The 57,671-nt window shown below is 38.5% G+C and carries 53 protein-coding genes and 1 other RNA gene (2 of these 54 only partly in view); 26 read left to right on the top strand and 28 right to left on the bottom strand.

Translation table 11 applies throughout. The features are described from left to right. The 8 genes in view from ftsZ to murD are tightly spaced (at most 19 nt apart) and all read right to left on the bottom strand, a layout consistent with a single transcriptional unit that may run on beyond the window. Positions 1–219 carry the 5' portion of a cell division protein FtsZ gene (gene ftsZ / locus PERMA_RS03075; protein ID WP_012675587.1) on the bottom strand. 921 nt of this gene lie to the left of the window's left edge, so only the first 219 of its 1,140 coding nucleotides appear in the window; its start codon is at positions 217–219; its stop codon lies beyond the left edge, outside the window. Between the two features lie 19 nt (positions 220–238). Next, positions 239–1,477, bottom strand: coding sequence for a cell division protein FtsA (ftsA, locus tag PERMA_RS03080; protein WP_012676580.1), 1,239 nt, complete (start codon positions 1,475–1,477; stop codon positions 239–241). A gap of 3 nt (positions 1,478–1,480) precedes the next feature. Then, entirely contained in the window at positions 1,481–2,164 is a 684-nt protein-coding gene (locus tag PERMA_RS03085) for a cell division protein FtsQ/DivIB (protein ID WP_012676392.1), read from the bottom strand. Then, positions 2,151–3,062 carry a D-alanine--D-alanine ligase gene (locus PERMA_RS03090; protein WP_012675276.1) on the bottom strand — a complete coding sequence of 304 codons (912 nt, stop codon included), beginning with the start codon at positions 3,060–3,062 and terminating at the stop codon, positions 2,151–2,153. Before PERMA_RS03090 ends, PERMA_RS03085 begins: the two co-directional genes overlap by 14 nt. Beyond that, positions 3,055–3,921: a UDP-N-acetylmuramate dehydrogenase gene (gene murB / locus PERMA_RS03095; protein WP_012676617.1), complete on the bottom strand. Its 867-nt coding sequence runs from the start codon at positions 3,919–3,921 to the stop codon at positions 3,055–3,057. Before murB ends, PERMA_RS03090 begins: the two co-directional genes overlap by 8 nt. Further along, positions 3,908–4,960: an undecaprenyldiphospho-muramoylpentapeptide beta-N-acetylglucosaminyltransferase gene (murG, locus tag PERMA_RS03100; protein ID WP_012675517.1), complete on the bottom strand. Its 1,053-nt coding sequence runs from the start codon at positions 4,958–4,960 to the stop codon at positions 3,908–3,910. Before murG ends, murB begins: the two co-directional genes overlap by 14 nt. Further along, complete coding sequence (locus PERMA_RS03105) at positions 4,957–6,075, bottom strand: FtsW/RodA/SpoVE family cell cycle protein (RefSeq protein ID WP_012675872.1); 1,119 nt, start codon at positions 6,073–6,075, stop codon at positions 4,957–4,959. Before PERMA_RS03105 ends, murG begins: the two co-directional genes overlap by 4 nt. Further along, positions 6,068–7,327, bottom strand: coding sequence for a UDP-N-acetylmuramoyl-L-alanine--D-glutamate ligase (gene murD, locus PERMA_RS03110; protein ID WP_012676696.1), 1,260 nt, complete (start codon positions 7,325–7,327; stop codon positions 6,068–6,070). The genes PERMA_RS03105 and murD overlap by 8 nt, the downstream gene beginning before the upstream one ends. 86 nt (positions 7,328–7,413) lie before the next feature. Between murD and oadA the strand changes: the two genes are divergently transcribed. After that, positions 7,414–9,255, top strand: a complete 1,842-nt coding sequence (gene oadA / locus PERMA_RS03115; RefSeq protein WP_012676096.1) for a sodium-extruding oxaloacetate decarboxylase subunit alpha — start codon at positions 7,414–7,416, stop codon at positions 9,253–9,255. 16 nt (positions 9,256–9,271) lie between these two features. Here the strand turns inward: oadA and PERMA_RS03120 are convergent, their stop codons facing one another. The 10 genes from PERMA_RS03120 to rpe all read right to left on the bottom strand — a co-directional run bounded on the left by PERMA_RS03120 (position 9,272) and on the right by rpe (position 19,494). Next, complete coding sequence (locus PERMA_RS03120) at positions 9,272–9,889, bottom strand: DUF2173 family protein (RefSeq protein ID WP_012676970.1); 618 nt, start codon at positions 9,887–9,889, stop codon at positions 9,272–9,274. 94 nt (positions 9,890–9,983) lie between these two features. Further along, positions 9,984–11,438, bottom strand: a complete 1,455-nt coding sequence (gene gltA, locus PERMA_RS03125) for an NADPH-dependent glutamate synthase (RefSeq protein WP_012675377.1) — start codon at positions 11,436–11,438, stop codon at positions 9,984–9,986. A gap of 13 nt (positions 11,439–11,451) precedes the next feature. Next, on the bottom strand, positions 11,452–12,360 hold the full coding sequence (gene argF / locus PERMA_RS03130) for an ornithine carbamoyltransferase (RefSeq protein WP_012676271.1): 909 nt from the start codon (positions 12,358–12,360) through the stop codon (positions 11,452–11,454). Between the two features lie 90 nt (positions 12,361–12,450). Further along, entirely contained in the window at positions 12,451–13,359 is a 909-nt protein-coding gene (locus tag PERMA_RS03135) for an aspartate carbamoyltransferase catalytic subunit (RefSeq protein WP_012676077.1), read from the bottom strand. Between the two features lie 48 nt (positions 13,360–13,407). Continuing rightward, complete coding sequence (locus tag PERMA_RS03140; protein WP_012675572.1) at positions 13,408–15,372, bottom strand: EAL domain-containing protein; 1,965 nt, start codon at positions 15,370–15,372, stop codon at positions 13,408–13,410. A gap of 11 nt (positions 15,373–15,383) precedes the next feature. Further along, entirely contained in the window at positions 15,384–16,265 is an 882-nt protein-coding gene (truB, locus tag PERMA_RS03145) for a tRNA pseudouridine(55) synthase TruB (protein WP_012675844.1), read from the bottom strand. 12 nt (positions 16,266–16,277) lie between these two features. Next, complete coding sequence (locus PERMA_RS03150) at positions 16,278–17,498, bottom strand: bifunctional folylpolyglutamate synthase/dihydrofolate synthase (protein ID WP_012676711.1); 1,221 nt, start codon at positions 17,496–17,498, stop codon at positions 16,278–16,280. Further along, positions 17,495–18,271: a prolipoprotein diacylglyceryl transferase gene (gene lgt / locus PERMA_RS03155; protein ID WP_012676089.1), complete on the bottom strand. Its 777-nt coding sequence runs from the start codon at positions 18,269–18,271 to the stop codon at positions 17,495–17,497. The genes PERMA_RS03150 and lgt overlap by 4 nt, the downstream gene beginning before the upstream one ends. A 12-nt stretch (positions 18,272–18,283) precedes the next feature. Beyond that, positions 18,284–18,814 carry a peptide deformylase gene (def, locus tag PERMA_RS03160; protein ID WP_015898865.1) on the bottom strand — a complete coding sequence of 177 codons (531 nt, stop codon included), beginning with the start codon at positions 18,812–18,814 and terminating at the stop codon, positions 18,284–18,286. Positions 18,815–18,816: 2 nt separating this feature from the next. Continuing rightward, positions 18,817–19,494 (bottom strand): ribulose-phosphate 3-epimerase, encoded by a 678-nt coding sequence (gene rpe, locus PERMA_RS03165; RefSeq protein ID WP_012675297.1) that lies wholly within the window; start codon positions 19,492–19,494, stop codon positions 18,817–18,819. Between the two features lie 85 nt (positions 19,495–19,579). Here rpe and PERMA_RS03170 point away from each other — a divergent pair, with 85 nt between their 5' ends. Next, entirely contained in the window at positions 19,580–20,206 is a 627-nt protein-coding gene (locus tag PERMA_RS03170; protein WP_012675865.1) for a diacylglycerol/polyprenol kinase family protein, read from the top strand. Here the strand turns inward: PERMA_RS03170 and PERMA_RS03175 are convergent. Genes PERMA_RS03175 through gltB form a run of 6 tightly spaced genes read right to left on the bottom strand, consistent with a single transcriptional unit; the run spans position 20,159 to position 28,019 of the window. Then, positions 20,159–20,482: a metal-sulfur cluster assembly factor gene (locus PERMA_RS03175; RefSeq protein ID WP_012676502.1), complete on the bottom strand. Its 324-nt coding sequence runs from the start codon at positions 20,480–20,482 to the stop codon at positions 20,159–20,161. The genes PERMA_RS03170 and PERMA_RS03175 overlap by 48 nt on opposite strands. Positions 20,483–20,485: 3 nt before the next feature. Beyond that, positions 20,486–21,763 carry a dihydroorotase gene (locus tag PERMA_RS03180; RefSeq protein ID WP_012676792.1) on the bottom strand — a complete coding sequence of 426 codons (1,278 nt, stop codon included), beginning with the start codon at positions 21,761–21,763 and terminating at the stop codon, positions 20,486–20,488. 54 nt (positions 21,764–21,817) lie between these two features. Next, positions 21,818–22,519 carry a signal peptidase I gene (gene lepB, locus PERMA_RS03185; RefSeq protein WP_012676567.1) on the bottom strand — a complete coding sequence of 234 codons (702 nt, stop codon included), beginning with the start codon at positions 22,517–22,519 and terminating at the stop codon, positions 21,818–21,820. 16 nt (positions 22,520–22,535) lie between these two features. Continuing rightward, positions 22,536–23,138 (bottom strand): thermonuclease family protein, encoded by a 603-nt coding sequence (locus PERMA_RS03190; protein ID WP_238527228.1) that lies wholly within the window; start codon positions 23,136–23,138, stop codon positions 22,536–22,538. Continuing rightward, positions 23,104–23,604: a 5-(carboxyamino)imidazole ribonucleotide mutase gene (gene purE, locus PERMA_RS03195; protein WP_012675493.1), complete on the bottom strand. Its 501-nt coding sequence runs from the start codon at positions 23,602–23,604 to the stop codon at positions 23,104–23,106. Before purE ends, PERMA_RS03190 begins: the two co-directional genes overlap by 35 nt. Before the next feature lie 11 nt (positions 23,605–23,615). Continuing rightward, entirely contained in the window at positions 23,616–28,019 is a 4,404-nt protein-coding gene (gene gltB / locus PERMA_RS03200) for a glutamate synthase large subunit (RefSeq protein ID WP_012676918.1), read from the bottom strand. Positions 28,020–28,176: 157 nt separating this feature from the next. On the opposite strand from gltB, the gene truA reads away from it, so the two are divergent. From truA to mgtE, 3 genes are read left to right on the top strand one after another with little or no spacing between them, the layout of a single operon-like run. Beyond that, a complete protein-coding gene (gene truA / locus PERMA_RS03205) occupies positions 28,177–28,911 on the top strand; it encodes a tRNA pseudouridine(38-40) synthase TruA (protein WP_012675769.1) in 735 nt (244 codons plus the stop codon). 11 nt (positions 28,912–28,922) lie between these two features. Next, positions 28,923–29,840 (top strand): GTPase Era, encoded by a 918-nt coding sequence (gene era / locus PERMA_RS03210; RefSeq protein WP_015899023.1) that lies wholly within the window; start codon positions 28,923–28,925, stop codon positions 29,838–29,840. An 8-nt stretch (positions 29,841–29,848) separates the two neighbouring features. Further along, entirely contained in the window at positions 29,849–31,219 is a 1,371-nt protein-coding gene (mgtE, locus tag PERMA_RS03215; RefSeq protein ID WP_012676042.1) for a magnesium transporter, read from the top strand. Here the strand turns inward: mgtE and PERMA_RS10895 are convergent, their stop codons facing one another. Continuing rightward, positions 31,220–32,491, bottom strand: a complete 1,272-nt coding sequence (locus PERMA_RS10895; protein WP_012675499.1) for a methyl-accepting chemotaxis protein — start codon at positions 32,489–32,491, stop codon at positions 31,220–31,222. 58 nt (positions 32,492–32,549) lie between these two features. Beyond that, positions 32,550–33,845, bottom strand: coding sequence for a TrpB-like pyridoxal phosphate-dependent enzyme (locus tag PERMA_RS03225; RefSeq protein ID WP_012676361.1), 1,296 nt, complete (start codon positions 33,843–33,845; stop codon positions 32,550–32,552). 120 nt (positions 33,846–33,965) lie between these two features. Here PERMA_RS03225 and fabD point away from each other — a divergent pair, with 120 nt between their 5' ends. Genes fabD through PERMA_RS03240 form a run of 3 tightly spaced genes read left to right on the top strand, consistent with a single transcriptional unit; the run spans position 33,966 to position 36,276 of the window. Continuing rightward, positions 33,966–34,880, top strand: coding sequence for an ACP S-malonyltransferase (gene fabD / locus PERMA_RS03230; protein ID WP_041531014.1), 915 nt, complete (start codon positions 33,966–33,968; stop codon positions 34,878–34,880). Continuing rightward, a complete protein-coding gene (gene bioD / locus PERMA_RS03235; protein WP_012675717.1) occupies positions 34,877–35,554 on the top strand; it encodes a dethiobiotin synthase in 678 nt (225 codons plus the stop codon). Before fabD ends, bioD begins: the two co-directional genes overlap by 4 nt. Further along, on the top strand, positions 35,551–36,276 hold the full coding sequence (locus PERMA_RS03240) for a DUF72 domain-containing protein (protein WP_041530872.1): 726 nt from the start codon (positions 35,551–35,553) through the stop codon (positions 36,274–36,276). Before bioD ends, PERMA_RS03240 begins: the two co-directional genes overlap by 4 nt. Here the strand turns inward: PERMA_RS03240 and PERMA_RS03245 are convergent. Both PERMA_RS03245 and PERMA_RS10475 read right to left on the bottom strand, forming a co-directional pair. Then, positions 36,256–37,515: an MgtC/SapB family protein gene (locus tag PERMA_RS03245; RefSeq protein ID WP_012676684.1), complete on the bottom strand. Its 1,260-nt coding sequence runs from the start codon at positions 37,513–37,515 to the stop codon at positions 36,256–36,258. The two genes, PERMA_RS03240 and PERMA_RS03245, sit on opposite strands and share 21 nt — an antisense overlap. After that, positions 37,499–37,945, bottom strand: a complete 447-nt coding sequence (locus tag PERMA_RS10475) for a RusA family crossover junction endodeoxyribonuclease (RefSeq protein WP_012675429.1) — start codon at positions 37,943–37,945, stop codon at positions 37,499–37,501. The genes PERMA_RS03245 and PERMA_RS10475 overlap by 17 nt, the downstream gene beginning before the upstream one ends. 316 nt (positions 37,946–38,261) lie before the next feature. Here PERMA_RS10475 and PERMA_RS03255 point away from each other — a divergent pair, with 316 nt between their 5' ends. From PERMA_RS03255 to PERMA_RS03330, 18 genes are all read left to right on the top strand, one after another. Continuing rightward, positions 38,262–39,227, top strand: coding sequence for a sulfurtransferase (locus PERMA_RS03255; RefSeq protein WP_012676305.1), 966 nt, complete (start codon positions 38,262–38,264; stop codon positions 39,225–39,227). Positions 39,228–39,273: 46 nt separating this feature from the next. After that, positions 39,274–40,413 (top strand): YeeE/YedE thiosulfate transporter family protein, encoded by a 1,140-nt coding sequence (locus PERMA_RS03260; protein WP_012675884.1) that lies wholly within the window; start codon positions 39,274–39,276, stop codon positions 40,411–40,413. Positions 40,414–40,431: 18 nt separating this feature from the next. Further along, positions 40,432–40,590 carry a hypothetical protein gene (locus PERMA_RS10745; protein WP_187146670.1) on the top strand — a complete coding sequence of 53 codons (159 nt, stop codon included), beginning with the start codon at positions 40,432–40,434 and terminating at the stop codon, positions 40,588–40,590. Continuing rightward, positions 40,587–41,087 carry a rhodanese-like domain-containing protein gene (locus PERMA_RS03265; RefSeq protein WP_012676074.1) on the top strand — a complete coding sequence of 167 codons (501 nt, stop codon included), beginning with the start codon at positions 40,587–40,589 and terminating at the stop codon, positions 41,085–41,087. The genes PERMA_RS10745 and PERMA_RS03265 overlap by 4 nt, the downstream gene beginning before the upstream one ends. 28 nt (positions 41,088–41,115) lie before the next feature. Beyond that, entirely contained in the window at positions 41,116–44,025 is a 2,910-nt protein-coding gene (locus PERMA_RS03270) for a molybdopterin-dependent oxidoreductase (RefSeq protein ID WP_041531016.1), read from the top strand. Between the two features lie 17 nt (positions 44,026–44,042). After that, positions 44,043–45,185: a 4Fe-4S dicluster domain-containing protein gene (locus PERMA_RS03275; RefSeq protein ID WP_012675284.1), complete on the top strand. Its 1,143-nt coding sequence runs from the start codon at positions 44,043–44,045 to the stop codon at positions 45,183–45,185. Between the two features lie 26 nt (positions 45,186–45,211). Beyond that, positions 45,212–46,417 carry a c-type cytochrome gene (locus tag PERMA_RS03280; RefSeq protein WP_012675492.1) on the top strand — a complete coding sequence of 402 codons (1,206 nt, stop codon included), beginning with the start codon at positions 45,212–45,214 and terminating at the stop codon, positions 46,415–46,417. A 14-nt stretch (positions 46,418–46,431) separates the two neighbouring features. After that, a complete protein-coding gene (locus PERMA_RS03285; protein WP_012675928.1) occupies positions 46,432–46,905 on the top strand; it encodes a hypothetical protein in 474 nt (157 codons plus the stop codon). A gap of 23 nt (positions 46,906–46,928) precedes the next feature. Beyond that, complete coding sequence (locus PERMA_RS03290) at positions 46,929–47,564, top strand: 4Fe-4S dicluster domain-containing protein (protein ID WP_012676598.1); 636 nt, start codon at positions 46,929–46,931, stop codon at positions 47,562–47,564. A gap of 2 nt (positions 47,565–47,566) precedes the next feature. Beyond that, on the top strand, positions 47,567–48,451 hold the full coding sequence (gene nrfD / locus PERMA_RS03295; RefSeq protein WP_012676773.1) for an NrfD/PsrC family molybdoenzyme membrane anchor subunit: 885 nt from the start codon (positions 47,567–47,569) through the stop codon (positions 48,449–48,451). 18 nt (positions 48,452–48,469) lie between these two features. Then, positions 48,470–51,745 (top strand): molybdopterin-dependent oxidoreductase, encoded by a 3,276-nt coding sequence (locus tag PERMA_RS03300; RefSeq protein ID WP_012675918.1) that lies wholly within the window; start codon positions 48,470–48,472, stop codon positions 51,743–51,745. Between the two features lie 36 nt (positions 51,746–51,781). Continuing rightward, positions 51,782–52,411, top strand: a complete 630-nt coding sequence (locus tag PERMA_RS03305) for a TorD/DmsD family molecular chaperone (RefSeq protein ID WP_012675424.1) — start codon at positions 51,782–51,784, stop codon at positions 52,409–52,411. A 35-nt stretch (positions 52,412–52,446) separates the two neighbouring features. Next, on the top strand, positions 52,447–53,529 hold the full coding sequence (locus PERMA_RS03310) for a 4Fe-4S binding protein (protein ID WP_012676518.1): 1,083 nt from the start codon (positions 52,447–52,449) through the stop codon (positions 53,527–53,529). Between the two features lie 136 nt (positions 53,530–53,665). Further along, complete coding sequence (locus tag PERMA_RS03315) at positions 53,666–55,000, top strand: OmpP1/FadL family transporter (protein ID WP_012676697.1); 1,335 nt, start codon at positions 53,666–53,668, stop codon at positions 54,998–55,000. Positions 55,001–55,029: 29 nt separating this feature from the next. Further along, positions 55,030–55,521, top strand: a complete 492-nt coding sequence (locus PERMA_RS03320; RefSeq protein WP_012675927.1) for an SCP2 sterol-binding domain-containing protein — start codon at positions 55,030–55,032, stop codon at positions 55,519–55,521. 147 nt (positions 55,522–55,668) lie between these two features. Further along, a complete protein-coding gene (locus PERMA_RS03325) occupies positions 55,669–56,688 on the top strand; it encodes a YeiH family protein (RefSeq protein WP_012675925.1) in 1,020 nt (339 codons plus the stop codon). 56 nt (positions 56,689–56,744) lie between these two features. Beyond that, positions 56,745–57,096: a transfer-messenger RNA gene (gene ssrA, locus PERMA_RS10625) on the top strand. A gap of 203 nt (positions 57,097–57,299) precedes the next feature. Continuing rightward, positions 57,300–57,671: the start of an HNH endonuclease domain-containing protein gene (locus PERMA_RS03330; RefSeq protein ID WP_015898878.1), read on the top strand. Its footprint extends 732 nt past the window's final position; the window shows 372 of its 1,104 coding nt (coding positions 1–372); its start codon is at positions 57,300–57,302; its stop codon lies off the right edge, out of view.

A 57,671-nucleotide genomic window follows, 5' to 3' on the forward strand; every position in this document is an offset into this window, starting at 1 on the left:
TGAACCTGCACCGAGTCCCCTTGTTACGCTCTCACCTATATGTATCTTATTGGGAACAGGCAGGGAGTTCAGATGCTGCATATCTGTGTTTATTATATATAGCTCAACATCCTGAAGACCTTCCTGGAACATTCTGGCTACAGCGTTACTTCCACCACCACCTACACCAAACACTTTAATCTTAGATGGGTTTTTTGAATCAAAATCAAAGTTATCCATAACTACTCCTCCTGAAAACCTAAAAAAGGTTCTTTAACTTTTCAACAAATGATTTAAACATACCAAAAATGTCTATCTCGGAACTTGTTTCAGATGGAGTCAGACTGTGTCCCTGTGAGTTACTTTTTGTGAAAAGAAGCATACCTATCGCTGTAGCGTACTGGGGAAAAGCTATCTTATCGCTGAAGCCTTTGTAATCCTTAGGTTTTCCTATTCTCACATCCATGCCTATAATGTTCTCAGCAAGTTCCTTTATGTCAGGTGTGTTTGAAACTCCACCTGTTAATACTATACCACCATTTATTTTATTTATAAAACCTGTTTCTTCAAGTTCATTTTTGACTATCTCAAATATCTCACTCAGCCTTGCTTCTATTGTGTCTACAAGTTCAAACTGCTCAATCTGGATCGGTTCTTCACTTCCTCTAGGGAAGACCTCTATAACGTGATTTTCAGAAAGATCAGCGATAGCACCACCATACTCAATTTTTAGGTTCTCAGCTTCCTCCTTTGATACCTTAAATCTGTGGGCTATATCCATGGTTACCTGATTACCACCTACAGGAAATGATCTTATATGATCAATACTTCCTTCCCTGTAAACAGCCATATCTGTTGTTCCTGCACCTATGTCAAGAACTACAATACCCATATCCTTCTCTTCAGGATATAAAACAGCTGAAGCAGATGCAACGGGATTTGCAACAAAGTTTGCAACCCTGACACCTGAAGACTCTATCACTTTTTTAAGGTTTGTGTATGCATTTATCTTATCCAGGATTATATGAAATTTTCCTTCTATTTTAGATCCCACAAGACCTACAGGATCTATAATCTCATCCTCTTCATCAAGTATGTATTTTTTGGGTATTATATGTATGATCTCATAATTTTCCCTTGGGAGTTTTGATGCTACTTTTTCTATAAGATCATCTATATCATGCTGTGTTATCGTTTTCTGGGACATACCAAAGTCTGTTTTTTCAGAATCGTTTCTGCACTCAAGATGGTATCCACCAACATTTGCTATTACACTTGTTATCTTTGATCCTGCAGTTGATTCTGCCATATCAATCGCTTCTTTTATTGATCTTATAGCATCTGAAGGTTTATTTATTATCCCCTTCTCTATCCCTTTTGATTTTGATTCCCCAAAGGCAACTATATGAAGATCGCCAACGTCATCTATCTCACCAACAAGTATAGTAATCTTTGAAGTTCCTATATCCAGTGCTACAACCATTCTATCTTTACTCATTACCTATCTCCTTACAACAATCATTGATTCAAAACTCAGATTTATATAGGAAAACTCATTGATATCTCTATTTTTAAAAAAGATCTTACCCCTTCTTATACTTTTATCTAAATCTTCAGTACTGAAAACAACCGTTTTGTCATTCTCAAGCACGCAGCTTATCTGACTTTTATTAACTATATACTTCTTAACCTTAAATATTTTACTGAAATTCTCATTTATCTTTTTTATCTTCCTCAATTTTTCAGAACGGATACTATTATCATTATATATTACTTTAGGCAGATGGGATATATTTACATCCCTGTAGTACCTCATATCTATAGGAATTCCATCTTCGTCAATGACCTGTTTTTTTCCTCTGTGGTAGATGACAGCAAAAGGTTTTCTCTCAAGTATTACGAGATCAACGCTCCCTACAAAAAGCCTGTTTATCTGTACCTCTTTTACAAAGTTGTACTTTAAAAGCTCCTCCCTTACCTTTTCTTTGTTAAGGAAAAACCAGTTTTCCTTCTCAAAAATTCTTTTTATATCCTCTTTTTTAAATTTATCCGTTCCAAGAACTGTTACTTTTTTAACAGAAAATATCTCTTTTACTACAGGGATTGTTGGTGAGAAATATCCGAAAAGTGCACAGATCAAAATCCATACTGAAAGAATAAAGATCTTTATCCTACCCGTCTTCATTTAAAGCACCTTCAATAATTTTTAAAATCAAACTTTCAAAATTTATGCCCTTTACAGCAGCTGCTTTTGGTATGAGGCTGTGGTCTGTAAGACCGGGAATCGTATTCACTTCTAAAAAATAAGGTTTATCTTTATCAAGTATAAAGTCAACCCTTGCTACACCTTTACATCCCAGAATGTTGTATATTTTCAGTGCTGTGTTCTGTATCTTTCTGTAAAGTGAAGATTCTATCTCTGCCGGACATATATATTCAGTCTCCTGAGAAATGTACTTGTTATAGTAATCGTAAAAACCTTCTTTTACTTTAATCTCTATAATATCAAGAGGCTCTCCATTTAAAATTCCTACCGTTATCTCTCTACCTTTGATAAATCTCTCAATAATAACCTTACTGTCTATCTTTAATATCTCTCCAACAGCTTTCCCAAGCTGATCCTCATTTTCTACGATTTTAACTCCTATTGATGATCCTTCGCTGTTTGGTTTTACAACGACAGGATATCCTAATCTCAGATCATTTATCTGATCTAAATTCTGGATTGTGTAGCCTTCAGGGACTGTTATCCCTTCAGCTTTCAGTATATCTTTTGTGAGTGATTTGTCCATACAGATTGCACTTGTTTTGAGATCGGATCCTGTGTATTTTATACCTAGGAACTCCAGTACACCCTGAATTGTACCGTCCTCTCCTATCTTCCCATGAAGGGCGATAAATGCAAGATCTGGATTGTAATCGGTTATCTTTTTTATAAAATCCTTTCCTTCCGCAGGATCAAAAACACTGTACTGAAAACCAAGTTTTTTTAAGGCATTTTCTACAGCTTTTCCAGATTTTATGGAAATCTCTCTTTCAGAAGAAGACCCTCCATATAAGAGTGCTATTTTGAGCTTATTCAACAATCCTGATTTCCTTCTCAAGTTTTATTCCAAAATATTCTCCCACTAACTTTTCGGCAGTTTCCAGCAGTTTCTTTAACTGATCGTAACTTCCATGACCGTAATTTACTGTAAAGTTTGCATGCTTTTCTGAAAAACCAACATCCCCCACTCTGAATCCTTTAAGTCCAGCTTTATCAAGTAGATAACCTGCAGATATACCGTCAGGATTTTTAAAGGTGGATCCTGATGTTGGAAGATCAAGGGGCTGTTTTATATTTCTCTCCTTAAGATGTTCCTTTATGATCTGTGGTATATTCCTTTTTGATTTTCTTAGCTTTATCTTTACTCTGTATATAAAGCCCTCTTTCTGAAACTGGGTGTATCTGTACCCGTAATCTATCTCATCTTTAGATGAGACAGTAAGTTTTCCCTCACTGTCTATCCATTCAACCTGTTCAACAATATCAAATATCTCAGATCCAAATGCTCCAGCATTCATAGCGACAGCACCACCTACCGAAGCTGGTATTCCCGATAGATTCTCAAACCCTTCAAGATTGTATCTTTTAACCAAACTCACCAGTGTTTTAAAACTGACACCCGCTTCAGCTGTTATTACGGCGTGATCTTCAGATCTTTCTATCTCATACCTTTTGAGTTTTGATGTTGATACAAACAGATGATCAAGAATGCCGTCCCTGAAAACTGTGTTACTCCCCACACCAAGGGGAATTATCTTTTTTCCGCTGTCCTGTGATATCTTCAAAAGCTGTATAATATCTTCAACACTTTTTGGAAAGTAAACCCTTTTAGCTGTTCCACCGATTCTTATAGTACACAGCTTCGACAGGTCAACATTCTCTTCATAATCTATCATTCTCTATCTCTTTTAAAATTTTTTCTGCTGTATCAATAATACTATACTTTTTTATATTTCCCTGACTGTTTTTGTCCAGATATTCTCTAATTTTTTTGTATAATAGCTCATCATCTAACTGATCATCCCTTATAATCTCAGCCTCACCTTTCTCTTCAAGCCATCTTACATTATAAAACTGATGATCTGATGCTGCGTAAGGATATGGAACAAAGATAGCAGGTTTCCCGTAGTATACTATCTCCCAGACACTTCCAGCTCCTGCCCTTGATACCACTAGATCAGCAGCAGAGTATAAAACTCCCATCCTGTCGTAATACCTGTATATCTTTACATTCTCATTATTACTTGTATCTGTATACCCTTTTCCTGCAATAATTATAAACTGAACATCCTTCATTCTCCCAGCCACTTTAAGGGCTGTTTCTGTAAGTTTTTTTGCTCCCTGACTTCCCCCAAAAACAAGGACTGTTTTTCTTTCACTGTCTACACCTAAAATATCCCTTGCTCTCTCTTTCCCAAGCTCTTTATCTTCAATAATATCCTTTCTCAGCGGAAAACCTGTAAGAACAGTTTTTTCTGCCGGGAAATACCTTCTTGAGTGGTCAAATGTTATGAATACCTTTTTTGCAAACTTTGATAGTAAAAGGTTCGTGTAGGAAGGAACGGAGTTCTGTTCGTGTATGTAAAGATCCTTACCTGTCAGTAATGCTGATAACCCAAGTGGCAGGGATGCATACCCGCCAAATGTTATAACAAATTCAGGATCTTCCCTTTTTATAATACTTCTTATGCTTAGAGCTGTTTTTAAAAGCTTGAGTGATGAGACTATCTTACCTTTGAAAGATCTTCCCCTTACCCCTTTTATGTCATAAAGAAACACTTTTTCCGCTGGAAACTTTTTCTTCCCCTCTATACCGTTTTCTGTCCCAAAGTAGTACACACTGTATCCATTTTCTTTTAACTTTTCTGCAACCGAGACTGCAGGATAGAAATGTCCTCCTGTTCCGCCTCCTGCTATAAAAACCTTACCTTTCAATGCAGTCTCCTGTGGAAAGCTGTTTTAACAGGTTCTTTTGATAATCTTAACAGTATCCCTGCAGAAAGGGACATAACAAACAGTGAGGTCCCCCCATAACTTACAAATGGAAGGGTAAAGCCTGTTGGTGGAAGAAGGCTTGTATTAACTGCAAAATGGAAAAATGCCTGAATGACTATCAGAAATGTCAAGCCAACTCCAAGAACCTGAGAAAATCTGTCCTCAAGCTTTATACTTATATTTATACCCTTCAGGAGTATAACAAGGAATATTATCACAAGAAATGAAGCTCCTAAGAATCCAGTCTCCTCTCCTATAAGGGCGTATATATAGTCTGTATGTATCTCAGGAAGATATCTGAGCTTCTGAGTTCCAGCTCCAATCCCTTCACCTGTTAAACCACCTTTAGAGAACGCAAGTATAGACTGGAAAACCTGATAGCTGAACTGTTCCTTATATCCCATAGGATCGATCAGAGCCAGTATTCTTTTGTATGCGTATTCGGATGAGAAAAATATATACAGGAAAACAGGTACTGCAACTACCGGGAATATTACAAGTTTTTTCCAGTCAAAGTTGGCAGAAAACATTATCAGAAATGTGAGTATAAGTATAAAAAATGCAGCACCTTTATGAGGTTCAACAAGTATAAGAGCCGAGATTAAAGCAGGAACAGTAATTGCAGATATTATAGCCTCCCAGCTTTTAAGATACTTTTCCTTCCTGTGGATAAAGTTTGCAAGGAATAGAACTGTTGATATCTTTGCCAGCTCTGAAGGCTGAAACTTAAAAAAACCTAAATCTAACCATCGTTTAACGGATGTTCCCTTTATCTCTGCAGGAAATATGAGAACCATTACAAGAAGTACTATGCTGATAATAACAGCTGGATATGAGATCTTCTTCCAGAAGTTTACAGGTGTAAGGTATGAAGCTACCATAACTGAGAAGCCTATAAATACCCACAGTATCTCTTTTTTTAGATAGAGATAAGGATCTTTATTGTTTATAAGTGAAGGGACTGATGTTGCACTGAAAACAAAAACTATACCGTATATAAAAAGAATTATGAAACACAGGAGAAGTATCCTGTCAAAATAAAAATCCCTAACCATCCTTTAATTTCCTTACTATACTTTTAAATATTTCCCCCCTTTCCTGGTAGTTTTTGAACATATCAAAACTTGCACAGCCGGGAGATAGAAGTATCACATCTCCTTTTTCGGCTTTTTTAAATGCGGTGTTAACAGCATCTTCTAAACTTTCCTTGATCTCAGCCTTAACATAATCCTTTATCATACTGTAGATACTTTTCCTGTCCCTCCCTATGATAAAAACTTCCTTTACTGAGTTTAAAAGCTCATCCCTGAGATCTGAGAAATCGCCACCTTTGTTTATACCACCTGTTATAAGTATCACTCTTTTCCCATCAAAACTCTGGACAGCCTTCTTGACAGCCTGGACTGTTGTTGCTTTAGAGTCGTTGTAAAAATCAACACCATTTATACTCCCCACATACTCCATTCTGTGAGGTAGAGGTTTGAAGCTCTTTAATCTCTCCTCTATCGTTTCAGGATCAATGCCGTAAATGTATGCTGTTACAACTGATGCCATAATATTCTGAATGTTATGGATACCTTTTAGATGGATATCAGATAGTCCGAACTTGAATTTAAAGCCGTTTATTTTTAAAACTATTTCCGAACCATCATAGTACGCCCCTTCAAGATTGTCAGGGAGAGGTGACAGTGAGAAATAGTACCTTTTTCCTTTTTTTGGGGTGTTTCTTACAACCTGATCATCAAAATTCAGAACGGCAGGATCTTCCTCTTTCATATTCCTGAAAAGTCTGTACTTTGAAAGTCTGTAATGTAAAAGCTTCTTATGCCAGTCAAGATGATCAGGATAAAAATTTAGGAATACAGCGATATCAGGCCTGAACATCTCTGTTGAGTAAATCTGGAAGGAAGAAAGCTCTAAAACAACTGTATCTTTCCCTTCTGAAACTATATCACTGAAAGGAGTACCGTAATTACCACCTATATCAGCTTTTTCTTCCCCTATTATATGGTGTATAAGTTTTGATGTTGTTGATTTTCCATCTGTACCAGTAACAGCTATTACACTTCCATCAAAAAATCTGTAAGAAAACTCTATCTCCCCTACAACAGGTATCTTTCTTATTCTTGCTTCTTTATAAATCCTGTGAAAAAAAGGGATTCCAGGAGATACAACTATAAGATCAGTATTCTCAAGTAGGTCTGTGTTGAAATCTGTATCATCCGTTATTTTATAGGGTATACTCTTTTTCTTTAAAAGCCTTTCAACCCCTTTACCTGTTTTTCCCTTACCGTAAATGAGAATCAATTAAAAACCCTTAATTTTCATATTTCCAAAATATTGTATAATATATGAAATCTTTTGAGGGTAACAATTATTTAGGGAGAAACAGAATGGGAAGAGTTATAGAGTTTACAGATGTTACACTTAGAGATGGACAGCAGAGCTTGCTTGCAACAAGGGTAAGAACTGAGGATTTACTGCCTGCTGCTGAAAAACTTGATAAGGCAGGTTTCTGGTCACTTGAGGTATGGGGTGGAGCAACATTTGATGTATGTCTCAGATACCTTAAGGAAGATCCCTGGGAAAGACTGAGAAAGTTCAAAGAAGCTGCCCCAAACACAAAACTTGAGATGCTTTTAAGGGGGCAGAATATAGTAGGTTACAGACATTACCCTGATGATGTTGTAGAGGCTTTTGTTAGAAAAGCTGCAGAGAACGGTATAGATGTTTTCAGGATATTTGATGCTTTAAATGATGTGAGAAATATGGAGGTTGCCATATCTGTAGCCAAGGAAGAGGGAAAGATAGTAAAGGGTGTTCTTTCATACACAATAAGCCCTGTCCATACTGTTGATTACTTTGTAGGTATAGCAAAGCAGCTAAGAGATCTTGGTGTTGACATAATATCAATTAAGGATCAGGCCGGCATACTTTCACCAAAGATAGCATATGAGCTTGTTGGAAGACTTAAAGAGGAAGTAAAGCTTCCTGTTCACCTTCATGCTCAGACAACGTCAGGGATGGCAGAGATGACCTGCCTAAAGGCTGTTGAGGCTGGCTGTGATATTATTGATACCGACGTCTCAACGTGGTCATGGCTTACAGCCCATCCTGCAAATGAAACGATGGTTTATGTTCTTAAAGAGTTTGGTTATGAGACAAAGATAGATCTCTCTATAATAGAGGAGGTTGCAGAATACCTGAAAGAGGTAAGAAAGAAGTACAAGAAGTACGACACAGCGGAGAAATGGCCAGATTCACAGGTCTTAATACATCAGATACCTGGTGGTATGATGTCAAACTTTATAAATCAGCTTAAAGAGAATGACGCCCTTGATAAACTTGAGGATGTTAAGAAAGAGGTTGCAAAGGTAAGGGAAGATCTTGGATATCCTCCACTTGTGACACCTACAAGTCAGATTGTTGGCACACAGGCTCTTTTAAATGTTCTTCAGGGTGAAAGATACAAGGTAGTGACTAAGGAAACAAGGGATTATGTGAAAGGGCTTTACGGAAGACCACCTGCTCCAATAAAACCAGAGATAATAGAGAAGATTATAGATGGCGAGGAGCCAATACAGGTAAGACCTGCTGATCTACTTGAGCCAGAGCTTGATAAATGCAGTGAAGAAGCACAGAAAGTGGGAGCAAGAAGTGAGGAAGATATACTCTCTTACTGTCTTTTCCCTCAGGTTGCCAAGGAGTTCTTTGAGTGGAGAGAGAAGTATGAAAAAGGAGAGGCTTTACCGCCAGAGGTGGAAGAGATAACAGAAGAGGAAGCGTGTGTGACAAAAGCTCCTATAGAGTTTAATATCACCCTCCACGGTGAGGTCTACCATATACAGATCGCAGGTGTTGGAAGTCCAGTTGAAGGTGGAACACCTTATTTTGTGAGGGTAGACGGAAGACTTGAAGAGACTATTGTCCAGCCTATAAGGGAGATTGAGGTTGGCGAGAGGATGGAAACCTTACCTGAGGGAGGTGTTCCTGCTGGAAAGAGGCCTAAGGCAAAGGATATGGGAGATGTAAGCTCACCAATGCCAGGTAAGGTTGTTTCTGTGAAGGTATCTCCAGGAGACAGTGTGAAGAAGGGAGATGTCCTCCTGGTTGTTGAAGCTATGAAGATGGAAAATGAGATACACTCACCTATAGATGGTACCGTTGAAGAGGTTTATGTAAGGGAAGGGGATCAGGTTAACCCTGATGAATGTCTCATAAGGATTACACCTTAGGGGATTTCTCCCCTTTTTATCTTATGTACTCCCTGAAGCTCTCACTCTTTATAACAGCCCATTTTCCAAGGGATGAACACAATGTATGTTCCTTTCCTTTTATGAACCATCCTAAGAGCGGATACCATATCAACCCTGAGACTACAGAGAGCATATCAGCCTGGAGTTTAAAGAGAATATCGTTTGTGTTGACAATACTGTCAAAAATCTTTATCTCCTCATCTGTAAAATCGCCTTTATAATCAATAATGTCCCCGTACTCAGAGACAGAGCCTGCAGCTTCCACACTCTCTTCAAGGATAAGTTTATCAAGTGGCGTTTCTTTTATCTTCTTATAAAGATCTTTCAGTTTATCAGATGTTTTAACGAGGACTGTGTACTTATCATCAAAGAATATGGAGTATTTTTCACTTGAAGCGCTACAGAAATCAATTGGGATTATATCGTACTTCCCTGATATAAATTTCCACCCCTCTGCTTCTAAAAGGGCTATATTGTAGTTTATCAGACTCATTGAATGTATAAACCTTTCATGATCCTTTGGGAGACCCTCGAGTGATAACAGAACCTTTTTTGACTCTTTATCAAGGATGAACATAGTGTCCGGATGTTTTAGAAAATCCTCAAATCTCATACCGCCCTCTTTGTAATAGTACATTTAATATTAAAAGATAGAGACTGTAGATCATTATGGCAATAAAAAAAGGGGCTTTAAAGCCCCTTTATCTTTAGTTTTCCTTTTCGTATTCCCACTTACCAGTCATCAGGTACTCATGTATTGCGTCAGCAGCATCTCTTCCATGTCTTATTGCTGTAACAACTGTATCACCACCGTTAACTACATCACCACCTGCAAATATCCCCTCAATATTCGTTCTGTATCTTTTATCAACAGTTGAGAGGTTATTCCATTTATCAATGGCAAGTCCTTCAACATTTTTATAGGCCGTAGGGTTGTCTCCCTGTCCAACAGCCATAATAACAACATCACACTCTATTGTATGTTCTGATCCTTCAATAGGTTTTGGTCTTGGTCTTCCTCCTTTTTCATCAGGAACAAGCTCCATCTTTATACATTTTAGACCCACAACCTCACCTTTCTCGTTTCCTATAACCTCAACAGGCTGTGTTAACCAGTGAAGGTGACAGCCTTCCTCAGCGAGGTGATCCCATTCTTCGTCCCTTGCAGAGGATGTATCTCTTGTTCTTCTGTAAACAACATGTGTTTCATTTCCAAGTCTTATTGAGACTATCGCACAGTCAACAGCTGTAAATCCACCACCTATAACAGCCACTCTTTTACCTTTTGGTATCTCAACATCCTCGTCTGGCGCGAGTAACGGATGAACCTCACCAGTATTTACCTTCATTAAAAATCCTATAGCTGTGTAAACACCTTTCAGATCCTCTCCAGGGATTCCCATCTTCTTTCCTCTACCTGAACCGACACCTATGAATATAGCGTCGTAATCCCTTCTGAGATCATTTATGGTGATATCCTCACCAATTATCACACCGGTTTTTATCTCAACACCAAGCTTCTTTATAAGTTCTATCTCATAATCAAGGGCTTCCCTTGTAAGTCTTGGCTCAGGTATGCCGTATCTCATAACACCACCTGTATAAGGGAGAGCCTCAAATATTGTTACACTGTGCCCTTTTCTCGCAAGGAAGTAAGCTGCAGCAAGACCTGCAGGACCAGCCCCTATTACAGCAACTTTTTTACCTGTTGGTGGTTCTTTCTCATCTACCCATTCTATTCCAGATGTTCTCACACTGTCAGCAACAAATCTCTCAAGGGCTCCTATAGCAACTGAAAGACCGTTGTCTTTAAATGTGAGAACACATGTACTTTCACAAAGTCTGTCTACAGGACAGACCCTACCACATACCGAACTGAAAGGAGATGTCTGTCTCAGTATTTTATATGCATCAAAAACCCTGTTCTGCTGTATAGCTTCAATCCATTTAGGCATATCATTTTCTACAGGACATGACTCAACACATGTAGGTCTGTTACATAGAAGGCATCTGAAAGCCTCGTCCTTGGCAACTGTATGCCCATATCCAAATGTGAACTCTTTAAATGTTTTTGCCCTTACATCAGGTGGAAGCATGGGCATCGGATTTCTGTCGTGTCTTCTATATACCTTCTTCTGTCTTTTTCTCTTCTCCTGCGCCATTACAAACCTCCTTTTATTTGAATAGTAAGCTCATTAATGCTTTCTGTGCATGAAGTCTGTTTTCAGCTTCATCAAAGATAACATCCGAATACTTCTCAAATATATCCTCGGTTATCTCCTCACCTTTGTGTGCAGGTAAGCAGTGCATAACAATAACATTCTTGGATGCGTGTGATAAAAGATCACTGTTTACTGTGAAACCTTTGAAGAGCTCTTTTTTCTCTTTCTCTCCTTCCTGACCCATACTAACCCAGACATCTGTGTAAACAACATCAGCCTCCTTTACAGCCTCAACAGGATCGTTTGTTATCTGAATCTCTGCTCCAGACTTCTCAGAGAGCTTGAAAGCTTCATAAACGGCCTTTCCTGATGGCTCATACCCTTCAGGCGTCGCAACAGAAACATTAAAACCTACAAGACCTCCAGCTATAAGCCATGTGTTTGCAACATTGTTCCCATCTCCAACAAACGCAACCTTTATACCTTCAATCTTCCCAAGTCTCTCGTATATCGTCTGGAGATCGGCAAGTATCTGACAGGGATGGAGATAGTCTGTAAGGGCATTTATAACAGGTTTATCAAAATATCTTGATAGCTCCTCAACCTCGCTGTGAGAGTACGTTCTTATAACTATACCGTCAAGGTATCTTGACATAACCCTTCCGGTATCTTTTATGTCCTCACCTCTGCTCATCTGTGTTGAGGATCCCTGAATGTATATAGGCTGTCCACCCATCTGGTAGACACCTACCTCAAAGGAGAGCCTTGTTCTTGTTGAAGGTTTCATAAATATAAGACCTATAGACTTTCCCTTTAATGTCTGATCTTTTATCTCACCTTTTTTTAGTTTTACTGCGTACTCTATTATCTGGAATATCTCATCTCTGTTAAGGTCTGAGATATTTAAAAAATCCCTTTTCAACGGTTATTCCTCCAATATATTAGGTAAAAAATATAACATTGTTTGATTTTTTATTCAAGAATGGGTGCAGTACAGGGATTTTATTGTTGTTTAGTTCTGTAGTAGATATCTGTATATAGCCATTCTTGTGAAAAGACCGTTTTCCACCTGATCCAGTATAAGACTTCTATCCCCATACACAAGTTCACTCTGCATCTCAATACCTCTGTTTACAGGACCTGGATGCATTATGACGGCATCCTCTTTGAGAAGGTTAACCCTTTCCTGATTAAGCCCATACCTTATTGAGTACTCGTTTAATGTTGAGAAGAACACCTTTTTCTGTCTTTCAAGCTGTATCCTCAGGAATATAGCCACATCTTTCCCCTTCAATGCCTCATTAACATCTGTTGTGACGTAGTCAACCTCAAAAACCTCAAGATGTCTCGGAAGCATGGTCTGTGGGCCGCATATCGTTATTTCTGCACCTAACATCTTTAAAAGCTTTATGTCTGATCTTGCCACCCTGCTGTGAAGTATATCCCCAACTATTACAATCTTCAGTCCTTCTATCTTCCCTTTCTTTTCAAGAATGGTAAAGGCATCTAAAAGAGCCTGTGAAGGATGCTCATGTGTTCCGTCCCCTGCATTTATAACTCTGGATTTTACTTTGTTTGCTACGATATGTGCAGCGCCTGACATATAATGTCTTAAAACTATAAAGTCTGCATTCATAGCCTCAAGGGTTTTTATTGTGTCGTAAAGTGTTTCCCCTTTTTTTACAGAGCTTGAAGATCCTGATATATTTATCGTATCGGCTCCTAATATCTTGCCTGCAAGTTCAAATGATGTTCTTGTTCTTGTTGAGCTTTCAAAAAATGGGAGGAGTATTGAGTATCCTCTAAGGTCTGTAAACTTTGTTTCCCCGTTTTTATATTTTTCCTTGTAATCTCTGAACAGTTTATATATACCTTCAAAATCCTTCAGTTCAATATTATTTACAGATATTAAGTTTTTCAAACCTCTTCTCCGTATTTTTTATAAATATTATAAACTGATGGAGAAGTATTAATCTATAACTTCCATTATTTTATCCTCTGGAACGGGTTTCCCAAAGTAGTAACCCTGTCCGTAGTCACATCCGTTTTCTATGAGAAATCTAAGCTGTTCTTCAGTCTCAACACCCTCAGCTATCGTTTTAAGATTCATACTTTTTGCCATTGATATGATCGTTTTCACTATCATCTCATCATTTCTATCTCTGCCAATACCTTTTACAAATGATCTGTCTATCTTTAGGAAATCAACAGGAAGTATCTTCAGGTAGTTCAATGATGAGTAACCTGTTCCAAAATCATCTATGGCTATCTTTATCCCTTTTTCCTTCAGATTTCTGAGTTTTGTAATATTTTCTGATACACTGTCCATAATCGCCGTTTCTGTTAGCTCTATAACTATCCTGTCTGGAGGTATATCTGAGTTCTCCAACGATAATAGAAAGTCTCTGTCAAACATAGGCTTGTTCAGCTGTATAGATGATATGTTAACAGACAGTTTTATATTCTGGGGTACTTTTTTTGAGAATTTTAGAACAGAGTTAAGTATTCTCTCGCCAAGTTCCACAATCAGTCCCGTCTCTTCAGCAACAGGTATTATGTCTTTAGGAAGAATTACTGTTTCGTTACCATCATTAAGCCTGAAAAGTGCTTCAAGACTGTCAATCTCACCTGTTTTCAGGTTTATTATTGGCTGGTAGTAAATCAGAATATTGTTTTCCTCTATAACCTTTCTTATCTTCTCCTTAAGGTTTAGTATCCTTGTTATCTCGGAGTATATATTCTTTGAGAAAAACTCAAAGCTTTTGCCAGGTGTTCTTTTGGCCTTAAGTAATGCTATCTCTGCATTTTTATAAAGATCATCAGGATAAACACCATCTTTGGGAAATACGGACACACCCATCTTTATCTCAACGAATATCTTAAAACCGTTTATGCTGTACTCACCCTCAACAGAGTTGAAAACATCCTCTATCTTTCCTGTCAGCTTCTCAAAACTTCTGAATGCGTAAAGTAAGATACCAAACTTGTCATCACCTACCCTTGCTACAGAATCAACATCTGTCATTAACTCTTCAAGTTTTTTTGATATTGATATAAGAACCTTGTCACCTGTTTCATACCCATACTGTTTGTTTATTATCTTAAAGTCCTTTATGTCAATAAGGATAACTGCAACGAGATGGTTATTTTTCCTTGCATAATCAAGGGCTTTTTTGAGATTTTCTATAAACTTTTTTCTGTTAGGAAGTCCTGTAAGCTCATCATGGCTGTAAAGATAGTTCAGCCTTTTTTCAAGCTCAACCTTTTCCGTCCTGTCAACGCAGACACCCATCCCTGCATACTTTCCCTGATATTTTATCGTTGTTGTAATAAGTTCAAGATGCTTTTCTTTCCCGTCTTTTGATATTATTGTCAGAAGGTCGTAATGCTTGTCCATCATCTTTCCTGACAGTCTATCATTTATCGTTTTTATAACATCCTCTCTGAATTTTGGATGAACTATCTCCCACGGTCTTATCTTTTTCAGCTCCTCTTCAGAAAAACCTGTTATCTCCTGGAATGTTCTGTTTGAGAATATAAATGTCTCCCTGTATATGAAGCTTCCTGCCGGTGATTTTTCTATCAGTGTGTTAAGCAACTCTCTCATCTCCTGTATGTCCTTCTGTGTTGCCTCAACAAGGAACACAAGAAGCCTGTTTTTTAGTTTATCTATTACCGGAAAAACAAAAACAGCAAAGTTCTTATCGTTTATTTTTATCTTCTGTGCAAAATATCTGTTTTTTTCAAATGACCTTTTTAATCTATCAAATATAATGTCTTTAAATATTTCTACTATATTCTTACCCTTCAGATGATTCTCTTCTTTTTGCAGAAATCTTTTAAACATCTCATTTGAGAACAGATAGTCTCCACCTTCAGTAAAAAAAGCTATACCGTTTAGATGATTTTCCATAATGTCACTGTCTAACTCCATCAACCCTCCAGTTAAATAAAAACTTTAACTGGCTGTAGGATCTGGTTTTCTTTAATCTCCCCGATACCAAGAAATCTCTTATTTTTATCAAGTACTTTAACTAAACCTTTAATACTGTAAGGAACCTTAAATCTCTGCCCTTTTATAAATCTTTCGTCAAAAACAGGATCTAATAAAATCTCTGTAAAAAAATATAAAGCATCTTTTATATCTATTAATCTACTTTCTATATCCTGTTCTGTCATCCTTAGAAGTTCTTCTAATTTAATAGCGTTTTCAACACTAAAAATGCCAACCTTAGTTCTCCTCAGGCTTTTTACATATGCCCCACATCCTGCTTTATCACCTATCTCTTTTACAAGACTTCTTATGTACGTTCCTGAACTGCAGTGAACTTTTATTGTGAAAAAGGGCATCTCAATTTTTAATATCTGAATGCTGTAAATTGTAACCTCCTTTGGCTTTAACTTCACCTGAATGCCTTTCTTTGCTAGCTGGTATGCCCTTTTACCTTCAATCCTTTTTGATGAATAGGGGGGAGGGGTCTGGAGGTATCTTTTTTTAAATGAAAGTATGATATCCTTCAACTGGTCTTCGTCTATTTTACACTCCTTCTCTTCTATCACTCTACCCTGCCTGTCGTATGTATCTGTTATCTTCCCGAGCTCTCCTGTTGCTATGTACTCCTTATCAAGTCCCTGAAAGTACTCTGTAAGTCTTGTTGCTTTCCCAACTGTTATGACCATAAGACCTGATGCGAAATAATCAAGCGTCCCGGTATGACCAACCTTTATCTCTTTTCCGGTTATCTGTTTAAAATGCTTTTTTATCTTCTGAACAAGATGATTTGATGTTATATTTTCAGGTTTATCAACCAGAAGTATCCCGTCCATGCCCACCTTCTTTTACTTTATTTTTTTCAGGATCTCCCCTGCAAGATAAAGTGATCCTGTTATTAGAACAACAGATTTACTGTCGGCTTCTTCTATAGCCTTCTTTAAAGCTCCATCTATATCCGGTATAAAATCTATATCTTTAAACTGTGATATCTCATCTTCTGTTATAGAACGTGAAAAAGGTAACTTTGTTGCTATAACCCTGTCTGATGAGGATCTTATTATATGAATAATACTCTTATAATCCTTATCTTTCATACAGCTGAAAACTGTTATTATCTTTCTGCCTGGATATAATCTTTTTACCTCTTCTACCGTTTTTGAGACAGCATCTAAGTTGTGAGCCCCATCCACTATAACAGGTGGCTCTTCCTTTAATATCTGCATCCTTCCAGGGATAAAACTCCCTGAGATAGCTTTTTTCACTTTTTCATCATCCACTTTTATACCTTTTCTTTCAGAGTAAAGTAAAAATGCTGTTAGAGCTGTTGCAGCATTTGAGAGCTGTCTGTCGCCTAAGATTGATGTTCTGATATCCCTGATCTCTTTACCCTTAAATATGTAATCCATACTTCTATCTTTTATCTGGTATGTAAAGCCTATAGGGTAGTGGTATATCTCCTTTATACCTTTCATCACAGCCTGTGATATTATCTCCATCTGGTCAGTTCCTATAACAACAGGTCTGTCTTTCCTTGTTATCCCGAGCTTTTCCCTTGCTATCTCCATAAGACTGTTTCCAAGAAGATCTGTATGATCAAGTGATACATTTGTTATAACTGAGATCTCCGGGTAAACGACATTTGTTGCATCCCATCTCCCACCAAGACCGACCTCAAGAACGGCTATATCAACATTCTCATCTAAAAAGTATCTGAATGCTATAACAGCTGAAGCCTCAAAGTATGTAAGATCGTACCTTTTTATAAGATCCTCTATCTCTTTAATATATCTATCAAGCTTATCAACTTCTATACTTTTCCTGTTCACCTGCCATCTTTCATTCTCTTCCATTATGTGAGGTGATGTAAAAAGGCCGGTTTTAAGGCCGTGATACCTTAAAAGAGATTCCAGGTATACAGCTGTTGATCCTTTACCGTTAGTTCCTGATATAAGTATAGAAGGAAATTCTTTTTGAGGTTCTCCTATCTCTTCCAGCGCCTTTTTTATCCTTTCAAGATCAGGCTGTATATGGAAGACCTTTCTGTTGAAAAGTCTGTAAAGCTTCATCTTTTTTTCCTTTTAAGTCCGTATAGGAGAATAACAACCCCTGCTACAACCATTCCTGCTGTCACTATCTGATTCCATGTAAGACCTATAACAGGCAGAGGTGGTGTTACACCTCTCCAGAACTCAAGGAGAAACCTCTCAATCCCGTAAAGTATCAGGTAGATTGAGAATATCTGTCCATCAAAGGATTTTTTTCTATAAATATAAAAAAGTACTCCAAATATAAGGAAGTTTCCTAAAGCCTCTGCCGGCTGTGTCGGATAAAGTGGAAATCCATGTGGTGCAGCTGTGTGAGGATGATCTGGGAATGTTATCCCTATAGATCTGAAGATAGAGTCTTCAGGAACAGGCTTTCCGTAACAGCATCCTGCTGCTGTGCATCCAAGCCTTCCTATACCGTGACCAAGTACCACAGATATTCCAGCTATATCTGCAGCTTTAAGCACAGGGATTGAGTATTTTTTCAGAAGAAGGTAAAGAACTATCGCTCCACCTATGAATGCACCAAACCAGTCAATACCACCTTTCCATACAGCTATATAATCAATAAGTGATCTGAACTCATCCGGATGTTCCAGTATATAGGCTATCCTTGCCCCAACAAGACCACCTAAAACAGTGAAAAGAAAGAGATTTTCCACATTTTTTACATTAAGTCCTTCTTTTTTCCCAAAGTATGTGGCTGTATAGAATGAAGCTATCATACCTAACGCAACAAGAAGTCCGTAGGTATGAATAACAAAATCACCTATCTTTATCAGATCAGGAAACATATACTCTCCTTTTTATCTTGCTTTTAAAGCCTCTTTTTTTCTGCTTTTCATATACTTCTCAAGTACCATTCTTTTCTTAACAGGCGGGAGATAGTTTATAAAAGGTATACCGTTTATATGGTCTATCTCATGCTGAAGAACAACAGAGAGAAAATCCTTTCCCTCAATCTCTATATCATTTCCGTTTATATCCTTTGCCTTTACCTTTACCCTTTCAGCCCTTGGTATTGTTATCTGAACACCTGGAAAACTGAGGCATCCCTCGGTTGACTCAATCTCACCTTCTTTTTCAACGATCTGAGGATTTATTAGAACAAGTTTAACACCTTTTTCACCTTCTTCCTCACGTACTGTTGTATCTATAACGATAATCCTGTAAGGAATGCCTATCTGGTTCGCTGCAAGTCCAACACCATCAAGCTCATACATCTTTTTGAACATCACATCAACATACTCTTTTAGCTTCCCATCTGAGAAAAAATCAACCTCTTTCATCTTCTGCTTAAGTATCTTATCAGGCCATGTTCTTATCTCGTATGTCATAACTAAACCTCTATATATAAAGCTTTTTCTTTAAGCTTTCTTACCATCTCTGCTGGATCTTCAGCTTTGAAAATGGAACTTCCAGCTACAAATATATTAACTCCAGCAGAGGAAACATCACCTATATTGTTAATATTTATACCACCGTCAATCTCAATTAATATATCCGTCCTTCCTGTTTCTTCCATGAGCTTTTTCAGTTTTTTAACCTTGTTTAATGTCTCAGGTATAAATTTCTGACCACCAAAACCTGGATTTACAGACATTATCAGTACATAGTCTATATAATAAATTATCTCCTCAAGTGTGTTAACAGGTGTTGAAGGGTTAAGAACAACGCCTGCTTTAACATTCTGAGACTTTATATAATCAACAAGTCTGTGTGAATGGATACATGCATCCATATGGAATGAGATCATATCACATCCTGCTTTTATAAAATCCGGGACATACCTCTCAGGTTCAACAATCATAAGGTGTGCATCAAATGGCAGATCTGTTATAGATCTTAAGCTCTCTATCACAGGAGGACCTATAGTTATATTTGGAACATACCTCCCATCCATAACATCAAGGTGTATTATATCTGCTCCGCCTTTTTCCACTTTCCTTATCTCCTCACCGAGCTTTGAAAAGTCCGCTGAGAGTATAGAAGGTGCTATAAGTTTTGTTTCTGCCAAGTCCATCCTCCAGTTTTTTTAATTATCTAAATAATTATATATATTTATCTTTTATAATGTTTAGTAAATAAAGATAAGGTATGCTATGGAAGTAAAAAAGGAGATATACAGAAAGGTATTCCATATAGTATCCACGCTGTCCATGATAATCCCTGTTGAGATTTTTGGTAAGTACTCTGTATCCATTATAATGGCTGTAATGCTGTTATCTCTTATACCAATCTCTTATTTCAGGATAAGGAATATATTTACAGATTGGTACTGGAAGATTATTGATCTTGTTGAGAGGGAAAGAAATATAAGAATAATGCCTGCCCGTCAGGCTTTTTCCCTGTCTGTAGGACTGCTGATTGTGTCTCTTTTTTTCAGTGAGGAGATACTTAAGATCTCAATCGTATCTGTTGCTGTTTATGATGGTTTTGCAACTATAACAGGTATTCTATTTGGGAAGCATAAGATACTTGGAACCAAAAAGAGTGTTGAGGGGGTTATAGGTGGGTTTATACCGAATTTTATAGCGCTTCTGTTTTTATTAGATCCTTTTAATGCTCTCTCAGTTACAGTCTTTACAGCTTTTATAGAACTTTTAAGTTCTGATAGGAGATGGTTCTTAGATGATAATCTGACAATTCCTTTATCTGTTGCATTTTTTTCCGTTTTTGTCCTAAACCTTCCAGCCAAGGCTTCTCAGTTTTTCCTTTCCTTCTTCTGATATCATTTTTGTGTTCCAGGGCTTTGAGAAATCAAACCTTATACTTACCTCTGTCATTCCATCCAGCCTTTTGCTCAGCTTGTTGATTATTGATCTTGTTATGAGATCTTCAAGGGGACAGTTTGGTGTTGTGAGGGTTAAAACGATCTCTATCTTACCGTCATCAATTATTATTCTCCTCACAAGTCCAAGATTTACAATATCAAGTGGTATTTCTGGATCATAAACCTCTTTAAGAAGCTTCAGTATCTCTACTTCAGATATTAACTTACCCATCTGTTAATCCTTAAAAACGATCTTTCCGTTATAAAATGTATACTTTACCTTTCCTATAAGCTTTCTGCCTATCAATGGGGTGTTCTTGCTCTTAGATTTTATAACCTCCTCTGTAACTTCCCAGCTCTCTGTAGGATCAAACACTGTAAGTTCTGCTTTAACACCTTCCTTTATCTGGGGAGGATCTATACCTATTCTCTCAGCAGGTTTTGTAGATAAAACCTCAATTGCTCTAAATATATCAAAATAATCCTTTCTTACAAGCTCAAGTATTATTGGGAGAGAGAACTGTAACCCTATCATACCTGGTGGACAGTGCTGATGTTCAAGCATCTTTTCCTGATGGGCGTGTGGTGCGTGGTCTGTTGCAACAAAATCTATGATACCTGATGCTAAAGCCCATCTTAATGCCTCTATATCTTCATGTTCCCTTAGTGGTGGTGATACCTTTGCCTTACAGTCAAAATCAAGCCATTCCTCATCTGTAAGGTATAAGTGGTGAGGTGTAACCTCCGCTGTAACAGGAGCTCCCATAGCCTTAGCCCATGTTATAACCTCAACGGCAACCTTTGTTGAAACGTGACATATATGGACGGGCATACCTGTATGAAGTGATAGAACACAATCCCTTGCGACCATTGTGTCTTCAGCTTCAGGTGGAAGTGGAGGGAGTCCTAAAGCTGCAGATATCTCACCTTCATGTGCAACGCCATCCTGTGAAAGGTTAAGATCCTCACAGTGATCAGCAACAAAACTTCCTATTGATCCTGCGAACTCCATCGCCTTTCTCATCACGTGTGCGTCCATAACAGGTGCACCATCATCGGTGAAATAAACAGCTCCAGCCTCTTTTAGAAGGGACATCTCTGTTAGCTTTTTCCCTTCACGACCTTTTGTTATGGCAGCTGCCGGAAGCACTCTGCATAGACCTATCTCTTCACCTTTTTCAACAATGTATCTCACAAGAGAAGGCTCATCTAAAGCAGGTATAGTGTTTGGCATACATACAACGGTTGTGTATCCACCTGCTACAGCTGATAAAGATCCTGTATAAAGATCTTCCTTATATGTCTGTCCAGGATCTCTAAAATGAACATGTATATCAACAAATGATGGGGATACTATACAGTTTGTTGCATCTATGATCTCACATCCAGGAAAGGGCTGAATATCTTTATCTATCTTTTTTATAACACCGTTTTCTATAAGTATGTCCAGCTCTTTCTTTATATTCTGCTTCGGATCCACTATAAAACCGTTTTTTATCAGAATAGATCCCAATTCCTGCCTCCTGTTTTCATATAAATTTAGAAGTTCAAAGATTTTTATTCAAGCTTACCAGATCACCTTACCGATCCTGTCAAATCTGATAGCCGGTTTTTGAGGATCAAAGGAAAAATAGATTACAAATGCCTGACCTATTATAAAATCATCTGGAACAAAGCCCCAGAACCTGCTGTCCCTACTGTTGTCCCTGTTATCTCCCATAACGAAGTAATAACCTTCCGGTACCTCTACAGGTCCAAAATCCTTACCCTCACCATCAAATATCTCCATAACTGTGTATTTATGTAGTTTCCCATCTGATCTCGGGATGTACTCGTAATACATCTTTGCCCTCGCATTTGGCTCCCTGAACTCACCTGCCTCTTCCCTCTTTAAAGGTTCACCATTCAGGTATACAGTATCGTTTTTAACCTCAACTATATCTCCAGGGAGAGCTATTATCCTTTTTATAAAGTCTATATCAGGATTTTCAGGGTACTTGAAAACGATAATATCTCCTCTATCAGGCTTTACTATACGGTTTTTGTATGTGTAAAAATCAATATTTGTAAAGGGAATACCTATAGTCCAGTCCCCGTAAACCAGTTTGTTAACAAGTATAAAATCACCTACAAGAAGTGTAGGTTTCATTGATCCTGATGGTATATTAAAAGCCTGTGCAAAGAAAACCCTTATTATAGATACAACAACAACAATAAATATTATCGTTTTCGCAAACTCTTTTATATCTTTTTTCTTTTTCTCCGCCATCTAACCTCTCTCTAACCTATTTTTTCCACAGTCCTCTCTGTTTTTCCCTTGCTTCTCTAAAACATTTTAGAAATCTGTCTTTGTACTTAACATTGGGAGGGATTGTCAGAGGGTATGCGTACCCTGAACATATTATAATCTCATTCAACATCTTTCCGTCAGGAAGCCATACGTATGCCAACAGTCTTCCATACCTGTCCTGGGGCTGTACATCAAACTCAAGGAATACAGTTCTGAACAATCTTTTTTTACCTTTTTTTCTTAAAACACTCTGTGTAAACTCCTTAGCCTTTTTACCAAGCTGAATTATAGTTTTAATATCTTTTTTTGTGTGCTCAGACTGTATCTTTGATCTTCTGTTGGGTCTGCTTTCAGGTGTGTCTATACCTATTAATCTGACTGTAAACCTTAGATTTTTCAGTTTTTTTCTGTTGTTAAACTTCACTTCAGGGATTGAGACAACAACAGTATCCCCATCAATAACCCTTAAAACCTTCGCCTTAACAAACTCCTTCGGAGGTTTCCATACCTCTTTACCCTCAGATAAGGTTATGATAGCCAGAAAACAGAGAAAAAATAAGATCTTAACCTTCATAGCTGTAAGCTTTTGCCTCTTCATTTGCCTTTAAAACTTTTTCTCTCATCTGGACCTTGTACTCTCTGAGCTTATCTCTCACTTCTGGATATCCTATGGAAAGTATCTGTGCTGCTAAAACAGCAGCATTAACAGCTCCAGCCTTTCCAGTTGTGACCGTTGCAACAGGAACACCTGGAGGCATCATAACTGTTGAAAGTAGAGAATCAAGACCTTTAAATGATGAGTTATCAACAGGTATTCCTATAACAGGTATTGTTACCTTTCCTGCGATCGTTCCTGCCAGATGTGCTGCAAATCCTGCTGCAGCTATTATGACGCCATAATTCTCCTCAGCTGTTTTACATACCTGTGCAACCTCATCAGGTGTTCTATGAGCTGAAAGGATATAAACATCAAATGGAATATCAAATTTTTTTAATGTCTCAAAACAGCTTTCCATAATATCAAGATCTGATTTACTTCCCATAAATACAGCTACCTTCTTCATACATCCTCCTTTTATTTTTTCTCTATTTTTGCCTCATCTGTTTCTGGAGCCGGTTTTTTGATCTCAACAGGAGAGATCTTAACAAAGTTGTTTATCTCCTCATCAAAGTTATCAAGTATCTTTGTAGCTATCTTACTCTCTGTGTAGGCTTTATGTTTTGTGATAAGTCTTTTTATCTCCTCAACATCCTCTTCGTCAAGCTCGTCTATAAATACATATGAGCTGTTTATATTTCTCTCCATCTCTCCGTCTGGATCGTAAACATAGGCAACACCACCTGTCATACCTGCACCAAAGTTGACACCAGTCTTTCCAAGTATAACAACCGTTCCGTTTGTCATATACTCACAGCCGTGATCTCCAACCCCTTCAACAACAGCTGTTGCACCGCTGTTTCTTACAGCAAATCTCTCTCCGGCTATACCTGATGCGAAAAGCTGTCCTCCTGTCGCTCCGTAAAGGCATGTATTACCCATGATAACGTTCTCATGTGGGTTTCCTCTGAACTCCTTAGGTGGTTTTAGAACTATAAGTCCACCTGTCATACCTTTTCCAACATAGTCGTTTGCATCACCTATAAGGATCAGGTTCAGCCCTGGAACGCAGAACGCACCGAAGCTCTGACCTGCAGTTCCAACAAGGTTAAGTTCTATTTTCGCAAGTCTTAAACCTTTATCACCGTATCTCTTTGTTATCTCATGGGCTATCCTTGTTCCTACAGTTCTGTAGACATTCTTTATCACATAAAATCCTGCGAAGTTCTCCTGTTTTTCTATGTAAGGAAGGGCATCTTTAAGTATCTCCTCATCAAAAGGTTTTGATGGAGGATCATTCCTGTCCTTCATAGCCCTTCTTGGTTTCTTACCTGTAGGATCAGGATCCTTAAGTATGTATCCAAGATCAACAAATTTTGCCTTGTAGTGGTCTGATGGTATCTTTGGTTTTATAAGATCAACCCTTCCTATTATCTCATCAAGATGTCTGTAACCCATATCTGCAAGCCACTGTCTAACATCATGGGCCAGGAACATAAGATATCTTATTACATGTTCAGGCTGTCCAGGGAATTTCTCCCTCAATCTTTCATCCTGTGTTGCAACACCGACAGGACATGTGTTTAGATGGCACTGCCTTGCCATGACACATCCTTCAGCTACCATAAGTGATGTTCCAAGTCCGAACTCCTCTGCCCCAAGAAGAGCTCCTATTATAATGTCCCTGCCTGTTTTTATCTGACCGTCAACTCTAAGTCTTACCCTGTCTCTAAGATCGTTCTCAATGAGGACCCTCTGTACCTCGGAAAGACCAAGCTCCCATATTGTTCCAGCATTTTTTATTGATACCAGCGGTGAAGCACCTGTTCCACCGTCATGTCCTGATATATGAATGATATCAGCAAATGCCTTTGCAACACCTGATGCAATCGTTCCTATTCCTGTTTCTGCAACAAGCTTTACTATAACTTTTGCCCTTGGGTTTATCATCTTCAGATCGTAAATAAGCTGGGCAAGATCCTCAATTGAGTATATATCGTGGTGTGGAGGTGGAGATATAAGTGTTGTTCCAGGTCTTGCCCTTCTTAAGAATGCTATATATGCGTTAACCTTTTTACCTGGAAGCTGTCCACCTTCTCCTGGTTTTGCACCCTGTGCTATCTTTATCTCTATCTCTTCCGCTGAGTTCAGGTACTCTGCTGTTACACCGAATCTTCCAGATGCAACCTGTTTTATCTTTGAGTTCTTTATCGTTCCATATCTTGCAGGATCCTCACCACCTTCTCCTGAGTTTGATTTAGCTCCAACCCTGTTCATCGCCTCAGCTATTGTCTCATGGGCTTCCTTACTTAAAGCCCCTATTGACATCGCAGCACCAACAAACCTCTTTACTATCTCCTCAGCAGGTTCAACCTCATCAACAGGTATAGGAGGTCTGTCGCTCTGTATCTCAAACAGATCTCTTATCGTTACAGGTTTTTCCTTCCATGCATCCTCGGTGAACTTCTTGTATTCCTCCCAGCTCTCACCTCTTACAGCCCTGTGGAGATCTCTTACAGCGTTAGGGTTCCATGAGTGAAACTCTCCATCCCTTCTGTGTCTGAACTCACCACCCTGAGGAAGAGTTACCTTTTCTTCAAAGAAAGCTTTATTAAATCTTATAAGTGTCTCCTGTGCTATCTGTTTTACACCTATACCACCTATCTGTGATGGTGTTCCAGGGAAATACTTATCTATAACTTCCTTACCTATACCGAGAGCCTCAAAAAGTCCTGAACCTCTGTAACTTTTTATTGTTGCAATTCCCATCTTAGACATTATCTTTAAAAGACCTTCATTTACAGCCTTACGGTAGTTCTTTATGGCTTCTTCAAAGGAGAGATTGAACTTCTTATCTTCCTCAACAAGATTTCTTATTATCTGGACTACCATATAAGGATTTACAAGAGTCGCACCGTACCCTATCAGGAATGCTATAGAGTGTGTATCCCTTGCTTCTCCTGTGTCTGCTATAAGTGAGAATCTGCTTCTCTTTCCTTTTCTTCCCATATAACTGTTTATAGCAGCAACAGCAAGACCTATAGGTATAGGAGCACCTTCAATCGATACACCTCTGTCTGTTACAACTATAAGCTCCTTTCCATTATCTACAGCTTCCTCAACCCTTTTACATATATCTTCAAGTGCAGGTTCAAGGGCGTCATCGTAAGGATCAAATATCGCAGGAATGATCTGTGCTTTATCTCCATAAAGATTTATAAGCTCTTCCATCTCATTATCAAATATCAGTGGGGAGGGGAATAGGAGCTGTTTTGCATGTTCTGGGGTTTCTTTAAGGAAGTTCTCCTTTTTCCCGACGTATGTGTTCAGGGACATAACCTTTTTTTCTCTTATAGGGTCTATAGGAGGATTTGTAACCTGTGCAAATCTCTGTTTGAAGTATGAAGGAAGAAGTTTTGGTCTTTTTGATAGAACCGATAGAGGTGTGTCATTTCCCATAGAGTAAACAGGATCAACACCTTTCTCAGCCATAGGCTTTATAAGCATATTTATCTGATCAAGATCGTAACCAAAAACTATAAGCTCCCTTGTTACATCCTTTTTCTCAACTTCAGGGATTTCCTTAACAGGGATAAACTCCTTTAGATTCTCCTCAACCCATTCCTTATAAGGCTTCCCTTCTGCTGCTTTTTCTATAATATCCTTTGAGAAGTATATCTTTCCTTCTGTTATATCAACAGCTATCTTATCACCTGGACCAAGTCTTCCCTTTTTCAGAATCTTCTCTTCCGGGATATCAACAGTTCCAACCTCTGAAGCCATTATAACAGTATCTTCTGTTATCACATACCTTGCGGGTCTGAGGCCGTTTCTGTCAAGCTTTCCTATAACAACATTGCCATCTGTAAACGCTATAGCAGCTGGACCATCCCATGCCTCAAATATACAGGAGAAGTACTCATAAAAAGCTCTTTCCTTTGGTGTTAATCTGTCATCATTTTCCCAGGCCCTTGGTATCAGGGCGTTTATCGCAACAAAAGGATCTTTACCTGACATAACGAGAAACTCAAGGGCGTTATCAAGGGATGCTGAGTCTGAGTCATCGTACCTGACAACAGGGAGTATCTCCTCAGCAAGCTCACCCCACAGCTCTCTTATATCCTCAGCTTTTGCGTTTATCCAGTTTCTGTTAGCTGATATAGTGTTTATCTCCCCATTATGGGCTAACATTCTGAAAGGCTGTGCAAGCTTCCACTGTGGAAATGTGTTTGTTGAGAATCTCTGGTGGAAGATAGCAACAGCACTTTCGTAACTCTCATCCTGAAGATCAGGATAGAAATACTTTAATCTTGGAGCTGTTACCATACCCTTGTAAACGATAATCCTGTTTGAAAGTGACGGTATGTAAAAATCCTCGTATCCTTCCCTCTGTGATAGCTTCTCAAGTTTTTTTCTTAAGATAAAAAGATCTCTCTCAAAGTTTTCAGACTGTATCCCTTCCTTTGAGATAAATCCGTGCCATATCTCAGGCATATTTGATTTTGCTATAACACCGAGCTCTTCCTCAACAATAGGAACTTTTCTCCATCCCAAAAATCTGAATTTTTCGTCTATTATTTCCTGAATCTCTTTTTTAATCTCTTCTTTACCCTGCGGAATAAAAAAGACACCAACTGCAAAATCTTTTGAATCAGGTATATTTATACCTTCTTTTTTTAGCTCTTTCTCAAAAAATCTGTAAGGAATATGTGTTAGAATCCCTGCACCATCACCTGTCTTACCATCTGCACTTACGGCTCCTCTGTGGTCAAGATTTTTTAATGATTCAAGTGCATCAGAGACAAGTTTATGGCTTTTTATTCCTTTTATATTTACAATAAAACCTACACCGCAGGAATCTCTTTCCAGAATATTTAACATACTTGTTACCTCGTTTTTATTTTACAGGTAACTATTTATTATATATCTGTTAACCTCTTTAATACAAATTCAGGTGTATTTTTAAAATTTCTGTGATTTTTCACATTTTGTTTGTATAAAAATGCATATAATAAAAACAAAAAGATAAGGATAGACGATGAAAAAGAACCATAACTACAAGTTAGTAATAATGTATATAGGGAAAAACTATCACGGATGGCAGAAACAGCCAAAACATAGAACTGTCCAGGGTGTTCTGGAAGAAAAACTGAAGGTTTTATTTAAGGAAGATATTGTTCTGATAGGTTCAGGAAGGACAGATGCAGGTGTTCACGCCCTCGGACAGGTGGCTAACTTTAAAACGATCTCCTACAGAAAACCTGAGGAGATATACAGATATCTTAATGCAACACTGCCGAGGGATATATCTGTAAAGTCTGTTGAGGAGGTTCCTCTATCCTTTCACGCCCGTTTCAGTGCAAAAGGAAAAACATATATCTACAGGATATACACAAAACCGGATCCTTTCCTGCACGGTTTTGGGTGGTATATATCTAAGAAGCTTGATCTAAAAGGTATGTTAGAGGCTTTAGAGATAGTCAAAAAAAGCAAAGATTTAAGATCTCTATCAAAAAAAGGTGAGTATCTGAGAGAGGATGTTGAGATAAGGGAGTTAAGTATGACCTATGATGGTAAGATCATTGAGATACAGATAACAGCCTCACATTTTCTCAGATATATGGTTAGAAAGATTGTAGGTCATGTTGTTCAGATAGGACTTGGATCCTTGAGTATACAGGAGTTTGAGAATATAATAGAAGCAAAAGACCCTACAAAAGGACTTTTCATAGCACCCCCAGAAGGTCTATTTTTAAAAGAGGTTTACTACTAAGGAGAAAAAAAATGACAGAAGAAAAGGAGTTCAGGGCAGGCTTTGTTGCTCTGATCGGTCGTCCAAATGTTGGAAAATCAACTATTATGAACAACATTTTAGGGACAAAACTGTCCATAGTAAGTCCAAAACCGCAGACAACAAGGATGAGGATACTGGGTGTTAAACATAATAAGGATGCCCAGATAATATTCCTTGACACACCTGGTATCCAGAAGGGAAAAGATCTGCTTACAAAAACAGTAGTTGAGTCTGCTGTAAGCAGTATGGAAGAGGCTGACGTTCTTGTGATGATAATAGAAGCTGATAAGGGATGGACCAAGGAGGATGAGCAGCTGCTCCACAACTATATTGAGAAGCTGAATAAACCCACAATCCTCGTTATAAACAAGATAGATAAGATGAAAGATAAAAGACTTCTCCTCCCACTTATAGAGGAAAGTGCCAAAAAGTATAATTTTGTTGAGATAATACCTGTTTCTGCTATAAAAGGTCAGAATCTTGACGATTTTGTTCAGACGTTGAAAAAATACCTTCCTCCATCCCCTCCTCTATTCCCTGAAGATCAGATAACAGATCTTCCCATCAAGTTCTATATCGCAGAGATAATAAGGGAGAAGGTATTCCAGAACACAAAAAAAGAGATACCTTACTCGGCAGCTGTTGAGGTTGAGAGTATTGAAGAAGGAAAGGTGAAAAAAGATCTTCTTATAATAAGGGCAAACATATACGTTGAGAAGGAAAACCACAAGGCTATAATTATTGGGAAGAAAGGTCAGATGTTGAAAAAGATCGGCAAAGAGGCAAGGGAGGAGCTTGAACATCTACTGGGTAAAAAGATCCATCTTGAGCTCTGGGTTAAGGTAAAGCCGAGATGGAAGGAGGATATAAGACTTCTTAAGGTTTTAGGTTACCAGTATATATCATGAGGTAGATTTTGACACCTACATTAAATGTTTTAAAAGAAACTATAAAGAGGCTTATCTATAAGGGTAATTACAGAGCTTTAGAAAGGATACTTGAGAAAAGTCATAAGGGAGATATTGTAGCCATATTCAGGTATCTCTCCCATCATGAGAAGATAAAAACCTTCCAGATTCTTATGGATGTAGATATAGAAAAAGCATCTGACGTTCTTTATGATCTTGATGAGGATCTCCAGCTTGAGATACTCAGATCCCTTCCTTTAAAAGAGGCTGTAAGGATACTTCTCACTTTCTCAACAGGAGAGATAGCAAAGATCATTGATAAACTCCCTGATGAGTTACAGAAACATCTACTTGAAAAACTTGAGGAGGAAGAGAGGGAGGAACTTGAAAAATACATATCCTACGGTGAGTCAAGTGTTGCTTCTCTTATAAGTGAGGATTTTATATCCGTTTTTGAGGAAAGGACTGTTGAAGAGGTTTTGAGCATAATAAAAACAGCTCCAGAGGACATAGAGATCGTCTATATATACGTCACAGATAAAAAAGAGAGGCTTGTAGGTGTTACCTCAATAAAGGAGATCCTTACAGCACCTGGAAGCGTTCAGATAAAGGATATTATGGAAAGTGATGTTATATCAATAAAGAGTAATGCAACAAAGGAAGAGGCCATTGATATATTTCGCAGATACGATCTCTTTATCCTACCCGTTGTTGATGAGGAAGATGTACTGATAGGTGTTATATACATAGATGATATCCTTGATGCTATCACAGAGAAAACGACTGAAGATATATTTAAAATGGCAGGTGCCCAGGAAGAGGAACTTTTTTACACAAACCAGATCATAAAGATAGCTAAGCTCAGACTTCCATGGCTTTTAGTTTCGGTTTTTGGGGAGATCATAACAGCATTTATCATAAGTATATTTGATTTCACTATAAAAGAGTTTCTCCCTATTATATTCTTTCTTCCCCTTCTTGCAGCCATAAGCGGTAACATCAGTTCACAGTCTGCAATCATCATATCAAGAGGTCTTGTAACGGGAAAGATTATGGAGAGCTTTAAGGACTTCCTTTATTACCTTTACAGAGAGGTTAAGGTAGCCATAGTTCTTGCATTTATAATTAGTGGCATAGTTGGAGTTATAGCCACATTATGGCTATCTCATCATATTATGGGAATGGTTATATCACTTGCTATATTCATAAATATGGTTCTTGCTGCATTTTCAGGTGGACTTTTACCTTACATACTTTTAAGAATGAACAGAGATCCTTTACTTGCAACAGGCCCTATAGTTCTTACAGTTAATGATATATTTGGGATACTTATATACCTTGGAACGGCAACATTCTTCCTTCAGTACCTTAAATTGTGATCAGGAGACCTGTCTGTAAAGTTTGAACAGTAGCTTTACTATCTTCTCAGATGAGTCCAGCATATCTTCTATAAGCTCATACGCCTCTTCTTTTTTCCCCTCTTCATAGATCTTGATTGCATTAATACCGAGTGTGTGAAGTCTCTTGTGGGCTGGTTCAATCTCGTTGAAAGTACTCAGAGCCTCATTGCCATAACCGGATATAACCTCCTTTCCCTTTGAGTAGTACCATTTTCCAAGGTTACACTGGGTGTGGTCTGTTGGACGCCAGTCCGTTTTACCTTCTATAGCTTTTATAACATTGTCCATCCAGACTGCATGATCAACAACCCTTCTGAGTAGTTCCGCTCTTATATCTTTCTTGTTTGTACACATCCTGTTCCATACTGATAGCTGGAGATTCATACATTCATCGGATAAAGAGTTTATCGTCTTCTGTAGTCTGTCTATATCAACAAGAGCAGAGGAGAGGGTGCTTATATGATCAAATATACTGTCAAATCTCTCAATATGTATCTTAAAAACCTCAAGCTGTTCATTCATCATAGCCGATATCTTTCTGTTTTCATCTAAAAGCTGTGAAAGTATGTGGCGTATCTCTTCTGAGTTTTTGAAGTTCTCATCTATTATATCCACAGAGCTTTTCATGTTTTCTTCAGTATTTTTCATCTCTTCAAAAACCTTTGATATTATCTCCTTCACGTCATTTGCACTTGATGATGTTTTCTCTGCCAGATTTCTAACCTCTTCAGCAACAACGGAAAAACCTCTTCCTATCTCTCCTGCCCTTGCCGCTTCAATAGCAGCATTTAAAGCTAAAAGGTTTGTCTGTGTTGTGATATCAAGTATAACACCCAGAACGCTGTCTATATTTGAGAGACTCTGCTTGAGTCTGTTTAATGAATCTGAAAGTTCATTTACGGACTGGATAGACCTTTTTGCTATCTCCTGTGAGCTTTTTGATATCTGACTTCCATTTTCTATAAGCTCATCAATCTCGGACTGTATATTTTTTATATGGGATATCTCATCAAGTATCTTTTTTGAATCTGCATTGACTTTTTCCAGAAAAACAGAGATGTCTGACATTTTATCTTTCAGAATATAGAGAGTTTCTCTCGGTTTAAAGGTTTTTCCTTTAATAATAGATGCTATATATATTGATCTGACAAAATCGGGGGCTGTCTCATAAAACTCCTCGTACCTCTCCTCTTTTTCAACTGGCTGGTCAGATCTTATCTCTTCCTTCCTGCTCTTAAAAAAGGAAAACATCTAAAAACCCCAGAAAAATACAGTATTTATAAAAAGTTCGGTTTTTTAACGCCTTTCTTTAATCTGTCAGCTTGCCCTCCAGATACTGCTGGTATGCTGAAAGATCTAAAAGTCCATGCCCACTTAGATTGAAGAGTATTACTTTTTCCTCACCTGTTTCCCTGCATCTTAAAGCTTCGTCAATAGCTGCCCTGACAGCATGTGCAGATTCAGGAGCTGGAATAATACCTTCAGTTCTTGCGAAATCAACAGCCGCTTTGAATATTGCTGTCTGTGGAACAGCGACAGCCTCTATAATTTTCTCTTCGTACAGTTTTGAGATAATAGGTGCCATCCCGTGATATCTCAGTCCACCTGCATGTATTGATGGTGGAATAAAATCATGTCCAAGTGTGTGCATCTTCATAAGGGGGGTCATACCTGCTGTATCTCCAAAATCATACTCATATCTGCCTTTTGTTAATGTCGGACATGATGAAGGCTCAACAGCTATAAATCTGGGATTTTTAGAGCCTTCAAGTTTATCCATAACAAATGGGAGGGATAGACCTGCAAAATTACTTCCACCTCCTGCAGATCCTATAACTATATCAGGATACTGACCTACTTTTTCAAGTTGTTTTTTAGCTTCAAGTCCTATAACCGTCTGGTGAAGTAAAACGTGGTTTAGAACACTTCCAAGAGAGTAATGTGTATCTTCTCTGCTTAACGCTTCCTCAACAGCTTCACTTATTGCAATACCGAGACTTCCAGGATTATCAGGATCTTCCTCAAGTATCCTCTTACCTGTTTCAGTGTAAGGGCTGGGACTTGGTATCACCTTTGCTCCCCATGTCTCCATAAGTACTCTTCTGTATGGCTTCTGGTGATAGCTCACCTTAACCATATATACCTTTATCTCTATACCAAAATACTGTCCTGCAAACGCAAGAGAACTCCCCCACTGCCCTGCACCTGTCTCTGTTGTTAACCTTTTTACCCCTTCCTTTGCATTATAGTAAGCCTGTGCAACAGCTGTATTGGGTTTATGACTTCCTGCAGGACTTACTCCTTCATACTTGTAGTATATTTTCGCAGGTGTATCTAAAAACTCCTCAAGCCTGTCTGCCCTTATCAGTGGTGTTGGTCTCCATATAGAGTAAATATCAAGAACCTCAGGTGGTATATCTATCCATCTTTTATCTGAAACCTCCTGTTCAATAAGGGCTTCAGGGAATAAAGCTTTAAGCTTCTCAGGACTCATAGGCTGATTTGTCTGTGGATCAAGAGGTGGTTCAAGAGGTGAGGGTAAATCTGGCAGAATGTTGTACCACTGTTTTGGTATCTCATGATCTTCAAGTAAGATCTTTTTCATATCTCAAACCTCATACCTTATTTAGATATTAATAATAGTGAACCTGGAATAGTTTTGACAACAGTGTATAGATATGATCTGTATCTTCCTGATAAAATAAAAACAAAAAAGGAGAAAGAGATGGGTAAAATAGCTTTTGTATTTCCTGGTCAGGGATCACAGTATAAAGGAATGGGTAGGGATATATATGAGAGCTACCCACAGATCAGGGAACTTCATGAGAAGGTAAATGAGAGACTTGGTTTTGATCTTACAGAGATAATTTTTGAGGATGATCAGAAAATAAATCTGACACAGTTTACGCAGCCGGCACTCGTTCTAACATCTTACTCGGTATTTTATGCATTAAAGGATAAAAAGCCTGACCTTCTTCCTGATTATTTAGCGGGACATTCACTTGGTGAATTTACAGCACTTGCTGTAGGTGGAAGTATCGATCCTGTTGATGCTGTCTGGATAACACATATTAGGGGAAAGCTTATGCAGGAGGCTGTTCCTGAGGGTGTGGGAGGAATGGCAGCAATTATAGGATTAAAGTCCGAGGATATAGAGAAGATTATAAAGGATATAAATGGGGTTGTTGAGATCGCAAACTACAACTCATATGAACAGACTGTTATATCAGGAGAGAAAGAGGCTGTCGAGAAGGCAATGAAGATACTTAAAGAGAAAGGAGCCAAGAAGGTTGTTCCACTTGCTGTTTCAGTTCCTGCCCACTCATCACTTTTAAGGGATAAAGCTGAGGAATTTGGGAAGTATCTTGATGAGATACAGATAAAAGATTTAAAAATACCTGTTGTTTCAAATGTTACAGCAAGACCTATAAAGGGATCTGATGAGATAAAGGAGGAGCTTAAGGTTCACTTCTACTCTCCTGTCAGGTGGGTTCAGTCTGTAGAGTTCATGATAAAAGATGGTGTAAACAGCTTTTATGAGATAGGACCTAAAAAGGTTCTGTCTGGACTAATTAAGAGAATTGATAGATCTTTAAATATAAAAAATGTTGAAAATTTAGAGGATATTGAAAAGTTATGAACAAAACTGTTTTTATAACGGCAACGGACACAGGTGTTGGAAAGACCATAGTCTCAGCTGCTCTTGCATCAATACTGAGAAGTCAGGGAAAGAATGTAGGTTATTTTAAGCCTGTAGAGACAGGATGTGATCCCCTGTGTCCTGACGCCCTCCTTCTATCAAAGATAACAGGCCAGCATTACGATGAGGTTGTTCTATACAGATTTAAAGAGGCTGTTGCACCTTATGTCGCAGAAAGGGAGGAGGGAAAACATATAAAGATAGATCTTATATCTGAAAAGATAAAACATCTTCAGCAGATCTATGAGTATCTTATTATTGAAGGGGCTGGTGGTGTTGCTGTTCCAATAACATACCACAGGGATAAGATATACACATACCTTGATCTTATCTCGGATCTAGATCTGGGTGCAGTAGTGGTCTCAAGGGCCTCTCTGGGAACTATAAATCATACTTATCTGACAGTAGAATCAATGAAAAGAAGAAATATAAGAATAAAAGGGATAATCCTGAATGAAAGGTCAGAATCCCCTTCTCTTGCAGAGCAGACAAACCCAAAGATAATTGAAAAGATGACAGGTGTTCCGGTTATAACGATCTGTGAAAAAGGTAAGATACCTCTTCTGATATGTATAGAAAGGCTTAAAGCAAAGATAGAAGAGATATTTGGATGATGTTCTATATAGGCTGTTCAGGATATTTTTACTGGGGATGGAAAGGAAAGTTTTATCCTCCTGAGATAAAACCTTCAAACTGGTTTGATTATTATTCTGATTTTTTCAATACTGTTGAGATAAACTCAACATTTTATAACTTTCCAAAGGAAAAAAATCTCAAAAACTGGTATAGAAAAGCCCCAGAGAATTTTATTTTCAGCGTTAAGGTCCACAGATCAATAACCCATCTGAAAAAGTTTAAAGACACTAAAGATACCCTTGATGAATTTTACTCTGTTGTGAAAAACAGTCTGAAAGAGAAATTAGGAGCTGTTCTCTTTCAGCTTCCTCCATCCTTCAGGTATTCCGATGAAAATCTCAGAATAATTATAGATCAGCTTGATCCTGATTTTATAAATGTTGTTGAGTTCAGGGAGAAAAGCTGGTGGAATGATAATGTTTACGATACACTTGATAATCATAATATAATCTTCTGCAGTGTAAGTGCACCTGGACTTCCTGATGATATTATAAAAACAGGAAACGGCATATACATTAGATTTCACGGCGTGGATAGCTGGTACAGATATGACTATTCAGATGATCAGCTTGAGTCCTGGGCGAAAAGAATCTTAGAGATTAAAGCTGATAAAAACTTCATATATTTCAACAATGATTTTAATGCCTACGCACCAAAAAATGCATTAAAGCTAAAAGAGTTAATAGATAAATATAAATAGAGCTGTTATAAAAGCTGTTGATAAAAGAAGGTAAAGCATAACTTTTGTTATGTATTTATCACCAAAGATGTATATATAAACAAATTTAAAAAAGCTGTTAGACAGAACAGCAATCAGTATACCTTTGATAGCTATAACCTGTGCTAAACCTTCCTTGGCCATAACTGAAAGGGAAAGTGTTATAGCATCAACATCTATAACTCCCGATATGAAGCTCGCCATATATATTCCTTTTTCTCCGTAAAAGTGCTGGAGGAGCTTTGTTATAAACATTATAAGACCGTAAATGATTCCAAACTGGAGTGCTGATGTTATCTCAAATGGGTTTGAAAATGAGATATCCTTACTTGATGCCTCAATGATCTTTTCCTTATTTCTGATAAAAACGTAAAGTATTATAACTATATAGACAGATGATATTGCTATCATAGGTATTATAAGATGGATAACAAGATCAAGATTTATTATTCCTGAAAGTATCAGAACTCTGAAGTTCATAATAAGCCATGCCAGTATGATACCAAAAAGAGCAGAGTATAAAACGGCAGAGTACTTTTTAGAAAGCTTTGAAAGCTCAAAGCTCACAGCTGTGGAAGAGATAAGACCACCTATAACTCCGGTCAGCCAGAGCTGTTTTGTTCCTTTCCACCTTAATATAACGTAGGATATAAAATCAAGTGATGATACTATAACAACCATCTTCCATATCTCTTTAGGATTGAAGGCGTTTAAAGGTCCCATATACCTGTCAGGAAGTAAGGGGTATATAATCACGGTGATAAGGGCGAATTTAAGTATAGCCTTTATATCTTCCTGTGATAACTTCTTTGCAAAATCTTCCAGAGTTTTTTTCAGTGCAAGAAGGATTGTTGTTATTACAGCGATAAATGCTGCAACATAGTAATGCTCATAGTAGATAATAACTCCCATCATAAATGTTATTATTGTTGCTATCTCAGTTGTAGCACCTATATCCTTCTGGTATTCAAGATAAAAGTTGAGTATTGTAAGTAAAACAAGACCTCCAAAAACTATGTAGAGTATTCCAGACCAGTAGACATCATTTATATATGCTGATAATGTTCCCATTATGGATATAAGGGGGAATGTCCTTATTCCTGCAAAAGTTTCCTCTTTAGTTCTGTGTTCCCTTTCAAGACCTATTATCAGACCTGTTGAGAGTGAGAATAAAATCTTGAATATCAGGCTGTACGTCTGGATATCAATCATTATTTCCATCTATCATCCTCTTGAATCCTTCAAGCTTATTTAGCTCTTTTTCCGATAATCTCCTTTCGTTATATTTTTTTAATCTGATAATAACCCCCTCTTTTCCTTTAATTATATGTTTTTCAAGAGTCTGTTTAAATATAAGATTGTCATCTTCTATTATTCCAGCGTATACGAGACAGTCACCAAGGGTTTTCATTATATTATCAAGATCCCTTCTCCTTCTATCAGGAAGTATAAAATCAATCTTTATCTCTACGGGATCCTTTAAGGGTTCTCCACTACTCTGTTTCTGTAACTCCCATATAGCTCTGTTTATTTTCAGTGAAACATCTTTGGGAACAATGTATCTCTTCCCAGATTTTGAAAAAGCTCTTAAATTTATTTTTACCCTGTTAGCCTTTGAGGGAGGAATAAAGGATAAAAAGTATATATTCATTTCATACTCCTTTTCATTTTGAAATTTTTTCCATTTCAATCTGAAAATTATCTTGCTTTTAATATAAAAAAATATTCGTATTTTAGAATAAGACCCGCTTTAAAAAATTGATCTAAATCAATATTCAATTTGTTTTGGCATACTTATTGCTATATTAAAAATATCATCAGAATAAGAAGTTTCAACGGTTAGATGTTGTTAACCTAAACTTTTTACTATATATTAATGTCGTTATATTTTATTAACAGTTAAGGATGGTTATTAACACGTAAAAAATCTTAAGAAGGAATATATACTAAAAACAGGAGGTATATTCATGAAGAAATTAAAATTTCTCGTCGCCTCGGTGGCAGGATCATTAACATTCTCTATGGCAGCATCAGCTGCAGACTTCCTGATCTGGGTGGATGACGCTCACAAGCTATTAGGAAAGCCTGACGTCAGGTTTGTTGATGGGGATTCACCTAAAAAGTTCAAGGAAGGACATATCCCTGGATCTGTAAATGCATTTGCTCACGATCTCCACTACCTTGAGGATATCAGAAAGTGTGACGGTCTCCCTATGTGTCCTGATAGAGCTGCTGAGTTTATAGGAAAGGTTCTTGGCATTGATAACAATACAACTGTGATAGCTTATGATGATGGTAGAGGCCCTAACGCATCAGGTGTATGGTTTTTCCTCTCCCTCTACGGTGTTAAAGATGTAAAAATGATGGATGGTGGATTTGCCACATGGGAAAGTAAAGGTTATGAAGTTGAAAAAGGTGAAGGCAAAAAGCCATCTCCAAAAACATTCAAGGTTAATGTTAACAGAGATATGATCGCTACTAAAGAGGAAGTTTTAAAGGCTGTTGAGGACATAAAGAAGAACGGAAAGAACAGCCAGTACTTCATACTTGATGCGAGAAGGTTTGCAGAATATACAGGTAAAAAGCTTTTAGATGCCCTTGAAAAACCAGGAAAGCATATAACTGTTGCTAGAGGTGGGCATATTCCAGGAGCTGTTTTCTTTGAGTGGAAAAAGGTTGCTGGAAACTCAAAAGGAAAGCCAGGGAAACATCTTTTCAAACCATTAAAGAAACTCAAAAAAGCATTTTATAAAAAGTTAGGTAAAAAGGGTCTCACTCCTGACAAAACTGTTATCACATACTGCCATGTTGGTCTCGGAAGAGGATCGTTTATCTACGCAGCACTTAAACTTGTTGGACATAAGAAGGCTAAAGTTTATGTAGGATCATGGGACGAATGGGGTAACACTCCAGAACTTCCAGTTGAAAAATAAAATCAGGGGGGAACTCCCCCTTCCTTTAACTAAAAGGAGGTAAAAGATGGAACATATAGATCATCTCTTGATGGGACTGTTGACAGGAGCCCTTTTCGGAATAGTGCTTCACAAGGTAGGAGCAATAAGATACTCACGTGTAGAAGGGATGCTTCTTCTCAGAGATCTGAAAATAATGAAATTCGCATTTATGGGAATAGCAACAGCCTCTCTAATATATGGACTGGCAGATATATTTGGTTTTGCAGAACAGGCTAATCTTATCCCAAGGGTTATGCCTTATATGGGAATTGCTCATGTTGTTGGGGGATTTTTATTTGGAATTGCTATGGCATCTGCTGGATTCTGTCCAGGAACATGTGTTGCAAGGGTTGGAGCTGGTAAATTCATCTCTATTGCTGGCGTAATTGGATTGATACTTGGTATCATTATCTATGCAAATATACAGCCTATGCTGGTTGAAGTTGGTATTCTTGGTTCAAAGGAGAAGATAACACTCCACGGTGTTCTCGGTGTTCCTTACGGTGCTCTTGCAGTTGTCTGGGGAGTGCTTTTTATCATATTTGCCCTCCTCGCTGACTGGTTAGATCCAGCGAGAAAGATGGGACTTGACAGAACTGATGAAAATCTCTCATTAACCGAAAAAGTAATAAAAGGTGAGTGGCACTGGGCTGTATCAGGAGTTCTTGCAGGATCAATAATTGCATGGGCTACAGCTCAGGGAGAGTATCTTGGGTTTTCCGGTGGTGCTCTTGCTTTTGTAGGCTGGATGTCCCATCTGATAGGATACCCGATCTCAATAGTTCCAAAGGTTAACGAGACAATTTTATGGCATGCAGGACTGATAATGGGTGTTATACCTGGAGCATTTTTAAGTGCGATAATCTCAAGAACATTTAAGTTTGATCCTGTTCCACCTGCTTTTGCAAAGGGAGTGGCTCCATTTCCATGGGTAAGGATGATTCTTGTTTTCTTTGCAGGTATTTTCCTGGCACTTGGAGCTATGATAGGTGGTGGATGTACAACAGGTGCTTTCCTTTCAGCATATCCGACACTTTCAGTAGGACCTATGGCAATGTCAGCCACATACTTTGCTGTCGGTGTGTTAACAGCGAACCTTATATACTTTGGAAGGTGGAGCAGATTTATTCAGGCTAAGAAAGAGTCTGATCAGGTATATGATTAAGATTGGAGAGGTAGGAAGATGAGCATGATTGAAAGACTGCTTTTCTGGATAGCAATTTTGATCCTTTCAGTAGCTGTAATCGGTCTGAAAATAGATCTCTCAAAGCTGGAACAGAAGGCAAAAGAAACTTCCTCTTACACCGTTTCCTCTGAGGATGAAGGAGGTGAAGAAGAATGAATCCTAAGATAGAGAGAATAATATACATATCAATTATAGCTATCCTTTCCATTGTACTTTTAGGTTACGGTAAGAAAGAGATAGAACTCCAGAAACAGATACCATTAACAGCTGAGGAACTTTATAAGAAACTCAGCAATCCAAAAGTCACAATACAGATAATAGATGTTAGACCTTATGAGGTTCCTGAAGAGGAAGAGGATGAAGCTGAAGAGATAGATTACTACACAGGAGCTCATATACCAGGTGCGATCCCATTTCCCGATTGTGATGAGTCAAAAACACCTGAAGAGGCTCTTGAGCAGATAAATCCTTATCTTCCAACTGTTATAGTCTCAAGAGATGGAGATCCTGAAATATTCAAGAGATGTGCCCAGAAGTTCTCTATAGCCCAGAATTTAGCAGGAGGTATAGCAGCCTGGGATGATGAAGGATATCCTGAGGATGAAGGAGAGTACGAACCACCTAAAGCCGGTGGCGGCGGTGGATGTCTATAAAAAAGAAGATAAAAAGGAGGTAAGATATATGGCTTTGACAAGAAGGGAGTTTCTAAAAGCCCTGAGCATAACAGGAGCTGGAATCTCAGTTGGTGGAAATGCAGCTTTCGCTAAGGATGCCATGATTGTAGAAGATCCAAGAGCTTCATACCCTAACAGCTCCTTTACAGAAAGTATGTACAGAAAAGAGTTCGCCTATACTTACGGAAAGAAAGAGGAACACGGAACAGCTTACCACTGTGTTAACTGTCAGGGTAACTGTGCATGGGATGTATGGGTAAACAACGGAATCATAACAAGGGAAAATCAGGTTGCTAACTACACACCTATCAATCCTAAAATTCCTGATTTTAACCCGAGAGGTTGTAACAAGGGAGTTCAGCACTCACAGGTTACATATGAAAAGGACAGAATACTCTATCCTCTGAAAAGGGTTGGAAAAAGAGGAGAAGGAAAATGGAAAAGAATAAGCTGGGATGAGGCTATAACTGAGATAGCACAGAATATATACAGAACAATGCTGGAAAAAGGACCGGAAGGTCTTTATATCCACGTTGGAGCCGGAATGCTTACAGAAGCAAGAGGTGCAGCTGGAAAAAGACTCGGAACACTTCTTGGAGCTGTCAGACCTTACATAGCATCTTATGTTGGTGATATGTTCCCGGGAGTTTCGCTTGTCTACGGTGAAGGTAATATAGGATGTTCTTACGACTTCTTCTACACAACAGATGTTAATATCTGGTGGGGTCAGGATCCAAATAAAACAAGAATTCCTGATGCCCATTTCGTATGGGAAGGAAAGTACAACGGATCAAAACAGATTGTTATAACACCTGACTTTAACTCAACATGTATTCATGCAGACCTCTGGGTACCTGTTAAAGCGGGATATGACGGATTTCTCGCAATGTCTATAATAAATGAGATTCTCGAGAAGAAACTTTACAAACCTAAATTCATAAAAACATTCACCGATCTTCCATTCCTTGTAAGACTTGATAATAAAAAGCTCCTAAGACTTGAGGATATAGATCTTGAAAATCCGCCTGAGATATTTGATGAAGAGGTTTACCACATTTTTGAAGAAAAAGGCGAGGGTAAAGAGTTTCACCCTGAAGAGACTTTCTTCGCATGGAACTTAAATAACAACAAGCTTACAGTTATGCCTGGATCTGAAGGTTCACCTGTAAAAACATTAAGACTGAAAGATGTAGGCTGGGATATAGATCCTGCACTTGAAGGAGAGTGGGAAGTTAAGCTTAAAGATGGAAAGACTGTAAAAGTAACAACGGTATTTGAGCTTTTAAAGAGAGAAGCTGCAAAATTCCCTGCGGAGAAAACATGGAAACTTACAGGGGTTCATCCAAAGATTGTTGAAGAGCTTGCCAAGGATATAGCTCTTCCAAAGGTTGTTATGATATCTATGGGATTCACAATCGGTAAGTATTTCAACGGTCTCCTCGCACAGAGAGCTATAGCATCAATACCAGGTCTTGTAGGAAGACTTGGACCTTATGGTGGATTTAACACAGAAAACGAGTGGTCAATATCAGGAATGGGTAAACTATCGGGATTTTCAGGTAAGTACAAGCAGAGATTTGCCTCAGGATTTACAAGTGAGTTTGTTTTAGGAGAGATGTTAAAGGATGTTGAAAAACTTTACTCTGATGAGGATATAAGAAGAGCTACAGGTCTTTCTAAAGATGAGTATCTGAAGAAAGTAAAAGATATGCTAAACAACTACGGAACAGACGAGAAATGGAAGGATAGTATAGGTAAAAAGGACGGTAAACCATACTGGGATACTGTAGAAACATTCCTCATATTTGCTGACTCAAGATTCAGAAGAAATAAAGGTGATACATACAGAGAGGCATTCCTTAAAAAGGCTAAATTCTTTGCGTACGTTGACTGGAGAATGAACTCAACTGCTCAGTATGCTGATATCGTTCTTCCTGCAAAGTCTATGTATGAGGTATGGGATATAAGAACAAACCCTGGATACCACAGATATGCCAATATGGCTCAGCCGCCACAGAATCTTAAACCTGTTGGAGAATCAAAATCGGAATGGGAGATCTGTACACTTATAGTTGAGAAACTTGAGGAGATAGCAAAGAAGAAGTATGAGGAAACAGGAGATGAGAGATACATAAAAATACCTGATCCAACGCACTCTAAAACAGGATACAGAGAGCTTGATAAGGTTGTTAAGGAGTTCACACTTGACGGACATCTCAGAACTGATAAAGATGCTGTTCATCTTGCACTTGAAAATGTTGAGCAGTTTAAACCTAACACATTTGAGACTGTAAGAAAGAGAGGAGGTTTCCTCCAGCTTAACGAAAAAGGTGGAAAAACATCTCCACTTTATCCAGATAAACCTTACAACTCTTTTGAGAACAACCTTTACCTCTTTGAAAGATTTGAAACACTTTCAGGAAGATTAACCTACTATGTTGATCATGATCTCTGGATTGAGGCAGGAGTAGCAGTACCTACAGCGCATGAGCCTATAAGACCAAGAAGATATCCGTTTGTACTGATGTCACCACACGCAAGATGGTCGATACACTCAACATACAAAACATCAACAATACTTATGAGACTCCAAAGGGGTGTTCCTTACGTTATGATAAATCCAGAGATAGCTGAGAAGAAGGGAATAAAAGATGGTGACGAGATAAAAGTATTTAACGACCTTGGTGAGTTTTACGCCATGGCAAAGGTTTATCCATCATGTCCTAAGGATGCGATCATAATAGAGCATGGATGGGAACCTTTCATGTTCAAAGGCAATAAATCTCACAACACTGTTGTTGCTTCTCCATTAAATCTTCTTGAGCTTTCAGACGGATGGGGACATCTGAAGTTTGGTGGAAACTGGGATGGTAATCAGCACGCATACACAACATCTGTGGATATAGAAAAAGCATAACAAGGAGGTAAAGATAGATGTCTAAAAGACAGCTTGCGATGGTTATGGATTTAAATAAATGTATAGGATGTCAGACATGTACAGTTGCCTGCAAAACACAGTGGACAAACAGAAACGGCAGGGAGTACATGTACTGGAACAATGTTGAAACACAGCCTGGAACAGGATATCCAAGGAACTGGATGGAAGCAGGAGGTGGATTTGATTCTGAAGGGAATCTGAAAGACGGTATTATCCCTGATATGGTTCTTGATTATGGTGTTCCGTGGGATTATAACCATGATGAGCTTTTTGGTAATGCTGATCAGACAGTTCTTTCACCTAATACTGACCCTGTTTGGGGACCTAACTGGGATGAGGATGTGGGAGAAGGAGACTGGCCGAACTCATACTTCTTCTATCTCCCAAGGATATGCAACCACTGTTCAAACCCCGGCTGTCTTGCTGCATGTCCAAGGGAAGCGATATTCAAAAGAGAGCAGGATGGTATAGTTCTCGTTGATCTTGATAGATGTCAGGGATACAGATACTGTATAGCAGGTTGTCCTTATAAAAAGATCTACTTTAATCCAAAAATATCAAAATCAGAAAAATGTATATTCTGTTTCCCAAGAATAGAAAGGGGACTTCCACCGGCATGTGCCCATCAGTGTGTTGGTAGAATAAGATTTGTAGGATTCCTTGATGATCAGGAATCTCAGGTTTACAAACTTGTCCATAAGTACAAGGTCGCACTTCCCCTCAGACCAGATTTTGGAACACAGCCAAACGTTTACTATGTTCCACCTCTTGAAGGTCCACCGAAGTTTGATGACGAAGGAAAGCCAATAGAGGGAAGTGGAAGAATACCTGTTGAGTTCCTTGAAAAACTTTTCGGACCGGAAGTTCATCAGGCTCTTAAAACACTTAAAGAAGAGATGGAGAAAAGAAAGAGAGGAGAAGAATCAGAACTTATGGATATTCTTATAGCTTACAACCATGCTGACATGTTCAGACTTGATGAGAACTACTACCAGGGTATAGCTGAGCAGAAAGGCCTTAAAGGAACGGAGTTCTTCAGAATTATTGATGAGAGGTACATTCAGGGGGCTAACACGCAGAAAGTAGAGGTAAAACAGTACTTTAATGTATCCGGTGTAAATCACAAAGAAAACCATTAAAAGAAGGATTAAGGAGGAAAGAGATAATGAATAGAGGCTTAAAAGCTGGGTTACTTGGATTATCACTGATAGCCTTCACAGCTACAGCCGGAGAAAAGGAGTTTTTTAAGTACGAGGTTATAAATGGAAAGTACGTTGAGGGAGAGATATCCGCTGATCCGGATGATAAGATCTGGAAAACGGCAAGAGGTAAAGATGTTTATCTCTACCCTCAGATAACTGTAAGGCTGAACGATAAAAAGGCAAACAGCCTGATACCAAAGAAGAAAAAGGTAACAGCAAGAGTTAAAGTTGTTTATAACAGTAAAAATATAGCTGTTTATGTAAGATGGAAGGATGATACACCTTCTATCCAGCCTGTTTACGATACAGATGCCTTTGGTGATGGTGTCAGTGTTGAGTTTCCAAACAGGTTTGGAAAAGGTATATCACTGCCGTATGTTGGGATGGGTGATGAGAACCATCCTGTAACTGTGTATCTCCAGAAAAATGTGGCAGGAAGGGATTACCAGAAGGTATTTATCTCTAAAGGTTTTGGATCGCTGACGGAGATAGAGGAAGATGGTGTTGAGATATCAATGAAGTACAATGAAGAAACGAAGGAATGGACAGCTGTTTTCAAAAGACCTTTAAAAACGGATATCAGCAATCTGAAATCAGGTCTCGTACCAGTTGCTTTTGCAATCTGGGATGGAGATAAATACGAGAGAGACGGAAACAAGGTTCTTTCAAGATGGAAGTTTATAAAACTCGGAAAGTTCCCTATAAATGAGGATTATGTAAAGTATGTATCCTGGGGAACACCTTATATTGACTGGTATAGAAAGGACAGAAAAGAGGATATAGGAGATCCTGTAAGAGGTAAAAAGCTTGCTATAGAAAATGGCTGTAACTCCTGCCACAGATTTGATGACCAGAGGATAGCCCCTGCCGGTATGGCTCCTGACCTGTCAAATATAGGAGTTATAGCAAATGCTGTATATATAAAAGAATCCATAATCAACCCTAACGATGTGATAATCAGAAACCTGAATCTTAACAGACATTACAACAAAGGGGCACAGCCTGATAAATTCAGAGCATACCCTAACAACGATATGTACCAGTGGTACATAATGATGGATGGCAAAAGACAGTCAAAGATGCCGCCTTTTGATTATCTATCCCAGCAAGATATAAACGATATAGTAGCCTATCTAAAAACATTAAAAAGCTGGAAAAAATTTAAGTAGCCGGAGGTATAGGAATGAAAAGGATATTTGCATACATACTCAGCCTTGCATTTCTTTTCTCAGTAAGTCCGGCTGTGGTTTATGCACAGCAGGATGTAGCCGTAGATGAATCTGAAGATGATGAAGAAGATACAGTTGAACTTACAAGTGCCGTTATAACCGCTCTCTCCTGTGCAAAAGAAGCTGAGGAAAGTGGAGAGTTTGAGGTTCTGTCTTCATGCCCACCTATAAAAGCCTGGGAAGGTGTTGAGGATATATATACTCAGCCTCCAAAGATAGTTGTTTTTGATGTTACTGAAGGAGAGTACTACTACGTTCAGGCTTCAAAAGACAGTGTTTACTACTCTGATCTTCTTGAGGGTTTTGGTGGAAGTATAGATGGTGAAGGTTCTTTTGTTGGAGAGAAAGACGGGATAAAGGTTGTTAAGTTTGAGGAGTTTGAGATAACACCTAAACCTAAACCAGGATTCTTTAAAGGCTGTCTTTAATAAATACATAAGGAGGGTTATCTATGAGACTGGGCTTTTTGGTTGATCTAAGTAGATGTATGGGGTGTATGGCCTGTGCTGTTGCCTGTAAGGCAGAGAATGACGTTCCGCTACACAGCTGGAGGTTAAGGGTTAAGTACATAGATCAGGGTGAGTTTCCGGATGTAAAAAGGCATTTTGTTCCTTTAAGGTGCAATCACTGTGAAAACGCACCATGTGAAAGGATATGTCCTGTAGGAGCTCTCCACTACCTGCCAAACGGGATTGTGAATGTGGATCACAACAGATGTATAGGATGTGCTTCATGTATGATGGCATGTCCATACAACGCTATATACCTTGATCCTGTAACCAACTCAGCTGACAAATGTACATACTGTGCACACAGAATTGAAGTTGGAATGATGCCTGCATGTGTGGTTGCTTGTCCAACACATGCGAACATCTTTGGAGACCTTGATGATCCTGAGAGTGAGATATCAAAATACCTTAAATCACACAGGGATGTTATGGTGAGAAAGCCTGAACTTGGCACAAAACCAAAACATTTCTACGTTAGAGGTTCAACTGTTGCTCTTGATCCTCTTGCTTCTGAAAGACCTGAAGGATTTACACTGTTTACAGAAGTTAAGTTTTTAGACCATATAGGAGGGCATTAATAATGTTAGGAGCTGAAGTTACCTTTGATGTTGCATTACCTAAGGTTATATGGGGATGGCTTGTTTCAACAAATATGTGGGCTAAAAGTATAGCCACAGGTACGTTCCTTGTTGGACTTTACTTTGTGATCAGATATCCTGAAAAGGACAACTTCTTCAGAAAATGGATTCCTATCCTTGGACTTATATTCATAGGTATAACTTTACTTGTTACAGTTCTTGATCTTCACCATATGTTCAGATTCTGGAAGATATTTGTTCATGCCCACTTCACATCAGCTGTAACACTTGGGGCATGGGTTGTTTCAGGATTTGTGATAGTTCTTCTTTTATCTTTCTGGTCATGGGCAACAGGAAACAGAAAACTGTTTGACAGAATAATGATCCCTGGATTCATACTTGCATTTTTCTCAACAATATACACAGCAGGTATTATGGGACAGGCAACAGGAAGGGAGATATGGGTTTTTCCTGCTGAGATGATATCAATGCTTTTAAGTGCGACACTTGCAGGATCTGCAGCATTCCTCTTTATTGACAGAATCTATAAGTATGTGCTTGATGATCAGATAAGAAGAGAGCTTGGATATATACTCTTCTCAAGTGCAGGTCTGCTTTCAGCACTCTATATTGGGGAGCTTTTCTTTGCAAAGATGCACAGTGAGTTTTCCTACGAGGTTGTTAAAATACTTGCATTCGGAGATGTTGCTCCATTTTTCTGGTTAGGTCTGGTGTTTGGGTTTATAATCCCGATGATTTTAGTAGGTGTAGCTACAGAGAAGAGAAAAGGTCAGTATGCTTTCCTTGGATCTCTGAGTGCTTTAATTGGTCTGTGGCTTATAAAACATGCATGGTTAATAGCACCACAATATTTACCACTAAGTTAATCAGGAGGGTTTTAGAATATGAGAACGAGCAGGAGAGATTTTTTAAAAGGTGTTGCCACTGTAATTGGTGGAGCAGCATTTGCTAAAGGTGTTGTTGAAAAAACTGTAAGTACAGCAAATGCCGGTGTTAAAGAAGATATAACATTCTTCCCTGAACATATAGATTACTATCCACCATTTGAGAAATGGAATGACTGGAAAGAGCCGGAAGGTGCATACTGGAAACAGAAAGGTGGTGCACTGAGAGATGGTGTGAAGATGATCAACTATATGATAGTTCCAACTGTGTGTAACAACTGTGAGGCTGCATGTGGTCTTACAGCGTGGATTGATAAGGACAATATGGTTATAAAGAAATTTATGGGTAACCCTTTCCACTCTGGAAGTAGGGGAAGAAACTGTGCAAAGGGTTATGCAACATTAGCACAGACATACGATCCTGATAGAATACCTTTCCCATTAAAAAGAGCTCCCGGATCTAAAAGGGGAGAAGGGAAATGGGTTAGAACTACATGGGATGAAGCGTTAGAAACAATAGGAAAAAGAATGAGGGAGACCCTGAAAAGGGCTATAAAGGAAGGAGATGAACTTGCTAAAAAGATGGTTATGTACCATGTTGGAAGACCGAACGAGTCAGGTGGTTTTACAGCGAGGGTAGTCTGGTCTTGGGGTGTTGATGGACATAACTCTCACACAAATATATGTTCAGCAGGTGGAAGACTGGGTGCTATAGCATGGAGTGGTGATGACAGACCTTCGCCTGATTTTGCAAACTCAAGACTTATATTCCTTTCTGCTTCACATGCAGCAGATGCAGGGCACTACTTCCAGCAGCATGCGGGATACATAGCTGATGCAAGGGCAAAAGGTGCAAAACTTGTTATAATGGATCCAAGACTTTCAAACTCTGCCGGAATGGCTGATCTTTGGCTTCCAGTATGGCCTGGAACAGAGGCTGCTGTTTATCTCTCAATGATAAGCAGGCTGCTTCAGGAAGATAAGTACAACAGAAAATTTATGGAAAGATGGGTAAACTGGAAAACATTTATAAAGGACAAAGAGTATCTTAACTACCTTCTAAAAGAGGGAAGAATATCAAAACTTCCTGAAGGTGAAACATTTGATGATTTTATAGCTGTTTTAAAGGATCTTTACAAAGATTACACATTTGAGTGGGCTGCTGAAGAGACAAAAGTTCCTATAGAGAGACTTGAAAAACTTTATGAGCTTATACTCTGGGCAGGAGACAGGATAACATCTTACTTCTGGAGAGCTCAGGCTGCAGGTAACAGAGGAGGATGGATGTCAGCAGGTAGGACAGGATACTTCCTCCTTGTTGTTACAGGCTCAATAGGTGGTGTTGGTGCAAATGGATGGCATCACTGGCATGTCCTCGGTGTTGGTGGAAAAGGTGGAAAGGCTACATTAAAGGAAAAGCCTGATCCTGTTGATGCCTGGAATGAGCTTTTATGGCCACCAGAATGGCCTTTATCAACATACGAACTTTCATTCCTGCTTCCACATCTTCTAACAGACGATCAGTGGAGAAAGAAATGGGCTGAAAGAGGCCTTAAGATACCTGACAAGCTTGATGTATGGATCTTTAAAATCTACAACCCTGTATGGATTAACCCTGATGGATTTAAATGGATAGAGGTTCTCAAAGATGAGAACAAGATGGGACTTACTGTAAACCTATCCCCAACGTGGTCTGAGACAAACTGGTTTGTTGATTATATACTTCCTGTTGGTCTGGCAGGTGAGAGACATGACAACCAGTCAGCTGAAACAAAACCTGAAAGATGGACGGCTTTCAGACAGCCTGTCTTAAGGGTGGCTCTCAAGAAGATGGGATGGGAACCTAAGGTTCCGTGGAGAGCAACACTTGAAGCCCATAAAAAGGTTGGACTCGGTGAGGTATGGGAGGAAAATGAGTTCTGGATAAATCTTGCATGGGCTATAGACCCTGATGGTGAGCTTGGAATAAGAAAGTTCTATGAATCAAAGAAAAATCCAGGAAAACCTGTAACTATAGAAGAGTGGTACGACGCAGCATTCGGAACACTTCCAAACCTCAAGAAAATCTGTGAAAAACTTGGAACATCTCCATATGAGTATATGAGAGATAGAGGGGCCTGGACTGAAGAGACAGATGTTTACAATGTTCATGAAAGGGAGATCCCTTACGATCCAGAGAAGGATGCATACAAATATAAAGGAAAATGGATACCAAGAAGCAAACTTGCTGTTGATCCTGACTCAGGAGCTGTTTATATAAAAGGACATGGAGATGAACTCCACTCTGAAAGACACACAATAGGTGTTATGAGAGATGGTAAACTCCTTAAAGGATTCCACACACCAACAGGTCTTTTAGAGTTCTACTCAAAAACATTTGTTGAGTGGAACTGGCCTGAGTACGCAATCCCTTATTATCCAAGAAACAGAGAGGAGAGAAAGAAACTTGTCCATGTTGTTACACATGTCCACCATGATTATATGACTGAGCCAAACGCATTTGTTCTCAACCCGATTTACAGACTTCCTTACAACATCCATACAAGGTCTGTTAACGCAAAATGGCTTATGGAGATATCACAGAACCACAACCCTGTCTGGATAAACGAGGCTGACGCTAAAAGACTCGGTATAAAGAGAGGAGATGCTATAAAACTCCGTGTAGTTGATACAGTGTCAGGTATAGAGGTTGGATACTTTGTGGGAATGGCAATACCTACACAGGCTACAAGACCGGGAGTTCTCGCATGTTCTCACCACTCAGGAAGATGGAGAGTTGTAGACACAGTAAAAGTGGATGGATTTAACCAGGAACTTGGATTTAACAGATACGGAACAGCTTTAGTTGAGATCCATAACTCCGGACCTGTCTGGGCTGCAAGATGGAAGTCAGGTGTTAGATCATTCAAGGTAGAGAGAAAACATGGAGATAAAAATCTGAAATGGCCATATCCAGAGTTTAACAAGGATATGAAAGAGGTATGGTGGAATGGTGCTTCAGGTGTATGGCAGAATGCTGTCTTCCCTGCAAACCCAGACCCACTTTCAGGAATGCACTGCTGGCATAAAAAGGTTCTTGTAGAAAAAGCAGGTCCTAACGATAAGATAGGAGATGTTGTTGTAAACACAGAAGCGACATTTAAGGTATATCAGGCATGGAGAGATCAGCTCACAAGACCAGCACCGGGTCCAAACGGTCTGAGAAGACCAAAGTGGTTCAAAAGACCTTGGTATCCACACACTGACAGTGCTTACAGAATGAAAAAATCACATTAATACAGGGGGTTTATCCCCCTTTTTTAGAGGTGGAAGATGGAAAAGTTTAATGAGCTACAGGCAAGAATAAATATGTACGGTTTCCTTTCAAGACTTCTCATTGAGGAGATAGACGCTGAAACATTAAGGAAGATCAAAAATAACGAGGAGATACTTGATCTATTCCCAAATACAAAACAGTGGGATCTTTTCTGGGAGAAAGACGAGAAAAAGCTTATAGAAGAGGATCTTAATGTTGATTTTACAACGGTGTTTTTACTTAATGTATATCCGTATGAATCGGTTTTTATACATGATGAAGGACATATAAATCCAACTGTAACGAATCCTACACTTATCTTTTACAGAGAACATGGGTATTCCATTGATCTGAATAAAACAAGAGCCCTCTCTCCTGATCACATAGCTGTTGAGATGGAATTTATGATGAACCTTATTCAGGAAGAGCTTGATTCTTTAAAAAAAGAGAATGAGAATGAAGCAAAAAGATTAAGAAATATACAGAAGAGATTCCTTGAAGAGCATCTTGGAAGCTGGGGACCTGTCTATCTTATGGCTGCAAGAGATATGGCTGAAACACCTTTTTACTACGATGTATGCCAGCTTGCACTTGATTTTATCCTCTCTGATTACGAGTACCTGGCTGAGGAGATGGAGGTTGTATAGCAATAGCAGGTAATAAAATGTAAGAGGATTTTGCGATGAGCCAGTTGAGAGTAAGTCTTAATTTCCATAACTGTACACATGTCTACTACAGGGACTCCTCATGCTCAAAATGTGTGGATGTCTGTCCTGTAAAAGATGCCATATATTTTGATGAGGGAAAATTAAAGATAGATGATGAAAAGTGTGTTAACTGTGGTGCCTGTTTTGGTATCTGTCCTACAGAAGCTTTCTCCGTTAATGGTTTCTCCCCAGAGAAATTACTGGATCATCTTGTAAAATCAGGAGAAACGGTTATAAGCTGTAGGGTTAATGTTCCATGTATAGCAGCCCTCGATTCCCAGTATCTTATATCTCTGGTTTTAAGATCTGAGAAAGACATTTTTCTTGATATATCAAGGTGTGATGAATGTGGTATATCATCATTAAAAGGAAGAATACAGGATATCGTAAATGAAACAAACTACTTCCTTGAATCAGCAGGTGTTGACAGAAAGGTTTTACTCAGCAGAGAGGATATACAGCTAAAAAGATCTGAAACTAAAGATAGAAGGGGATTTTTAAAAGATTTTGGTAAGATCTCAGCCGGTCTTGCATTCTGGGCTTTAATGCCTGAGATTGACCATGAAGAGAAGGAAGAGGAGGATTTTAAAAATATAGTTGAGGAAAAGGTTCTTCCTGAGAAAAGGAAGATTTTAATAAAAACATTAAAAAACTGTGGTGATGCCCTAGAAAATAGAGTTCTGGAAGTGGACAGGATCTCTTTCTGTTCTGATAAATGGATAGATAACAGGCTGTGTACAAACTGTTCAGTATGTTACAACATATGTCCAACAGGTGCTTTAAAACCTGGAAGAGACAGACTCCAGATACTTTTTGAACCTTCACTGTGCGTAAAATGTAAGATATGCCATGAGTCCTGTCCTGAGAACTGTCTTCATCTAGAGGAAAAGCTCAGCTTTGATACATTTCTAAATGGAATGAAAATTCTTGCTGAACATGTGATGATACCATGTGAAGAATGTCTTGTTCCTTTTTCATACAAAGGTGATTCAACGGTCTGCCCGCGGTGTAAACAGCTTGATGACGAGATAAGGGATCTTCTTAAAATAGGAGACTGATCTAATTAAGAATAATTATTAAAGGTTAGTAGTTGACAACCATGAATAATAACATATTTACTTATAATGGACATCTTAAATACATGAATATATATAAATATGTTTATTATAATAAATATATTCAGGAGGTAGCCCTATGAAAAAAGTAGTTGGTTTAGCAGCAGTTTTAAGCTCAGCGTTACTCACCACATCAGCTTTTGCAACCAATGGAGACAACATGATCGGTGTTTCTCCAGCTTCAAGAGCTATGGGTGGAATTGGTGTTGGTATGTGCGTAGGCCCTACAGATGCGATCTTCAGGAACCCAGCATGGCTCAGCAGAGAAAAAGGATTCAATGTTAGCTTTGGTGGGATATTATTTATGCCTCATGTGAAGGGAAGATCAAAGGGATACTTTGATACAGATCCTGCCAATCCAGGTGGAGTTGTTTCTACAGATACAGGGTATGTGACAAGTAAGGCTGATACATTCATGATTCCTGAGATAGCTATCACGAACCAGATAAGTGATAACGTGGTTATAGGTATAGGTGCGTATGGTGTTTCCGGAATGGGTGTTGATTACAGGGACAAAAATCTTGCCCTTGGACCTGATGGAAAGTATCATAACGGACTTGCAAAGATGCACACTACACTCCAGTTCATGAGAATAGTTCCTGCAGTAGGGTATAAAGTCAATGAAGCTCTCACGGTAGGTGGAGCATTACATCTCGCATGGGGATCTTTGGATCTTGGAGCTGAACTCGGTTATGACTCAGATGGAGATGGAATTCCTGATACATTCTTTAATGCTGGTGGTGGTCAGTCACAGTCCTACGGTATAGGAGCATCATTAGGGATAAACTTCAAACCAACTGAGAATATCTGTATTGGTGCTTCATACCAGTCTTCAGTAAAAATGACATATAAAAATGTTTTTGATTCAAATGGTGATGGAAAGTTTGAAGACCTTAAACTTGAGCAGCCTCAGGAGTTCGCTGTAGGTGTAGGTTACAGACCTGTTGAAACATTTAAGATAGGATTTGATGTTAGATGGATTAACTGGTCAGATGCTGATGGATATAAGCAGTTCAAATGGGAAGATCAGTGGGTATTTGCTGTAGGTGGAGAGTACAAGGTAACACCAAAACTTGCTTTAAGAGCAGGTTATAACTACGGAAAAACTCCTATAAAGAGTAAATCAAACCTGAATACAGCAAACGCAAACAACATTCCTGACTTTTCACAGCCATTCCCAGACTACAACGTAGAATGGTTTAACCTCATAGGATTCCCTGCTATAGCAGAACAGCATATAACTTTAGGTTTTGGGTATCAGTTTACAGAAAAGTTCACATTAAACATGTCTTATGTGAGAGCGTTTGAGAAAAAAGTTGAGTCTTCAGCAAGTGTGATGGCTTCAAAAGATCTTATAGCTGGAGCTAAAAATGCACAGGATTCTATAGGAATATCTTTAGACTGGCATTTTTAAGATAGACCATATCTGACGGAGGAGAAAATATGAAAAAGGCAGTGGCAGGATTTATATCCATACTTACAGTAGTTCAGATCTCATCTGCACAGGTGAAATTTATGGATCAGGAATATGCAAAACAGTTCTGTGATCTATGGAATCAGACAGGTGAGTTAACAGAAGGTTTATCAAAATGGTCTAAAAATACAGGAAATAAAGGATACAGAATTATCAGATTTTACAGACAGGACTGTGGAGGACCTGAAAAAGCTATAGAAGTCCACATAGCACCTAAGGACGGAAAAGCTGTCTGTATTTATGGTGGGAAAGCGACAGATCAGAAAGCTGATTTTCTGATGTTTGCGACAGATGAAAACTGGAAATCTCTTGCAAAAGGTGAATTTGGATTTATGGGAATGGGAATTATGTCAAAGATGACATTTGAAGGATCAAAATGGGAAGCTATGCAGAATATGGGTCCTTTCAAAGCCTTCCTTCTTAACCTTGATAAGGTTCAGCATACAATGGAATGTCCGTAGCTGTGAGCGTCTTCCACCTATCCTGGCGGGCTTTTGCCTGCCCTTTTTTATTTAAAAATTAAATAAATCTATAAAAATAATCTATTGGACTGATCACAGCTTGCTCATTTATTATCCATATACTAAAAAATTTTTGAAGGAAATAAAATGAAACAGATAATTCCAGGTCTTACAGTAACAGTTTTAATAGCTGTATTTTCAACATTTTTAGCTCAGACAGATTTTATAAAAGAGACCGTTAAGTTCAGTCCTCTCATAATAGCTATTTTGACAGGTGTTATCGTTGGAAATCTTTTCAAATTTTCTGAAAAGTTCAAGCCAGGCATTGTTTTTTCGCTTAAAAAGATACTCAGAACAGCCATAGTATTCTTAGGTTTTAGACTTACATTCCAGAATGTTGCAGAGGTTGGATTAGAGGGACTTATTGTTGACAGTATCATGCTTATAGGAACATTTCTTTTAGGTGTTTTTGTATCAACAAAGATATTTAAACTTGACAGCTCAATGGGTTATCTACTTGCTTCTGGAAGTTCTATATGTGGAGCTTCAGCTGTTCTAGCAACGGCACCTGTAGTAAAAGCACCTATGCATCACGCAGCAATGGCTGTTGCAACAGTAACAATTTTTGGAACATTATCTATGTTTTTATATCCAGTTGTTTATAAAGCAGGACTTCTTTTAGATTTTGATGATCTCCTTTACGGTCTGTTTACAGGTGCAACAGTTCACGAGGTTGCACAGGTTGTAGCCGCCGGTTTTGCCATATCAGATCCTGCAGGAAATACAGCAACAATAGCAAAGCTTACAAGGGTTATGATGCTTGCACCTCTACTTATAGTTTTAAGTTTTTACCTTGCGAAAAAGCATGCAACACATGGAGCTGGTGTAACACTTAGAGACATTCCCATACCTTACTTTGTTTTTGGATTTATAGCTATGGTAGGTGTAAACTCAACAGGCTTTATCCCTGCAGATATCACACAGAAAATAAATGTTATAGATGGCTTTTTACTTACAGTTGCTATGGCAGCCATGGGTATAGAGACCAACATAAATAAGATGAAAGGTGTTGGTATGAAACCTATTTATGTTGCGTTCATAATGTTCCTCTTTCTGTTCTTTGGTGGTATAGCTGTTGTAAAGGTTGTTCACGAGATTATAGGATAGATTATAATATTGACAACATAACTTTTGAGACTAAATTTAATAATCCAGCAGAATAAGGGGGCGATTCGGGTTCGACGGGAACGGTTACGCCGGGCCAGCAGGCCGGAGAAGGATACTCCGTAAAAAACCAAACAACAACAATTCCCGAACGCGAAATCGCACTCGCTGCTTAATTAACGCAGCGACGTCCTCCTGAGCTTGCCCGTGGGCTTGGGAAGGGCGTAAGACACACGGGATAGGACAGGGCTGACCGCCCTGTAGGCTCTGTCCGAAACTTTACAGGGCTGGCCTGCAGATACCCTGCCTGTGGGGTCGCTGCAGGTGAGAGCTAAAACACAGGCTGAGCCTGGAGAAAGCCCGAGCAACGGCCGTTCTCGGACGGGGGTTCGATTCCCCCCGCCTCCACCAAAAGAAAAGGTTGGGCGAACTAAAATAAATCCTTGATATCTTAAACGAGAGATATTTTTATTTCAAATTTCATCAACATCTGCTGTCTTATCTATGTTTTCTATGTATCTTTAATATTCTTGCTCAAACTTTTAGGTTGATAATTATGGTATCATTAATGCAATATAGAGAAAATATAATGAAGTAAAAATACAAAAATTCAAATGCGTGAATCTAGAATTTTAAGAAGATTTATTGAGAGGGAGTCAAAATACGCTTCTTATAAGTTTGCCTTATTGAGGGGGATTATTGAAATAATACAGGAGTATGATCATCTGAAGATTGAATCTGGTGATGAAAAAATTTTATTTCCATTTGGACTTTTGATTGAAAAATGGATTTTTTACTATTACCCTCTCATTGAAAATAATATCCCTCAGATACATGGACAAAAGGATATCTCATTCAGAAAAGAGCTAGAGTTTTTTATTGAAAAATATAGAAATAACGGAGGTTTTTTACAGTTTTATAATGATTACAGGCATTCAAAACTTAAAATAAATGAGATTAAAAAGCTTTTTTATAAAATTAAAAAT

This window comes from Persephonella marina EX-H1 (genome assembly GCF_000021565.1).
GTDB lineage: Bacteria > Aquificota > Aquificia > Aquificales > Hydrogenothermaceae > Persephonella > Persephonella marina.

Excerpts from the sequence above, each read along its gene's own strand:
- lepB (WP_012676567.1), bottom strand. The coding sequence starts at position 22,519 with ATGGCGGAGAAAAAGAAAAAAGATATAAAAGAGTTTGCGAAAACGATA.
- PERMA_RS03190 (WP_238527228.1), bottom strand. The coding sequence starts at position 23,138 with ATGAAGAGGCAAAAGCTTACAGCTATGAAGGTTAAGATCTTATTTTTT.
- PERMA_RS03305 (WP_012675424.1), top strand. The coding sequence starts at position 51,782 with ATGGAAAAGTTTAATGAGCTACAGGCAAGAATAAATATGTACGGTTTC.
- PERMA_RS03170 (WP_012675865.1), top strand. The coding sequence starts at position 19,580 with ATGGAAGTAAAAAAGGAGATATACAGAAAGGTATTCCATATAGTATCC.
- PERMA_RS03120 (WP_012676970.1), bottom strand. The coding sequence starts at position 9,889 with ATGAGATTTGAGGATTTTCTAAAACATCCGGACACTATGTTCATCCTT.
- gltB (WP_012676918.1), bottom strand. The coding sequence starts at position 28,019 with ATGTTAAATATTCTGGAAAGAGATTCCTGCGGTGTAGGTTTTATTGTA.
- PERMA_RS03265 (WP_012676074.1), top strand. The coding sequence starts at position 40,587 with ATGAATCCTAAGATAGAGAGAATAATATACATATCAATTATAGCTATC.
- PERMA_RS10895 (WP_012675499.1), bottom strand. The coding sequence starts at position 32,491 with ATGTTTTCCTTTTTTAAGAGCAGGAAGGAAGAGATAAGATCTGACCAG.
- def (WP_015898865.1), bottom strand. The coding sequence starts at position 18,814 with ATGACATACGAGATAAGAACATGGCCTGATAAGATACTTAAGCAGAAG.
- PERMA_RS03245 (WP_012676684.1), bottom strand. The coding sequence starts at position 37,515 with ATGGAAATAATGATTGATATCCAGACGTACAGCCTGATATTCAAGATT.
- PERMA_RS03140 (WP_012675572.1), bottom strand. The coding sequence starts at position 15,372 with ATGGAGTTAGACAGTGACATTATGGAAAATCATCTAAACGGTATAGCT.
- PERMA_RS03275 (WP_012675284.1), top strand. The coding sequence starts at position 44,043 with ATGTCTAAAAGACAGCTTGCGATGGTTATGGATTTAAATAAATGTATA.
- PERMA_RS03225 (WP_012676361.1), bottom strand. The coding sequence starts at position 33,845 with ATGAAAAAGATCTTACTTGAAGATCATGAGATACCAAAACAGTGGTAC.
- PERMA_RS03300 (WP_012675918.1), top strand. The coding sequence starts at position 48,470 with ATGAGAACGAGCAGGAGAGATTTTTTAAAAGGTGTTGCCACTGTAATT.
- PERMA_RS03285 (WP_012675928.1), top strand. The coding sequence starts at position 46,432 with ATGAAAAGGATATTTGCATACATACTCAGCCTTGCATTTCTTTTCTCA.
- oadA (WP_012676096.1), top strand. The coding sequence starts at position 7,414 with ATGGGAAGAGTTATAGAGTTTACAGATGTTACACTTAGAGATGGACAG.
- PERMA_RS03325 (WP_012675925.1), top strand. The coding sequence starts at position 55,669 with ATGAAACAGATAATTCCAGGTCTTACAGTAACAGTTTTAATAGCTGTA.
- truB (WP_012675844.1), bottom strand. The coding sequence starts at position 16,265 with ATGGACGGGATACTTCTGGTTGATAAACCTGAAAATATAACATCAAAT.
- PERMA_RS03310 (WP_012676518.1), top strand. The coding sequence starts at position 52,447 with ATGAGCCAGTTGAGAGTAAGTCTTAATTTCCATAACTGTACACATGTC.
- ftsA (WP_012676580.1), bottom strand. The coding sequence starts at position 1,477 with ATGAGTAAAGATAGAATGGTTGTAGCACTGGATATAGGAACTTCAAAG.
- purE (WP_012675493.1), bottom strand. The coding sequence starts at position 23,604 with ATGAAGAAGGTAGCTGTATTTATGGGAAGTAAATCAGATCTTGATATT.
- PERMA_RS03290 (WP_012676598.1), top strand. The coding sequence starts at position 46,929 with ATGAGACTGGGCTTTTTGGTTGATCTAAGTAGATGTATGGGGTGTATG.
- gltA (WP_012675377.1), bottom strand. The coding sequence starts at position 11,438 with ATGGCGCAGGAGAAGAGAAAAAGACAGAAGAAGGTATATAGAAGACAC.
- PERMA_RS03280 (WP_012675492.1), top strand. The coding sequence starts at position 45,212 with ATGAATAGAGGCTTAAAAGCTGGGTTACTTGGATTATCACTGATAGCC.
- PERMA_RS03105 (WP_012675872.1), bottom strand. The coding sequence starts at position 6,075 with ATGGTTAGGGATTTTTATTTTGACAGGATACTTCTCCTGTGTTTCATA.
- PERMA_RS03260 (WP_012675884.1), top strand. The coding sequence starts at position 39,274 with ATGGAACATATAGATCATCTCTTGATGGGACTGTTGACAGGAGCCCTT.
- PERMA_RS03240 (WP_041530872.1), top strand. The coding sequence starts at position 35,551 with ATGATGTTCTATATAGGCTGTTCAGGATATTTTTACTGGGGATGGAAA.
- PERMA_RS03270 (WP_041531016.1), top strand. The coding sequence starts at position 41,116 with ATGGCTTTGACAAGAAGGGAGTTTCTAAAAGCCCTGAGCATAACAGGA.
- nrfD (WP_012676773.1), top strand. The coding sequence starts at position 47,567 with ATGTTAGGAGCTGAAGTTACCTTTGATGTTGCATTACCTAAGGTTATA.
- PERMA_RS10745 (WP_187146670.1), top strand. The coding sequence starts at position 40,432 with ATGAGCATGATTGAAAGACTGCTTTTCTGGATAGCAATTTTGATCCTT.
- PERMA_RS03085 (WP_012676392.1), bottom strand. The coding sequence starts at position 2,164 with ATGAAGACGGGTAGGATAAAGATCTTTATTCTTTCAGTATGGATTTTG.
- truA (WP_012675769.1), top strand. The coding sequence starts at position 28,177 with ATGAAAAAGAACCATAACTACAAGTTAGTAATAATGTATATAGGGAAA.
- PERMA_RS03315 (WP_012676697.1), top strand. The coding sequence starts at position 53,666 with ATGAAAAAAGTAGTTGGTTTAGCAGCAGTTTTAAGCTCAGCGTTACTC.
- PERMA_RS03320 (WP_012675927.1), top strand. The coding sequence starts at position 55,030 with ATGAAAAAGGCAGTGGCAGGATTTATATCCATACTTACAGTAGTTCAG.
- PERMA_RS03150 (WP_012676711.1), bottom strand. The coding sequence starts at position 17,498 with ATGAAGCTTTACAGACTTTTCAACAGAAAGGTCTTCCATATACAGCCT.
- PERMA_RS10475 (WP_012675429.1), bottom strand. The coding sequence starts at position 37,945 with ATGAATATATACTTTTTATCCTTTATTCCTCCCTCAAAGGCTAACAGG.
- lgt (WP_012676089.1), bottom strand. The coding sequence starts at position 18,271 with ATGTTTCCTGATCTGATAAAGATAGGTGATTTTGTTATTCATACCTAC.
- bioD (WP_012675717.1), top strand. The coding sequence starts at position 34,877 with ATGAACAAAACTGTTTTTATAACGGCAACGGACACAGGTGTTGGAAAG.
- fabD (WP_041531014.1), top strand. The coding sequence starts at position 33,966 with ATGGGTAAAATAGCTTTTGTATTTCCTGGTCAGGGATCACAGTATAAA.
- era (WP_015899023.1), top strand. The coding sequence starts at position 28,923 with ATGACAGAAGAAAAGGAGTTCAGGGCAGGCTTTGTTGCTCTGATCGGT.
- PERMA_RS03175 (WP_012676502.1), bottom strand. The coding sequence starts at position 20,482 with ATGGGTAAGTTAATATCTGAAGTAGAGATACTGAAGCTTCTTAAAGAG.
- PERMA_RS03255 (WP_012676305.1), top strand. The coding sequence starts at position 38,262 with ATGAAGAAATTAAAATTTCTCGTCGCCTCGGTGGCAGGATCATTAACA.
- murB (WP_012676617.1), bottom strand. The coding sequence starts at position 3,921 with ATGATAGATTATGAAGAGAATGTTGACCTGTCGAAGCTGTGTACTATA.